Source organism: Agrobacterium vacciniicorymbosi (assembly GCF_040427045.1).
GTDB lineage: Bacteria > Pseudomonadota > Alphaproteobacteria > Rhizobiales > Rhizobiaceae > Agrobacterium.
This window is the reverse complement of sequence record NZ_JBETMF010000004.1, coordinates 55,439-112,759: the sequence shown is the minus strand read 5'-3', so window position 1 is coordinate 112,759 and position 57,321 is coordinate 55,439. Positions and strand designations below refer to the sequence as shown.

Genomic DNA, 57,321 nt, shown 5'->3' with positions numbered 1-57,321 from the left:
GGTGCGCATCGATTCTCAAATTTCGGGCAATTCTGAAAATCCAGGCGGAGACATTGCCCCGCGACGGATCGAAAAGTGCGGCCTTGTTCCAGACCGTCATCATGGTTTCCTGCATCAGTTCCTCAGCGGCCTGCGCATCGCGCACCTGCCGTAACATATAAATCCGCACACGCGGGCCGTAATAACGAAACAGCACTTCGAAGGCCTCGACGCTGCGCTCGGCAGCCACGGCCTTGATAAGACCTGGGCATTCGCTCTCGATTGTGTTCCTGACGGTATCATTCATGCGGATCGGCTTCACTCCGCTTCCATACAGCTTGCCTGCGACCGGATTGGTCCGGTGACGCGGAATATATTGGCACGCAAGGCCGTCTATGGAAACGTTTATTGTCATGAATCCGATTACGCCAGACGCCGGCGACCGGATCACCGCCAACAAAAAAATGCACTGCCAGCAATCCATTCGCCGACCTCATGCGTATTGTGTGACAGATCGAATGCGGAACCTGATATGATGGACTTCACCACAGCCAACAGCAACCGACCCGTCCGACGCAAGATTGCCGTGATCGGCTCCGGCGTGTCTGGCCTTTCTGCGGCCTGGCTGCTGGACAAATCCGCCGATGTGACGCTGTTCGAAGCCGATAGCCGGCTGGGCGGACATGCCAATACGGTGACTGTCGACCGACCCGGCAAGGCCGATATTGCCGTCGATACCGGCTTTATCGTTTACAACGAACGCAATTATCCAAACCTCGTCGCGCTGTTCGACCATCTGGGTGTCCAAACCGAAGCCTCCGATATGTCCTTCGCAGCGTCCCTGCGAGGTGGTCGGCTTGAATATTCCGGCACGAGCATAAACGGACTTTTCGGGCAGAGGTCCAATCTGCTGCGCCCTCGCTTCTGGCACATGGTGCGCGATGTGATGCGCTTCTATAAGCAGGCCCCGGCCCTGTTGGAAGACACGTCCCTGCAAGGCGTGAGCCTTGGGGAATATCTTGATAGCAATGGTTATTCTCTGACGTTTATCGATGACCATTTGCTGCCCATGGGCGCCGCGATCTGGTCCACCACTGCCGCTGGCATGCGCGCCTATCCGCTGCATGCCTTCATTCGCTTCTTCGTCAATCACGGTCTCGTGCAGCTTTCGGGCCGTCCGCAGTGGCGGACAGTCAAGGGCGGAAGCCGCGAATATGTTTCGCGCATCATGTCGCAGTTCAAAGGTACGGTGGTTCTGGATAGCAAGATTGCGGGCATAAGACGCAGTGACGACGGCGTGAAGGTGCTGGACCGGTCCGGCCATCTGTCCGTTTTCGACGATGTGGTGATCGCGACCCATGCCGATCAAGCCCTGTCGCTGTTGGCCGATGCGGACGCGAACGAACGCTCTGTGCTAGGCGCTTTCGATTATACGCGTAACACCGCCGTTCTGCATTCCGACGAGACCTTGATGCCGAAGCGCCGCAATGTCTGGTCCAGCTGGAATTATTTGAGCGAGCCCAATTCCACCGGCGCCGAGCAGCTGTGCGTCACCTACTGGATGAACCGTCTTCAGAACATCGATGAGGCGACGCCGCTGTTCGTGACGCTCAATCCATCGCGTCCGGTCAATCCCACGAAAATAATCCGTACCTTCGACTACACCCACCCGCTTTTCGACACCAAGGCACTGGAAGCGCAGAAGTTGTTGTGGAGCCTGCAAGGACGCCGGAACACATGGTTCTGCGGCGCGCACTTCGGCAGCGGTTTCCACGAGGATGGTCTGCAATCGGGTATGGCCGTCGCGGAAGCCGTGGGCGGCGTGAAGCGGCCATGGAACGTGGAAAACGAGTCCGGGCGTATCTTCCTTTCCCCGGAAAAGGCGCTGGCACCATGACCTTCCGCTCCGCCATCTATGCCGGACATGTCGTGCATGCGCGCCACCGCCCGCATGCTCACAAAATGCGCTACCGCGTGTTTTCGCTGCTGCTGGATCTGGATGAGCTGCCGCTTCTGGACAAGGGCTTGCGCCTGTTCGGCTATAACCGCCGCGCCGCTCTCAGCTTTCATGATAGCGACCATGGCGTAGGTGAAAAAGGCGGGCTGAAGCGCTGGGTCGCACGCCATCTGGCCGATGCGGGCATTAACGTTTCGGATGCTGGTTTGCGGGTCGATGTGCTGTGTTACCCGCGCATCTTCGGTTATGTCTTCAATCCGCTGACCGTCTATTTCTGCCATGACGCGGAAGACGATAATCGCCTCGTCGCCATACTCTATGAGGTCTGCAATACGTTCCACGAGCGGCACACCTATATCATTCCGGCCGTGGTCGGTCAGACCGGCGCGGTGCAGCATTCCTGCGCCAAGGAAATGTATGTCTCGCCCTTCGTACCAATGGAATGCACCTATGATTTTCGCATTCAGCCGCCGGACGAAAAGGTTCTGGTGGCTATCAACGAGCGTGATAGCCAGGGCGAATTGCTGTTCGCTTCCTTTGCCGGCAAACGCCGTACACTGAGCGGCAATGCACTCCTGAAAGCGCTGATCACCTATCCGCTGATGACGGTGAAGATCATGGGCGCAATTCACTGGGAAGCACTGCTGCTCTGGGCAAAGGGCAATCCGATTTATCGACATGAGACCGCGAGCAATCGCATCGCCAGTTCGGTCATCGTCAGCGACGTGACCGTGCCGGGCGCACCAATGGGAGGAATGAAACATGAGCCACGCTGAGCAAGAAACCATTCCCTTTCTGATGGAACATGCCCCGCTTTGGCAGAGGATGCTCTGCCGACGCCTGACGAACATGACGCATGGACGCCTGACCGTGCTGTTTCCGGGCGGATACGAATTTGTGGTCAATGGGCAGGAGCCAGGCCCTCACGGTGTGGTCTCGCTGAACCGAGGCCGCGTGGTACGCCGCCTGCTGATGGGTGGCAGCCTCGGCTTTGCGCAATCCTACATGGATGGTGATTGGGATACGCCTGATATCGCGACCCTCTTGGAAGTGGCCATTGCCAACGAGAAGAACTGGCTTTCCGTTTCCGAACCGTCCCGCCTCGTCTCTGCTTTTGCCTTTTTGCGTCACCGGTTGCGTCGCAATTCCAAATCGGGAAGCCGTCGCAACATCGCGTTTCACTATGATCTCGGCAACCGTTTCTATTCGGCATGGCTGGACGAGACGATGACCTATTCCTCAGCGCTGTTCGAAAAACCGGGACAAAGTCTGGCCGAGGCGCAGAATGCCAAATATGACCGCATTGTCGAGCAATTGCAGATCGGCCCCGAAGACCATGTGCTGGAGGTTGGTTGCGGCTGGGGCGGCTTTGCCGAATATGCCATCGCCAAAACCGGATGCCGTGTGACCGGGCTGACCCTCTCCCGTGAACAGGCCGACTTTGCGAGAGCCCGCCTTGCCACCGCAGGGCTTGCAGACCGAGCCGACATCCGGCTTGAGGATTATCGCGATTGTCAGGGCAAATATTCGAAAATCGTCTCCATCGAAATGTTCGAGGCTGTGGGCGAGGAAAACTGGCCGACCTATTTCCGCCGTCTGCGCGAGCTTCTGGCCAAGGGTGGCGAAGCCATGGTGCAGGTCATCACCATCGATGAGAGCCGCTTCGATGACTATCGTCGCAATGCTGACTTCATCCAGACCTACATTTTCCCCGGCGGAATGCTGCCATCGGTCACCGCCTTTCGTGACGCTGCCGCAACCGAAGGCTTTGCGGTTCCCGATACGTTGCGCTTCGGCAAGGATTACGATCGTACCCTGATGCTGTGGGACCGCGCTTTCCTCGCCAACTGGCATCGCATCGAACCCTTGGGCTTCGATGAGCGTTTCCGCCGCATGTGGCAGTATTATCTGCATTATTGCGCAGCCGGTTTCCGGGCTGGCACCATCGATGTCGTTCAGTTCAAGCTGCGGGGCGAATGACAGTATTTGCGGCCCGCTTCAAGCCGAGCCGACCAAGCAGATGGCACGAGCGCAATCTGCTCGTGCACAATGAAATTCTCATATTCATGGAACTTCACGCAGGCACTCACGTTACGGTGAGTGCCTTTTGTTCAGCATCGAACGTCTGGGAACCGGCTATCGGTTCTGTTCGATATAAAAACGTGGAGAATATTCATGAATCAGATCATTTACATCGTCGGCCTAGTCGTTATCGTTCTGGCAATTCTGTCTTTTTTCGGCTTCCGCTAATAACAACTTTACAGTTGTAAAAGTGCGACATTGCAAATATTCTTTCTGACGGGAACCATGTCAACTTTTCACTCGTTGACATGGGCTGTTAGGGAGGCGTCCGATGAAACAAACTGTATGGACAGAGCCTGTCGAAGTGAATTTCGACACGAGTACCAGAAACATCATTGCCGGGCCGTTCGATGCATTGGCATTGCTCACTGAAAATTGGCCGCATACACGCGGATTGACCTTCGTCCGAGCTCGCAGCGCATGCCGCGCAGCACTGGATGGACGCAAGACGCCGGAGGAAGCACGCAGGTGCTTCGAAGATGCGGTGTCCGAGGCCAGGGGCCACCGGTCGCATTGATGGGCATATAGCGACGGCTGGCATTTGCTGCCATCTCGAAGGCTTGAAAAGTCAGAGCTGAACCGTATTCGCAGTCTAATAAATGCGACTACGGGTCGGCTTTTTCTTTGTTTACGGTCTGCCTAAAGCGCATACGAAAATGGCCCCTTTCGGGGCCATCTCTGTCTGGAGATTACATCCAGTATGGCGGGACGCCATAGTAGTCGTAGACTTTGCGGTCATCGTTTCCGAAATAGCTGTCGTCGTCGCGGCTAGCGAACTTCGGGCCGTTTTCAATCTGCTCTTTGGTGAGATCAATACGGTAGCCATCGAGCTCTTCGTCATAGTGCAGCTTTTCCCATGGCAGCGGGTAGTAGTCGTCGCCGATACCAAGGAAGCCACCGAAACTAAGGACAGCGTAAGCGACGCGGCCGCCGCGCTTTTCAAGGATGATGCGCTGGATGGAACCGATCTTCTTGCTGTCGGCGCCATAGACGCTCGTGCCTTCGACCTTATCGCTCGCGATGAAGCTTGGCGTGTCCTTGACGTAAGGGTCCTGACCAGCCTGCGGTGCGTGATGTACCATAACGTTTCCTCCTTAGGTTTTGTATTCGTTATGGTTTGTAAATCCTCCGGCGGCGAAATCGTTCCCGTAAAATTGTCCTCAGTGCCAGTCGAGCTTGTCGATCTCTTCACGAAAGGCAAAGCGCAACAGGTGACTTTCGACCACGGATTTGGCGCGTGAAAGCTTTTCTTCGTCAGGCGCAGTCACCGCGATTTTCAGGCGTTCCTCATCTGCGTCGAGGCTCGCGGTGCCGAAATCGAAGGTGCATTCACCGTGGGTTTCGGAGTAGTTGACGTCTATCTTGTGCGCAAAATGTTTGAAAAGCTGCACGAGATATTTGCTGCCGCTTGTGGTGGCCAGTTCCGCATTTGCTGCCAACATGTCTTCTTCCTTTCGCATAAACATGAATAATTAACTCATGATTATTGCCGCTGACAGAATTTGGCAAATGAAAAGACGGTAACATATTGGGGCTGGGTCTACGCTCGAACCCGGCCAACACGGGCAAGCAGCATGACGGGCAGAATGCCGATCACCACGATGGCCAGTGCTGCAATCGAAGCCTCCTCATAGGTGCCGCGCGCCGCTTCGCCGTAGAGATGGGTGGCGAAGGTTTCGAAGTTTAGGGGGCGCAGCAGCAGCGTGGCTGGCAGTTCCTTGACGCAATCCACAAAGACCAGCAAGGCGGCTGCGGCCATGGCCGCCTTCGACAAGGGCAGATGAATGCTGCGGAAGGTAGCGGTCGAGCTGCGGCCAAGGGTTCGCGATGCCTGATCGAAAGAAAGCGGAATGCGGCTTAGCCCCGCATCGATGCCGCCGCCCGCAATCGTGAGGAAGCGTGCGGCATAGGCAAAGATCAGGGCCGATCCGCTGCCGATCAGCAAAAGGCCCGTGGAGATGCCGAACCATTGCTGCATCGTCGCATCCAGAAACCGGTCGAAACCACCAAGCGCGATCAGAACGCCAATGGCGATGACGGTTCCCGGCGCGGCATAGCAGACGGTTGCCAGACGGAACGACCAGAGTGCGGTTTTGCCCGGAGCAAGCCGCATGGCATAAGCGACGATCAGCCCTGCTCCAACCGTGACCAGCGTCGCCGTTCCGGCAAAGAGGACAGTGTTGAGTGCCTCTGCCGCAAAGCGCGAGGAAAGGCCGCTGAACTGGAAACGCTTCCATGCCTCCACAACGAGATAGATGGCTGGGGCCACGAAGCCGATCAGGATCGGCAGACTACCGAGACCGAAGGCCAGAATACCGCGTGGACCTTGAAGGCGTGCGGGGGTGAGAACCGTGCTTTTCTGCGCGGAGGTTGAGTAACGCTGCCTGCGCCGCGCCCATCGCTCCATGGCAACCAATGCCACGACCAGCAGCAGCATGCAGAGCGCAATCTGCGCCGCCCCCGGCAGGTCCGACTTGGTGACCCAGGTGGTGTAGATCGAGACGGTGAGCGTGCGCACGCCCAGAAATTCCGATGCGCCAATATCGTTCAACGCTTCCATCAGTGCCAGACTGACACCCACCGCGATGGCCGGGCGCGCCAGCGGCACGGCCACGCGGAAGAACAGCGCGTGACGCGAGGTTCCAAGCATGCGTGCTGCATCCAGCAGATTTCCGGCCTGCGTCAGAAACATCGCCCTGACAGGGATATAGACGTAAGGATAAAGCACGAAGCCGAGCAGAATGATGCAGCCGGTCATCGAGCGGATATCGGGCAGGCGAAATTCGCGCGGGCTGGAATATCCCAACACCCAGCGCACCACGCCCTGCACGGGCCCAAGCGGGTGTAAAATATCGAGATAGGCATAGGCGACGATATAAGTGGGCATGGCAAGCGGCAGCAGCAGCGCCCATTCCAGCAGCTTTCGCCCGGGAAAATCATAGGCGCTGACGAGCCATGCGCTGGCTGTGCCGACGACCCCGGCAAGCAGACCGACGCCGAGCAGAAGTATCAGCGTTTCCGGAAATGCCGTTGCCAGCACGGTATCGCGCAGATGCTGCCAAAGCCCCGACGATCCTTTGATCGCTTCCGAGAATAGCGCCAGCACTGGCAGCATGGCGAACGCGGCAATGATGCAGGATGCCGACAGCCACCAGAATGCAGAGTTGATCCGCAGTCTGGGTTTGGGAGGAATGGCCGTGCTGGTGGTGGCGTGCATGCTGATCTTGAGGTTTTACCGCGCGGAATACGAGGTTGCTTGAAACAGGCAAGGCGCCCGCGTGAAACGGGCGCCTGTTTGTGCAGACGGCTACATTTGACTCCGCGTCATCCTCGGGCTTGTCCCGAGGATCTACTCACCTCACCAAACCTGCTCCGTTGCAGAGAATGACTGAGGGGCCGTGGCAAGCGCGGCCAGGAACTGTAGCCCTTAATTATCGAAGCCAACCTTGTCCACCAACTGGCTGGCTTCCTTGCGGTGCGACACGATTTCCGTCAGTGGCTTGTTGTCGATCTTCAATTCGCCGAAGGAGGAGACGATCTTGTCGACGGCAGCGCCCTTGTTGACGGGATATTCGTAGTTGGCTTCTGCGTAAATCTTCTGGGCTTCGTCGGAAGCGAGATATTCGAGAAGCTTGACGGCTTCGGCCTTGTTCGGTGCGTTCTTGGCAACCGCTGCACCGGATACGTTGACCTGCGTGCCGCCATCCTTGAAGGTTGGCAGGATGACCTTGATGGCTTCGCCCCACTTGACCTGCTCTTCGCCTCCCTTGCCGGAGCGCATCAGGCCGACATAGTAAGAATTGGCGATGCCGATATCGCAAATGCCGCCGAGAATGTCCTTGGCCACATCACGGTCGCCGCCGCCAGCCTTGCGGGCCAGATTGTCCTTCACGCCAGCCAGCCACTTTTCGGTTGCTTCAGCGCCGTGGTGGGCGATGTAATCTGCAAAGAGTGCCGTGTTGTAAGGGTGCTGGCCGGAGCGAATGCAAACCTTGCCCTTCCACTTGGCGTCAGCGAGGTCTTCGTAATTGAAGGAAGACAGATCGACATCCTTGGCGGCGTAGAGAACGCGCGCGCGCATGGAAAGAGCAAACCAGTTGCCCTTGGCATCGCGCAGTTCAGCGGGAATAGCCTTGGTCAGAGCTTCGGACTCGACCGGCTGAGTCACACCCTTTTCGACCAGATCGACCAGATTGCCGGCGTCCACCGTCATCAAAACGTCTGCAGGAGAGCTCGCACCTTCGCTCAAGACGCGCTCGGCCAGACCGTCCTTCAGGAACACCGTGTTGACCTTGACGCCGCTTTCCTTGGTGAAGGCTTCGAGCAGCGGCTGGATCAGGGCCGGTTCGCGTGTCGTGTAGATATTCAGTTCAGCCGCATTGGCCGCGCTGGCTGCGAAAGCAACGGTGCTGGCAAGAAGTGCTACTCTGGCGACGGTCGAAGATGTCATGTCTATCCCCCTTGAGACTTGAAAATGATGTCGGAGATGCATGCACCATACCTGATCAATTAAATCAAGTTATACCCTGTCGATTTCTAGGGGTATTTCGTCACTTTGAGTTGAATATGACGCTTTTTTTGAGGGTAAAATCCCGGAATTCAATCGGAAGTGAACATGAGAACGCTGTCCCTAGCGACTGACAGGCCGACATTGCGCATGTCCACAGGGCTTCTTTTCATGCTGCGGACCCGCAAATCCTGCGGCAGGCCGCTGACGCTGACCGAAATTTGTTCGATCTCACCCATGAAGACCCGGCTGGTGATGTGGCCGGAGATATCCGCCCCCGCATCCGGGGTGGAAAGGGTGATGGCGCTGGGCCGGATATAGGCAAAAGCCTTCGCGCCTTCATGCAAATCACCCTTATGCGGAAAATTGCCGATGGGCGTTTCCAGATGGCCGTTTCTGACCGTGCCTTCCACCTTGTTGAAGGCGCAGAAGAAATCGGCGGCGTACCGGCTGACGGGGTTATCATGCACCTCATAACCCGTGCCGCTTTGGACGATGCGGCCCTGCTGCATCAACACCACCCGGTCACCCGCCGACAATGCCTCTTCCGGATCATGCGTGACCATGATGGCCGTGGTTTTGAGATCGCGCAGCAAACCGAGCGTCTCTTCGCGCACGCTATCGCGAAGACCGCGGTCCAGATTGGAAAAGGGCTCGTCCATCAAGAGGATGTCAGGCTTTGGCGCCAGAGCCCGGGCCAGCGCCACACGCTGCTGCTCTCCGCCTGAGAGCGTATGCGGATAGCGCTTGGCCAGATCTGCCAACCGCACATGCTCAATCATATCGGCTGCCCGCGCAGTCGCTTGCGCTTTCGGCTGGCCCTTCAGGCCGAAGAGAACATTCTGCTCCACCGTCAGATGCGGAAACAGCGCATAATCCTGAAACACAAAGCCGATGCGACGCTTTTCCGGCTCCATGAAGGTCGTTGGCCCGGCAATCTCAAGTCCATTCATCATCACCGAACCGGCATCCGGCGTTTCCACACCGGCAATGATGCGCAACAGGGTGGATTTGCCGCAGCCGGAACGCCCGACAAGGCAAATGATTTCACCGCGCATGACCGTCAGGTCGATATTCTCAAGCACATCCACATCGCCGAAACGCTTTCCGATGGTGTTGAGTGTGAGAGAAGCGATATCTGACATGGGCGGTTTCCGTGCATTTCTGGTGGTTTTGTTGATCGCGCAAATCAGGATTAAAGTCAAAAGCCAATCGGTTTCCGACCCCCTCATAAGCGCCTGCGATTTGGAACGGCAATAGTTGACGTTTACGTTAGAGTTAAATACGCTGATGTGAGTGGATGGTTTTGGAGGCTTCATCTACGATTGCAATATTCGCTGGCGCACCTGTCGGGCTGAGGAGCAGACTGGTACAAGCGTGCATCGTAGGTGATTGCAAGTGCCGGCATGGGGAGGATACTATGAGCGACATGAATTTGAGCCGTGAGGAAACGCGCATTGTGCAGCGGCCTTGGCTAGCATCTTATCCGCAGGGCGTGCCCGCGGAACTCCCCGACCTTGGCTATGCCTCTCTGGCAGAACTTCTGGAAAAAAGCTGCGCGCGCTATGCGGATCGCAAGGCCTTTTCCAGCATGGGCAAATCGCTGACTTACCGCCAGCTGGAAGAACAGACCCGCCACATCGGCGCGTGGCTGCAGCAACTGGGCCTGCAAAAGGGCGACCGTGTTGCCGTGATGATGCCGAATATTTTGCAAAACCCCGTCGCGACCTACGCCATTTTACGCGCCGGACTGACAGTGGTGAACGTCAACCCGCTTTATACCCCGCGCGAGCTGGAACACCAGCTGAAGGACTCCGGTGCGAAAGCCATTTTCGTGCTGGAAAACTTTGCCCATGTGGTTCAGCAGGCGCTGCCCAAGACCGATGTGAAACATGTAATCGTTGCCGCGATGGGCGATCTGCTTGGCCTGAAAGGTCACATCGTCAATTTCGTGGTGCGCAAGGTCAAGAAGATGGTTCCGGCCTATGCACTGCCGCAGTCTGTGACCTTCAAGCAAGTGCTGGCGCAATCGCGCCAGATGCAGTTGAAGCCCGCGAATATCGGCCTCCAGGACGTGGCCTTCCTGCAATATACCGGCGGCACGACGGGTGTTTCCAAGGGCGCGGTTCTTACCAACGCCAATCTTCTGGCAAACAAGGCCCAGATATCGCTTTGGATGGATGCGGTCTTCGTTCACAAGAAGCGGCCGGAGGTGCTGAACTTCGTTTGTGCGCTGCCGCTCTACCACATCTTCGCTTTGACGGTGAATTCGCTGATGGGTGTCGCGCTAGGCGGCCACAATCTGCTGATTGCCAACCCGCGTGATATTCCCGGCTTCGTCAAGGAGCTGTCCGGTTACACGCCTCATGTTTTCCCGGCCATCAACACCCTGTTCAACGCACTTTTGAACAATGAGGATTTCCGCAAGCTGGACCTGTCTTCGCTGGTTCTTGTCATGGGTGGCGGCATGTCCGTTCAGCGCCCGGTGGCGGAACGTTGGGCGTCTATCACCGGCACCCATATTTGCGAAGGTTACGGCCTTTCGGAAACCTCACCAGTTGCGACCGTCAACCCGCTGGGACGCTCCGATTTCAGCGGCACCATCGGCCTTCCCATGCCATCCACCGATGTGGATATTCGCGACGATGATGGCAACAGCTTGGCCCTTGGCGAAGTGGGTGAGATTTGTATCCGCGGCCCGCAGGTCATGCCGGGTTACTGGCAGCGCCCGGATGAAACCTCAAAGGTGATGACGCCGGACGGTTTCTTCCGCTCAGGCGACATGGGCTTCATGGATGAGGCGGGTTACACAAAGATCGTGGACCGCAAGAAGGACATGATCCTCGTCTCGGGCTTCAACGTCTACCCCAACGAAATCGAAGAGGTGGCAGCGGCCCATCCCGGCGTGCAGGAATGTGCCGCAGTGGGCGTTGTGGATGAGCATTCCGGCGAAGCCGTAAAGCTTTACGTCGTGAAAAAAGACCAGGCACTGACGGTGGAAGAGCTGAAGGCCTTCTGCGCCAAAAGCCTGACCAACTACAAGCGGCCCAAGCATATCGAGTTTCTGCCGGAACTGCCCAAGACCAATGTCGGCAAGATCCTGCGGCGTGAACTTCGAAAGCTGGCTAACTGATTGGTGTACTTCACAATAATTCAATCGATTTAGCTATCTCGCCTTGATTTAGCCCGATGAAAAAGAATAGTTTCCTCATCCTTCCACGGAGCATGAGGAGCATTCCATGCAGGCCATCGTTGAAAACCTGAAATCCACTGCCGCGAAGACTGCCGCCACCGATCTTCGCGCTGCTTTTGCCGCAAACGCCAATCGTTTCGAGCAATTCAGCGTGCGCTTCGACGATCTGCTGATGGATTATTCCAAATGCGCCGTGAATGACGAGGTGCTGGCGCTTCTCGAAAAGCTTGCCATCGAAGGCGGCGTCGAGAAAAAGCGTGACGAGATGTTTTCCGGCGCGGAGATCAACTTCACCGAAGGCCGCGCCGTGCTGCACACGGCGCTGCGCAACCGTTCCAACACGCCGGTTCTTGTCGAGGGCAAGGACGTCATGCCTGACGTGAACGGCGTGCTTGCCGCAATGGGCAAATTTGCCGATGCCATCCGCTCCGGCACGCTGAAGGGTGCGACCGGCAAGAAGATCACCGATATCGTCAATATCGGCATCGGCGGCTCCGATCTTGGTCCTGTCATGGCCACGCTGGCATTGGCGCCCTTCCATGACGGTCCACGCGCGCATTTCGTTTCCAACATCGACGGCGCGCACATTGCCGATACGCTGAAGCTGATCGACCCGGAAACATCGCTCTTCATCATCGCATCCAAGACCTTCACCACCATCGAGACCATGACGAATGCGGCCACGGCCCGCACCTTCATCGCCGACAAGCTGGGCGAAGAGGCCGTCGGCCACCACTTCTGTGCCGTTTCCACCGCGCTCGACAAGGTTGCGAAATTCGGCATCGATAGCGACCGCGTCTTCGGTTTCTGGGATTGGGTCGGCGGTCGCTACTCCATCTGGTCGGCCATCGGCCTGCCGCTGATGATTGCCATCGGCCCTGACAACTTCGGCAAGTTTCTGGATGGTGCCCATGCCATGGACAACCATTTCCGCGAAGCGCCGGTGCGCCAAAACCTGCCCATGCTGCTCGGCCTCATCGGCTTTTATCACCGCAACGTGCTGGATTACCCGACCCGCGCCATTCTGCCCTACGACCAGCGCCTGTCGCGCTTCCCTGCCTATCTGCAACAACTCGATATGGAATCCAACGGCAAGGGTGTCACCATCGATGGCACGCCTGTCGAAGGTCAGTCCGGTCCTGTCGTATGGGGCGAGCCCGGCACGAATGGCCAGCACGCTTTCTACCAGTTGATCCACCAGGGCACGAGCGTCATTCCAACCGAATTCATGATTGCCGCCAATGGCTTCGAGCCGAAGCTGCGCCACCAGCATCAGCTGCTCATCGCCAATTGCCTTGCGCAATCGGAAGCGCTGATGAAGGGCCGCACCTTGGCAGAAGCGAAGGAACAGCTGACCTCCAAGGGCATGGACGACAAAAAGGCCGATTTCATCGCGCCCCACCGCGTCTTCACCGGCAACCGCCCGTCGATCACCTTCGTCTACGACAAGCTGACGCCGTTTGCGCTCGGCCGCCTCATCGCGCTTTACGAACACCGCGTCTTCGTGGAAGGCGTGCTGTTCCGCATCAACTCCTTCGACCAGTGGGGCGTGGAGCTTGGCAAGGAACTGGCAACCGGCCTTCTGCCTGTGGTGGAAGGCAAGGAAAGTGCCGAAGGACATGACAGCTCGACGCAGGGTCTGGTCAAGGCGCTGTCGGGTCTGGCGAAGTAAGCACGTCCAACCGTCTCCCCTAACGAAAACCCGCCGGGCGACCGGCGGGTTTTGTTGTTTTCAGTGATGGTCGCGCGCCTTACTCGGCAGGTGCCACGGCAGGGTCTAGTGCATCGATACCCTCCTGGCGATCATAGGCGGCCTGATCGAGAATGCCCTGACGCTTGGCGACGATGGTGGGGATCAGCGCCTGACCGGCCACGTTGACCGCCGTCCGGCCCATATCCAGGATCGGATCGACCGCCAGCAACAGGCCGACGCCTTGTAGCGGCAGACCGAGCGTGGACAGTGTCAGGGTGAGCATGACTGTCGCACCCGTCAGACCCGCGGTTGCCGCCGAGCCCAGAACAGAGACGAAGGCGATCAGCACATATTCCTGAATGCCGAGCGGCAGGCCGTAAAACTGCGCAACGAAGATAGCGGAGATCGCCGGGTAGATGGCCGCGCAACCATCCATCTTGGTGGTCGCGCCCAGCGGCACGGCGAAGGCGGCATATTCACGCGGCACACCCAGATTGCGCTCCGTGACCTGTTCTGTCACCGGCAGCGTGCCGATGGAGGAGCGGGAAACGAAGGCCAACTGGATGGCTGGCCATGCGCCGGAGAAAAAGCGGATCGGATTCAGCCCGTTTGCCGTAAGAATGATGGGGTAGACAACGAAAAGCACGATGGCGAGGCCGATATAGATCGCCGCCGAATACCAGCCAAGCGAAGCCAGTGCTTCCCAGCCATAAACGGCAACGGCATTGCCCAGAAGACCGATTGTGCCGATGGGGGTCAGGCGGATGACCCACCACAGAATCTTGCGCGTAATGGCCAGCAACGAGCGGTTGAACGCCAGAAACGGCTCTGCCTTCTCACCCACCTGCAAGGCGGCAATGCCGACTGCAATGGAAATCACCAATATTTGCAAGACGTTGAAGTTCAGCGCGGTCGTCGCACCACCCGGGGTGACTTTGGTCGATGCCTGAAGGCCGAGCAGGTTGGCGGGGATCAGGCCTTTGAGAAAGTCGAGCCACGAACCGGTGCTGGAAGGTGCCGCAGCAGCCGTTGCCGCCACGCCGGAATTGATACCCGGCTGGATCAGCAGACCCAGCGTGATGCCGATCAGCACCGCAATCAGAGCCGTAATCGCAAACCACAACAGCGTCTGCCACACCAACCGAGCCGCATTGTTCAGCTCCCGCAGATTGGCGATGGAGGCTACAATAGCGGTAAAAATCAGCAGTGGTACAAGTGCGCGCAACAACTGAACGAAGATCGAGCCGATGGTCGACAGCGTCTGAACCAGCCAATTCGGCCCCGCCTCGGTCGCGCCCATCTGCCGGGCGATATAGCCCAGCACGAGGCCGACAACCATGGCGGCGAAAACCTGAAAGCCGAACGACGCATAAAAGGGCTTAGGCGCCCGTGTGGTGGATGAAGCAGACATTTTGTATCCGTGAAAAACGAAAAGACGGTGCGGACCATCTAACGTGACAATGAGGAGATTGCTTCTGTATTGAGCAAATTGCCAAAAACATCAACGAATGGAATTGCGTGTGGCGGTGAATGTGGAGAATTTTCTTTCCTATGGGATTCTCATTCTGTTCAATAATATTGAAATTATGGTTGCAATATTTCTCATTTCAACCATATACATCATCATTCAGCTAGCTGATTGGTTTACGAAGTTTTTTAGGGAATCCTGTGGCAGAATCTGAAAATTTCTTTAATGCACCATGTGTCGAATGCAAACGCGCTACCCGCCACAAAGTTGTAGCGGAGAGTGTGGAACCACCCCATGAAGACTACCAATGTCGCCAGACAAACTCCGTTATAGAATGCCAGGGGTGCGGAACAAAGTCGTTTAGATATTTGTTCGTAGACTATGAAAATGCCTATCCGATAAGTGATGATGATTGGGAAGTTCCTGAAGACGCTCAATTTTATCCTAAATACAATCCGGATCACATTGAACTCGACAACATCTTTCATGTTCCCGATGTTGTTCGCGAAATCTATGCAGAATCAATGTTAGCAGTCCAAGCAGGGGCTCTGACACTGGCTGGCCTTGGACTTCGAGGAACTATTGAGGCCGTATGTAACGAACGTGGAATTACGGGAAGAAATTTAGAAGCGCGCATAACGAAAATGGCTACTCAAGGCTTGATCTCTACCAAGGATAGCGAAAGATTGCACGCAATTCGCTTTCTAGGTAACGACGCGGCGCATGAAATCAAAAAACCTAGTGAGAGCCAAATTTCCGTTGCCTTAAAAATTATCAACCATCTAATCCAGAGTATTTATCTACTTGAAATTGAGATGCATCGTAAACTTGATACAATAATCAGTAAACCAGACGAATTTGAAAATCTTCTTAATCAACATCTGGTTAATTTCGAAGTCGGCGACGAATATCCGATTGCGAAGTTCCTTGGAAAAGATATCAGGCGACTCGGACAGGGCGTATCTACCCTCGAATCCCATCTACTTGCAGCAATCGGATCAGGAAATTTTACAAAGCTCGCGGTCGGCAAAGTGGCTAAGTTCGCTAGCTCCAAGAATGACCTTCAGCACTTTGTTAAAAAATAAATAGAAAAATCCTACGTTGCTCAAGTTGCTAAGTCCGCTTCGCACGGTGCTTCGCGGCGGTGGTATTATTTCCGCGATTAAATTTCGAAGGACGGCAGAGTTTTGTAACTAAATGCAGCGATTCCCTAAAACCAAGCCAGCATAAGTTCACAAGCGCACTTACATATCATTTACAACCCAATCTCCTCCGCCCAGGGCGGGTTCGCCCCCGCGCGCGACACCGTTACCGCCGCAGCCTTCGCGCCCAGCGCAAGTGCCTTGGCGATCTGCTCTTCCGTCAGTGCTGCAACCTGTGGCTTGGTCAGTAGGCCCTGAAGTTTCAGAGAGGCGAGGATGCCGGCGTCGAAGGTGTCGCCTGCACCGACCGTGTCGACGACCTCTACGCGTTCGCTGGGGACTTCCACGCGCAGGCTGGATGTATAGCCAACTGCGCCTTCGGCACCGCGGGTGACGACGACGAGTTTGGCGCCGTGGTGCAGCCAGTGGCGGGCGAGGGTGTCTTCGTCGCCTTCCAGACCGAACCAGGCCAGATCCTCATCAGAGAACTTGACGATATCGGACTTGGCGGCCATGCGGTTGATGCGCTCCAGATGCTTCTGCTTGTCCTTGATGAAGCCGGGACGGATGTTGGGGTCGAGCGAGATAACGCGTTTTTCGTGTTCGCGCATCAAAAGCGCTTCATATGTACCGCCACAGGGTTCGGGAATGAGGCTGATGGCGCCGAAATGCATGGCTTCGCAATCGACACCGATGTTGGGCAGATCGGCCTCTGAGAGCATGCGCAGCGCCGTGCCTTCATCGTAAAAGGCATAGGTCGCGTGGCCATCCACCAGTTTCACGAAGGCGATTGTCGAGGGGCGATGGGAGAAGGCGCAGAGGCTGTAATCGACATTGCTCGCCTTCAGCGTGTCCTTCAGGATTTCGCCCATCATGTCATCGGCGATGCCGGAGAAGAAGGCGGAGGGGACGCCCAGACGACCCAGCGCGATGGCCGTGTTGAAGACCGCCCCGCCCGCATAGGGCGCAAAACCTGGCTCGCCTTTCGTGGTCTCACGCGGCAGCATGTCGATCAGGGCTTCACCACAACACAGGATCATCCGGTCCTCCTCCGTATCAAAAACTAAATCGATTTAAACAACTTCGCCTGAAATGGCCAGATGTCTGCCAATCGAAAATTCTCACCCAAACAAGATCAGGATTGCGGCAATTCGCTGACCCCGCCGCGCGCAGCAGACCATGGCAGCGGGTTATCGAGGAAGGCTTCGACTTCCGACAAGGTCTTGTCATCGAACAGTTTTTCGGCCCGGGCAACGGCCAGAACATTGCGCCATGTGCTGAGGTAATGCAGCTTCACGTTTCCGTTGGCAAAACGTGCTTCGGCTTCCGGGAAGATGCCGTAATAGAACAAAGCGATACCGTGATCGACAATGCCACCGGCGGCCCTGATAGCATCGATGAAGGTGAACATGGAGCCGCCAGCGGTCGTCAAATCCTCGATGACGAGGACGCGCGCACCCTCAGGCATATGGCCTTCGATCTGCGCATTGCGACCATGGCCCTTGGGCTTCTTGCGGCAATAGATCATCGGCAAGCCCAAGCGCTCCGCCAGAAAGGCGGCGAAGGGAATGCCCGCCGTTTCACCACCGGCCACGCAATCGAATTTCTCGAAGCCCGCATCGGCAACGATCTTGGCTGCTGCAAAATCCATGACGGCGGAGCGGATGCGCGGGTAGGAAATCAGCTTGCGCATGTCGATATAGACAGGGCTCTTCATGCCCGATGCGAAGGTGTAGGGGCTTTCCGAGTTGAAATGCACCGCCTTGATTTCCCACAACATCTTCGCAACAAGTTCTGCCACAAGGGCGCGATCCGTGAATGTAAACTGGGACATCGGCATTTTCCTCTTTTGATCATCGAGTGCATAAAAAAACTGCCGGATAAACCGGCAGCGATTGAAAAATTCAGGTCACGTCCCAGTGCAGCGGGAACATCGGGTCGAACACCGTGACCGGGCCTGCGCCAGTTTCGATCTTCTCCGGGAAGTTCACCGGTTCATCGCGCTTAACCATCGTGATCGTGTCTTCGTTGGGTGCTAGACCATACCAGGCCGGGCCGTTCAGCGAGGCGAAGGCTTCAAGCTTATCGAGTGCACCATCCTGCTCGAACACATGGGCGAGGCAGCTCATTGTGTTGATGGAGGTGTAGACACCGGCGCAACCGCAGGCACATTCCTTCAGCGGGTCCACATGCGGGGCGGAATCCGTGCCGAGGAAGAACCTGATATCGCCGGAGGTTGCGGCGGCGCGCAGCGCCAGGCGATGCTCCTCGCGCTTGGCCACCGGCAGGCAGTAATAATGCGGCTTGATGCCACCGACCAGAATGGCGTTGCGGTTGATGATGAGGTGGTGGGTGGTGATGGAGCCAGCCAGATTGGCCTTAGATGCCTTGATGTAATCCACGCCATCGCGCGTCGTCACATGCTCCATCGTCACTTTCAGTTCCGGCAGGCGCTGGCGCAGCGGATCGAGAACCGTATCGATAAAGACCTTTTCGCGGTCGAAAATATCCACTTCCGGCGTCGTTACTTCGCCATGCACGCAAAGCGGCAGGCCGATCTTCGCCATGCGCTCCAGAACCGGCATGGCCTTGTCCATATCCCGCACACCGCCATGGGAATTGGTAGTGGCACCGGCGGGGTAGAGCTTGACGGCGGTGATGAGGCCGCTGGTCTTGCCTTCTTCCACATCGTCGGGGTTGGTGTGTTCGGTGAGGTAGAGCGTCATCAGCGGTTCGAAACGATCACCCGCTGGAATGGCTTTAACGATGCGGTCCTTGTAAGCAATCGCATCAGCCGTCGTCACGACAGGCGGCACGAGGTTGGGCATGATGATGGCGCGCGCGAAATGGCGGCTGGTATCACCGATCACGCCTTCCAGCATCGCACCATCGCGCAAATGCAGGTGCCAGTCATCAGGGCGGCGAAGGGTGATCGACTTCATCGTTTTAACCTCGGAGCTTGCTGGAATTGCGCCCGTTTAACACCAATTTACGTGGGAGGACAGCGCCTCAAACCATTTTTTCGGCGCAAAAATAGATGTTAAATCGCGCCCGCCTGTGGACCCCAGACATCGGTCATCGCAAAACCTTCTGCCAAGGGATCGTTCGGGTCGAGCCAGACCTGGTGCAGGCCAAAGGTAAAACCGCGCCCGGTGATGGTGGGAATGACTGCGGCTTTGCCTGCAACTTCCGTGACCGCGGATAAGCCGACCTCGAACTGCGTGCCGATGATGGAGCGGGATGTATAGACATCACCCACTTGCACCTTGCCGCGTGCATGCAGCGTGGCCAGATTGGCGGAATTGCCCGTGCCGCAGGGGGAGCGATCCGCACGGCCCGGCCACATGGTGGTGCAGGTGCGGATCGTGCCATCGGCCTCCGTATCGCGGAACATCACATAGGCCACGCCCGAGATGGCGGGGATCTCGGGATGCACGACGGGTATCTCGCGGTTGACGATATCTTTCAGCACCATGCCCGCCGCCACCAGCTTTGCCGCATTGGCCTTGTCGATGGCAAGCCCGATTTGGCTGACGTCGACAAGCGCATAAAAAATGCCGCCATAGGCGATGTCCATGCGAATGCGGCCCCAGTCCGGCGTGTCGATTCCGACATCCAGCTCATGCACGAAGGACGGCACCATGGTCAGCTTCACCTTCTCGCAGCGGCCATCGCGGCACGTGGCGGTGGCCTTCACCAGGCCAGCAGCCGTTTCCAGCATCACGATGGTTTCCGGCTCCTTCATTTCCACTATGCCGCTTTCCAGCAGCGCCGTCGTGGCGCAGATGGAGTTGGAGCCAGAGCTTGCATGCGCCTGATCCGGCTGGAGAATGACGAAAGCGGCATCCGCATCCGGGTGCTTTGGTGGCAGCAACAGGTTGACGGAGCCGATCGGCGCGCCGCGCGGCTCCAGCGTTAGGAAGCGGCGAAGCTCTTCGCCCTTGGGATCGGTGTTGAGCCAATGCAGCTGCTCGGCCACCGTATCACCCGGAATTTTCGGCACGCCACCGGTGGCCACACGCCCGATTTCACCTTCGCAATGAACATCGAGAAGCTGAATTGTGCGTCTGAAGCGCATGGGGACCACTCCGAAAATGGGTTATCGTTGGCCGGTCATATCCGATAAAATACTGTTTGTATATTACAGCATCAGCGATCCCTGCATTCGGAATTTCCACGATTGACGGACAGGCTGCAATCGCTCGACCGCTGTGTGCTTCCGTTCAGCGCCTGCGGATCGACAACGCTGGTTGCCGTGTCTCCCACCGAACCGACCGTGTTCCCAACAGAGCGGCCAAGGCGCTCGACCTGTCGCCCGTAATTTTCCCGCGTGCGTGGATCGAACACCGCGATTGGCGCGCTGACAACGACGCTCGCTGCCGTGCCGACCGTCTGCGCGGCACCAATGCCCACGGCACCGATGGCTTCACCGAGACCCACATCGGAATCCGTCACCGTCTGCCCGGCAATCAGCCGGTCGCCGATGAGGCGCACGACTTCCGGGCTTTCGGCGAACTTGCCGTGGTTGAGATTATCGCCGGATTTCAGCTTGGTCAGGTCAAGCACGGTAATGCCAGCCTTCTCCAACTGGCTGCGATAGGGTTCCGCTGACGGATCGATCTGGCCTAGGCGGTCGACATTGCCCGAAATGCGTCGCGAGAGGCTCAGCGCCCTGTCATCCTGAGAGACGAACAGCGTGAATTTTGGTTTCTCTTTGCCCAGGCTTGCATATTGGCGCGCAAACACATCCACATCGAGATCGGGTGCAGCCAGAATGACATTGTTGATCTTGGGGTAGACGCGACCGTGGCGTATTGCCATCTGGCGCAGCGCTTCCACCGCAAGCCAGGTACCCATGGAATGCGCCATGATGGTGATGTCATTGACCGAGCCATCCTTGGCCAGCCGCGTCAGCATTTCTTCCAGCGCATCGCGGGAATAATTGGTGCTTTCCTTGTCGTAATTATAATCGAACACGCTGGCACGCGACGGCCAGGTAAAGACGACTGGCATCACATCGGAGCCGGAATCATGGACGATCTGCGCAAAGCGATAGACCGATTCCTCATAACGATTGTTGAAGCCATGCACGAAGACCAGCACGCGCTTGTTCTTCAAACTATGGGTCTTGATCCAGCTACGGCTTTGCGCCTCATCGGCAATCGGCTCCACGGATACGGTGGTGAAATTCTTCAGCGGATCGGCTGGCAGCTTCTTCGGCCACTGCACCTGACCCACGGTGCGGTTCGCTGCCGGTGGAATGGACACGGTGATGGCATCCACCTTCAACCCGGTCCCGCGCTCCCCGCCGAACAGAATTGCCTTGTCATCGGACGGCGCGCGCGTGGTTGCGACCAGAAGATTGACCGGCGAAGTGCCCTGTACCATCTGCCCGGTCGGCGTCATGACACCAACAGGCCGCCCACCACAGGCTGCGAGAAAGGCAAGCAATGTTATGAACGCGACAAGCCTTGCGGCCATTCCGATACTCCCTGCAAAGGCTCTTGGCGACAAATGCCGAATGAAGAGCCCCGGCCATCAACCGATCTGTTTATTGCAGAAGGGGTTATGTGAAGCCAGCCACGAAGCGATCTCCGCCGGCTTCTTTTCCCGCTTGTGTGTCGCAAGCGCCTCAACCAGGGAAGGCGCAGAACGCCGGGTATATCAGTGGCAAGCTTGGCGACGGCTACGCAAATTATACATTGCTGATCTAGAGCACCTCACCACTGAAAATATCAAAACTTTATGCAGAGACCGCTGTAAAGCTTCGGAGAGAAATTGAATGAGACTATCTGTACTTTTGAGGGGCAGTAATTTTCTTGAAGCAGATCGCTTCGGGCTATCCATGGACGGCCGGAACAACATCGATTCCCTCATCGAGAAACTGATCAACCCCGTTCGTGAAAAAGACCCCGAAGCACAAATCTTTCTGGCGACCTATGACAGTCCGGCCCTTGAGGAAATTCAGGCAAAGATCGGCAATTGCGAAACGGTCTTGATCGAACAGGAAGGTAGCACCCAGCTGGAAACCTACAAGGCTGGGATCAGGAAAGTTTTCGAAACCGGAAATTTCGACAGCCTCATCGCGTCGCGCTTCGACCTCGAATTCAAGAAGCCTTTCGACAGCTGGAATGTTCAGCTTGATGAGAACGCGATCTATTTTCCCTTCCGCGAATATCGCAACCATTGGCGCGATCATTTCCGTGTCGGTGATGCCGTGCACATCGTCGGCAAAAATGCCCTCCCCCTGCTTCATGATGCAATCATCATAAGTCAGTTGGCCCGCAGAAAGCACATGCATCTTCTCTATTATTACCTGCGGACGATGCACCGCGACCTCAGGTTCATGGAAGACGGCTATTGGGATTCCAACACGATCTTTGCCAATCCCGAATGTAACAACCCACTCTACCAAATCCACAATCGACCGCATCTTGCCCAGCACGGCGTTGGTGGTTCTGAATTTCTGAGTGAGATTCTTGCCTGAAAAAGAACAGGGCACAAAAATTGGTGCCCTGACACTGTTTAAACCAGTCATGAAGCGTCAGCCGCATAAAGCTTCGGAACATCGCGCACGTTCTTAAACTGTGAAACAGAAATTCAATTCTGTCCGGCCTTCAAGGTGCAACTCTACAAGCCCCATGCAAGGTTGAATATTTATCGCTGGCCTAGAAAATACTCAGGAGGCAACCTAGAAATGTCGAGTGACCATCTTCAGCCGGGCGGCATTTCGACGCCGAGGGCCATGCTCTTTGACCTCGACGGCACACTCGTTGATACCATGCCTCTCCATTTTCAGGCATACAGAGATGTCCTCGGCGAGCTTGGCATCACCCTCTCTTTCAAAACCTTTATGGCTGCGTCCGGTGGCGCTGCGAGGGAGACGATCCCTCGTCTGATCGACGGGAACGTCTGCGCCCTCTCGGTCGAGGAAATCCATCGTCGGAAGGTGGCGAGGGCAGACCAGCTGTTTTCGGAAAGCCCTCCGTCCAAACTTCCCTGCGCTATGCTTCTTCCGGCATTCGCAAGAACGTTTCCAATCGGGCTTGTCTCCTCAGGCTCACGCAGAAGCGTCGAGACAACCCTTGCCTCAATGGGCTGGAGTTCTGTCTTTCAAGTAATCGTCACCGGTGACGACGTACAAAAGGGCAAGCCCAATCCGGAGGGATACCTGAAGGGCGCGCACGGTCTTGGTGCAGCTCCCGAGGAATGCCTCGTGTTCGAGGACATGGATGATGGCGTGGCCGCCGCGCGGGCCGCCGGAATGCAGGTTTTCGACGTCCGGAAAACACTGCCCGAATGGCGCGCGGAGCTCGATTACAGCGTAACACGGGTGGCCTGATGCTCTTGACGAATTCAAGCAATGCGCTGCGGCAAGACCTCCAGCTCCCGCGGACTGAAATCGAGCTGTCCGGTTTTTCGGGTGCCAAGGTTCTTCTTATTCGCGAAAGAAACACACCTGCCTTCATCCGCAAGATATCCGGCTCCCCCGGTGGAAATGCAAGGCTTCAGGCACAGGCCATCAAGCAAAGGCTCACGGCCAGCCAACTAATCGGCTGTGCGACAACACCAAAAATACTCGAAGAGGGCCATCTGGATGGCCTCTACTATTTCGATATGCAGTACATCAAGGGACTTGATGGCATTACCTATCTGCGAACGGCCAGCTTTCCCGCCATCGCACGCTTCCTCGATAAGCTGTTGATGGCCATTGAGCGCTTTGCGGACCTTCAGGACCCACAGCAGCTTTTTTCGCCACGGCAAAATTCACTCGGGAAATGCCACGACATCCTCTCAGCCATTCCGACGGATGATCTTCGTGCAAGAAACGCGATGCTCGCCCTGATTGGCATTCTCGAAAATGCAACGATGCCGGATCAGTTGGCAGTAACCGCCTGCCACGGCGACCTGACGCTCGAGAATATCGTGGTGACCGAGGCAGGCGACGTCGTATTCATCGATTTTCTCGACACGTTTCTCAGCCATTGGATCGCTGATGTTGGCAAGCTCGAACAGGATCTGAGGGCCGGATGGTACATGCGAAAGGCAGACCCTCTGCCTCTCGGCGTCATATCGTACTTCCGGCAGGCACTTGCGACGCTTTCAAACAGGCTCTTAAAGGATGCGCCCGAACTGCTCCCGATCGTGCTCTGCGTCCATCTCGCCCGGATACTGCCATACACCAGGACGATCGAGGACCGCAGCTTCGTTCTAGACCGTCTAGAGCAGCTGATCGCCAAACAGATTTCAAACGAATATTAAAGAAGGTTCCAGCTGGATGAAAGTCATCGTTCCCTGCGGTGGAAGGTCCTCACGCTATCCAGGCATGCCCCCGAAATGGTCTCTGCCATCAAGCGGTGGGCGCCCTATGATCGCCGAGGCAGTTAGCAAGCTCGATTTCAACCATGACGATCTGATCGTTACGATCCTGAAGGAACACGACGAGAAGTACGACGCGCGCGCGGGTCTCCGTGCGACGTTCGGCAAGGGTGTGGAAATCGTCGTCCTTGACGAACCGACGGCAAGCCAGCCGGAGACGGTGACACGCACCTTGCTGGCGACGGGACTTTCGGAGCCATTCCTCGTCAAGGACAGCGACAACAGCTTTGCCCTGTCGGACATCGATCGCCCGTACAACTATGTCGCCTGCGAATCCTTGAACAGCTTTGACGCCATCAATCCCCGTAACAAGAGCTACATCAAGACGGACGACTCTGGGGTTATCTCGGCGATCCGCGAAAAAGAAGTGATATCTGATCTCTTTTCAGTCGGCGGCTATTTCTTTCGCAGCCCGGCCCAGTATGTCGCTCTTTATGACAGACTGAAGGAAGAACGCGCCACCTGGCAGCGCGAGCTCTACACGTCCGACATTATCGCTGGCATGATTCTCGATGGCGAGCCCTTCTCCTCCTGCCGCGTCACAGATTACGAGGACTGGGGAACATTGAAGGAATGGCGCCGAAATCTGCAGCAGAAGGGTAGCTATTTTATCCTGCTGGACGGCTTTATCCTTGAAAGGGGCAACGCGCATTTTTCGCCCCGGTTCGCCGATGTGGCAGCCAACGAAGAAGCCGTGTCAGTGACCAAGGAGCTTATTTCTGAAGGACATCGGGTCGTGTTCATTTCAATTCGACCAGAAAGCTCACGTCAGGAAACCGAGCAGCAACTCGCGGCATTAGGGCTGCCACTCTGCGACATTCTATTCGACATGCCGATCGGCCGCTATAGCGTGATCAGCGCGCCACATCCTACCGTCCCTTTCAACAGCGCATACAGCCTCGAAGTAACCCCAAGCGAACCCCGCCTGGCGATGAGGATGCGGTTCGAGGATTAAACGATAAGTCCTGTGATCTTGATATGAGAGCTCGATTTTCCTGAAATGGACAGGCTTGCTCTCCAACGTCAACAACCATCTGTATCGGATATTCAACTGTCCGGTACAGACTGACCCCGTTCCTGCGGGAGATGATCGACCACGTACGTGTCGAGATGCGTTTCGGACCGATGGTCTGATGCGAGACGAATCATCAGAAGATTTCGAAGAGGCAACGGTATAGTTGCAAGACCTTGGTGAAAACTCAAAAGGTTGCCGAGTTGCGTGTTTCGCCAATCGCGGCACCAAGAACACGTCAGGTTCCAAGAGTTAGCGACGCGTATGGAACGCTGGGAGCGCATTCATTCTGAAAAAGCTTGAAGCCCTTAATTTATAAGGGAAAAGAATGGCGCACCCGAAGAGATTCGAACTCCTGACCCCCAGATTCGTAGTCTGGTGCTCTATCCAGCTGAGCTACGGGTGCGTGCCGCAGAAACATGTTCCGTTGGCGTGGCGATCCTCTAAAACGTCCTCATGTTGAATGCAAGCGATTTTGCTGAGAAATTGTCATTTTCCTGCAATGAATTTTTCAAATCATTGAAATTGCTTGTCTTTTGATGCGCAGAAAATAGCGCTGTCAAAACGGGATAAAAATTTCGGCAAAAAATCGGAGCGTGTTTTGCGAAGCGCTGACGGGCGTGTAACGCTCAGCCGCCATTGGCCGTGCGGCGGTCGGCTTCGGTGCGGTCGGCGATTTCGATGCGGAACTGGGTGCCGTGGTCGGATTTTTCCACCAGCGCAATCGTGCCCTTGTGAGACAGCACCAATTCGCGGGCAATGACGAGGCCAAGTCCGGTGCCGCCGGAGCGGGCGGAGCCACGGAAGGCCGAGAACAGGTTCTCTCTGGCCTTTTGCGGCATGCCTGGGCCATTGTCGTCTATGACGATGCTGACCACGTCTGCATTGCGCTGTGCGGCAATCGTCAGGCGTTTGTCGGGATAGGTCTCGCCGCTGGCCTGCTGGAGCGCCTGAACGGCGTTGCGACAGAGATTGTAGAGAACGCGGAACAATTGTTCGCTGTCGGCATCGATACGCAAGCCCGGCGGTACGTTGTCCACGAACTCAATGCCGCTCGCGGGATCGATGGCGAGGATGTCTTTCACATCCTGCACCAGTTCATCGAGATCTATCAGCCGCCTCTTCGGCGCGCCTTCGGTTGCCTGCCCATAGGCCAGCACTTCGCTGGTATAACCCACAGCCCGGTCTATGGTGCGCAGAAGCTTCGGCGCGAAGCTGCGCACCATGGGGTCTTCCACATCCACCAGACGGTCCGACATCAGCTGGGCCGACGACAGGATGTTGCGCATGTCGTGGTTGATCTTGGAAACGGCAAGGCCGAGATCGGCAAGGTTCTTCTGTTGCCGCAGCGTCTTTTGCAGCTGCGTCTGCATATCGGCCAGATGGCGACCGGCCACTGCCAGTTCGTCGCTGCCGTCATCCGGCTTGAACACCCGCGCCGGGTCGTCTGGTTGCTCGGAAAAGCCCTGCATGCCGAGTGTGAGGCGGCGGATGGGCCGGATGAGAATGCGGTTGATGGAGACGAAAATCAGGCTGGCCGTGATGAGCGAAAGCGCCACCGAGATCATCAGCACGTTGCCCGCATAGGCAATCATTGCCGCCCGCAGCTTGTGCTCGCCAATCACGATCTCAATGATCATGTTGCTATCGCCAATCACATCGAAAACGCGGATGACGCGGTTGCCGCCGAAGAGAAGCACGGAGAAGGCATCGCGCACCGCCGCCAGCTGTGAGACGTCCGAGAGATCATATTGATCATCGACACTCGGCGGCACTTCGGTGGCGGCCAGCAGGGTGGAGGTGCCATCCTTCTTCAGTGCGATGAGTTTGGCGCCCGTGGCCAGCAGCGTGTCGTTCTGGACGCTTCGAGGGAGTTCGGTTTGCAGACCATCGATCACCACGCCTGCGGCGGCGGCCGTGTTGAGCCTGTCGCGCAGCCATGAGAGGCGCATATTGGCAACGGAGGGCACGAAGATCAGCACTTCGGCAATCATCACGAAGATCACCGTCAGCAACAGCAGGCGACCGGACAAGCCCTTCGTCAAGGCAGGTACCTCGCTCTGCGGGTCCGTATCCTGACGGCTGGTCCTGTTTATGACTGTCGAAAACACCAGGCCTGTTCCTGTTGATGCGTGGGCCTCTGGTTTCATATCGGCGCAAGGGCTGAATTCCAAGCCATAATAAGGTTTTTCATCCGATTTTCAAATGCATGGCGAATGACCGCAAAACGGACATGCCCAAACGAAAACGCCGCCATTGCTGGCGGCGTTTGATGATGCATGAAAATGCGGGGTCTCAGAACTCCTGCCAGTCGTCCTTTGCCTGGGCAACCGCTGCCGAACCATTGAAGGCGCGGGCGACATTGCCCATCATCTTGCGGGCTGGTGAAGCGACCGGGGCAGACCGCGACGAGGCGGGCGCCATTCTGGAGGCCGACGCGTAGGATGCGGAGCCCTGCTCGTTACCCAGCCGGAAGCGACCGACCAGCGCGACAAGGTTCTGCGCTTCACCGCTCAGCTTATGGGTCGCAGCGGAGGTCTCTTCCACCATGGCGGCGTTGCGCTGGGTCACCTGGTCCATCTGGTTGATGGCCGTGTTGACTTCCTGCAAGCCGGTGGACTGTTCCTTCGCGGCGGTCGCGATGGAGTGAATGTGGTCGTTGATGCCGAGAACGCGGGTTTCGATCTCATCCAGCGCCTCACCGGTGCGCTGCACCAGCTTCACGCCGTTGCCGACCTCTTCACCGGATTTCGTGATCAGCGCCTTGATGTCCTTTGCGGCATTGGCGGAACGCTGCGCCAGTTCACGCACCTCCTGCGCGACCACGGCAAAGCCCTTGCCTGCCTCACCGGCGCGCGCAGCCTCGACACCGGCATTCAGCGCCAGCAGATTGGTCTGGAAGGCGATTTCATCGATGACATTGATGATCTGGCTGATTTCACGCGATGCCTGCTCGATGCGGCCCATGGCGGATACGGCATCCCGCACGACCTTGGCGGAATGGGCCGTTTTTTCCTTGGTTTCGGAAACCATGGTGCTGGCTTCCTGCGCACGGTCCGTCGAATTGCGGACAACGGCGGTGATCTCGTCGAGTGCGGCGGAGGTTTCTTCCAGTGCCGCGGCCTGCTGTTCGGTGCGCTTGGAAAGATCGTCGGCGGCAGAGCGAAGCTCGTTGGCATTGCCATTGATGCTTTCGGTGCTGCCGCGAACCTCGGAAATGGTGCCCTTCAGCTTGACGAAGGTTTCGTTCACATTCGACTGAAGCTCGGCAAACACACCGTGGAAGTTGCCATTCATGGTTTGCGTCAGATCACCATGGGCCAGACTTTCGATCACGCGACCGGTTTCCGTGACACCGCTGTCCACACTGACCAGCAGCGAATTGATGTTGTTGGCGAAACGGTTGAGGTTGTCATCACCATAATCCTTGGTGATACGGCTGGTGAAATCACCAGCGGCAGCGGCACTGACGACCTGCGCCATGCCCGATTGCAAATCGTCGCTCTTGGCCCGCATGGCGGCTTCCTGCGCGTTCATGCGGCGCACTTCCAGACCGTTGCGCTTGAAGACTTCGACGGCCGCGGCCATCTCGCCGATTTCATCCTTGCGGTCGAGACAGGGCACATCGGTTTCGAGATTGCCTTCGGCAACCGCATTCATCGCATCGGATACTTTAAGAATAGGTCCGCTCAACTCCTTGGAACCGATGTAGAGACCCATGGCCGAACCGGCAAGGACGCCACCCACGGTGACGAATGCCACGACGAGGAAGATCATCTCGCCAAAGCTTTCTATGCGGAGCTTGACGGCAGTGAGCTCCTGAAGATCCGACTTCACAACCGCATCGATATCGGCCTGATAGGCCTTGCGGTTTTCGCGGTTGGCTTCGTTGTTGCCCTGCGTATTGGCATCCTGCGGGCTAACCTCGCGGCCCAGACGTGCTGTCTCGGTGCGGAAGGTGCGGAAATCTTCAAAGCGTTTTTCGAGATTGGCGAATTGAGCGGCCTGGCTGGCGGGAAGCTGTGGTTTCCACTCTTTCAGCAAGCTGTCCATATCGTTGAGGTTCTTGGTGATGCCGTCAGCAAATTTGGCGGCAGCATCCTTGTCCTTTGCAGCGTAGATGCCGCGGGCTTCCATGACGACGGCAGTAACGAGCCGGTTCAGTGTCTCACCACGACGCGCGCGATCGGCAATCGCATCAAGCGCAACTGTCTGCGTCTGGTACTCCCTGACCGCGTAGATCGACAAACCACCGATGGTGCATGCGACAAGGCCCAAAAGCCCCACCAGAAGATTGATCTTACCCCGTATCCTCACTGCGTAGTCCCCTCAAAAACGCCCCTCTCACACACATGTGAGATCGAAATCCAAATAACATTTGGTCATGATAACCTTTATCTATGCTCTCTTAATAAAGAATTTCGGATTTTAGCGATCTGGCACTTTGCTCTTTAAAAGAAGACCTTGGCGCAAGTTCAGGTGGCCAAGTGCAGACAAATTTCTACTTGCGCCGCCCAACCGCTGGCACAGGATTGTCCGGCAGCGATTGACTTTGCGGGGCCTAAGCCCTTATAAGCCCGCACGTCTGGGCATCTTACCGTTTGCGCGGTTGGCCTTGGCATCAACGAAACGCTCTTGTCCCATAAGGGACAAAGTCAAGAAGGGCCGCACCCCGCGGTATTAAATAAATGTCTAAGCGTACTTTCCAGCCATCCAAGCTTGTTCGCAAGCGTCGTCATGGTTTCCGCGCTCGCATGGCAACTGCCGGCGGTCGTAAGGTTCTGGCTGCTCGCCGCACACGCGGCCGCGCCCGTCTTTCGGCCTAATTGGCCTTAAGCCCGATGAAAGTCGTGGCACATGACGCATGAGAGACAAATACCCGGTCGGTTGAAAAACCGACCGGAGTTTCTTGCTGTTCAGGCAGGAGAAAAAAGGCGAGGCAGTACCTTTCTTCTGGAGGTTCTGGATCGCAAGGCCCCTGAAACCGCACCTCGCGTCGGTTTTACGGTGACCAAACGCCAAGGAAATTCGGTCGAACGCAATCGAATGCGCCGCCGCTTGAGGGAAGCCGTCAGGCTTTCAGCCGGGTTTGCAATGAAACCCGGACATGACTATGTGATTGTCGCCCGAAGGGACGCACTGAAAACCGAATTTGCCGTACTGGAACACTTGCTCATAGAGCGGATCGAGGGACGCGCGAAATCCGGACGCTCCCGGGAGACCCGCTCCAGGAAAGAATGATGGAAAAAAACCGCAACTACTTTATCGCGATAGGCCTTTCGGTTGTCATCGTGCTAGCCTGGCAGTTCCTGTATATGAACCCGCGCATCGAACAGCAGCGCCGCACTGACGAGGCTCGTCAGGCGCAGCAGGCGACGCAGCAAACCCAGCAGACGACGACCGATGCCGCGCCCGGCACGACACCGCCAGCAGGCACCCTGCCCGGCACGACCAGCCAGCAGGCAGCCACCGTTTCGCGTGATGAAGCGCTTGCCAAGTCGCAGCGCGTGCAGATCGAAACCAACGCCGTTGCAGGTTCCATCAACCTCAATGGTGCACGTCTGGATGACATCCGTCTGAAGGACTACCATGAGACGGTCGATGACTCGAGCCCGATCATCACGCTGTTTTCTCCGTCCGACACCAAGGATGGCTACTTTACCGAGCTTGGCTATATCGCCGGTGATGCTGTGGGCACCGTTCCCGGCCCCTCCACCGTCTGGACAGCCGCCGAAGGCTCCAAGCTGACCGAAACGACACCGGTAACGCTGTCTTTCACCAATGAGAAGGGCGTGGTCTTCACCCGCACACTCACGATCGACCAGCATTACATGATCTCGATCACCGACAAGATCGAGAACCCCGGTCAGGAACCGATTTCGTTCTCGACCTATGGCCGCATCACCCGCAACAACAAGCCTGCCACGCCTGCCGTTTTCGTCATTCACGAAGGCTTTCTGGGCGTTGCCGGTACCGATGGCAGCCTGACGGAAGAGTCCTACAAGAACATCGAGGAAAAGCCGTTCTCGACGCCAAAGGCGACCGGCGGCTGGCTCGGCATCACTGATAAATACTGGGCAGCAGCCATTGTGCCGCCGCAGACCATGCCTGTCGAAGCGCGCTATTCGCACTTCACAGACGGTCAGCCGCGTTACCAGGCCGATTACCGTGGCGATACCGTCACCGTTGCGCCGGGCCAGTCCATCGAGCTGAAAAACCTCGTCTTTGCAGGCGCCAAGGAAGTTCCGCTGGTCGACCGCTACGAGCATGAATACAGCATTCCGAAGTTCGATCTTCTGATCGACTGGGGCTGGTTCTACTTCATCACCAAGCCGATGTTCAAACTGATGGATTTCTTCTTCCGTTATTTTGGTAACTTCGGTGTGGCCATCCTGCTCACCACCATCGTCGTGAAGCTGCTGTTCTTCCCGCTTGCCAGCAAGCAATACGCCTCCATGGCCAACATGAAGCGTGTTCAGCCCAAGATGGAGGAGCTCAAAGCCAAGCATGGCGATGACCGCATGGCCATGCAGCAGGCAATGATGGCGCTCTATAAGGAAGAGAAGATCAATCCGGTTGCCGGTTGCTGGCCGATGCTATTGCAAATTCCGGTGTTCTTCGCGCTCTACAAGGTCATCTATGTCACCATCGAAATGCGCCACGCGCCGTTCTTTGGCTGGATTCACGACCTGTCCGCGCCGGATCCGACCTCGCTGTTCAACCTGTTCGGTCTTCTGCCCTTCATGCCGCCACACGCGCTGATGATCGGTGTCTGGCCCATCATCATGGGCATCACCATGTTCATGCAGATGCGTATGAACCCGACGCCTCCCGATCCGACACAGGCGCTGATTTTCACCTGGATGCCGCTGGTCTTCACCTTCATGCTGGCGTCGTTCCCCGCAGGTCTCGTCATCTACTGGGCATGGAACAACACGCTGTCGATCACCCAGCAGGCTCTCATCATGAAGCGCCACGGTGCCAAGATCGAGCTGTTCGACAACATAAAAGGATTGTTCAAGCGAAAGCCGGTGCAATCGAAATGACAAGCGATATCACAGGCGGGCAGCCGGCAACGGAAAAGCCGCTCTTCGGAAGGCCCTGGATTTTCATCCGCGGTGTGCCCGCCATGAAGTTCCTGCCGCCCGAAGGTCCGCCCGAGATTGCTTTTGCCGGACGTTCCAATGTCGGCAAGTCTTCTCTCATCAACGCGCTCGTCGGCCATCGCGGGCTGGCGCGCACCTCCAACACGCCGGGTCGCACGCAGGAACTGAACTACTTCGTTCCCGAAGGCTATTCCGGTGAAGCGGGCGACCTGCCACCGATGGCGCTTGTGGATATGCCGGGCTACGGCTATGCGCAGGCACCCAAGGACCATGTAGATGCCTGGACGAAGCTGGTATTCGATTATCTGCGTGGCCGCGCGACCCTGAAGCGCGTCTATGTGCTGATCGACTCCCGTCACGGCATCAAGAAAAATGACGAGGACGTGCTGTCACTCCTCGACAAGGCAGCCGTCTCCTATCAGATCATTCTGACGAAGACGGACAAGATCAAGGAAGCGGGCGTTCCGCGTCTTACCAACGAGACGCTGGAAAAAATCCGCAAGCGCCCGGCGGCCTACCCGGAAGTTCTGGCAACTTCGTCAGAAAAATCCGCAGGCCTCGATCTTGTAAGGGCCGAGATCTGCAAGACGGTCGGTATCAGCTGAATTGATGGGGGCACAATGTGCCCCCTTTTTCATTCCCGCGACAAACGCAGGAATGAAAAAGAGCGCTCCATGTCAAGCAACAGAAAACAGCAGAACAGCCGCCCAGAGCAGGGCCGCCGACGTGGTCAGTCGCCAGAAGCGCACCGAATTCCACAATGCCGTGATAATCGCGAAACGCCCATAAATACTGCGGTGAAGCTTGTCGTCCGACCTGCGCACGGCATGATCCATCGACGCATCGATATAGGATGAGAATGTGCGGTGATCGCTTCTCTGGGTGTCGGCGAGGTTTTCCTGCCAGCGACGCACCATCGCGGCGAACTGGCGATCCGTCTTCACCCGTTTGGCAAGTTCGGCGCTCGCATCAGCGGTCAGGGCTCCGAGCACATATTCGCCCGCAAGCACCTCGTCTTTCAAACCGCTACGCTTTTCCCGATCCGGCAAGGTCATCCGTCATCGAACTCCAGGCTTAGAGCGCCACCGCCATCTTAAGCGATCCGCCAGCCCACCCATGGCCGACATGCGCATACTCCCCCACGCACAAAGCTGGTCCGATTGCGCCCATATGTCAATCGGATTGGCGATAACGGTGCGATCACGTTTGAATTTTCTGCATCCGATGCCCTGTCCGTTGTTTCATCCGTCAAAAACTTGGGTTAAAAGCGCGGCAATCAACGACGAGGTTTATTTCCATGGCGAGTTCCGAAAGCGAAATGCAGGCCCGGCTTCTGGCACAGGCCCTGCCCTTCATGCAGAAATATGAGAATAAAACCATCGTCGTGAAATATGGCGGCCATGCCATGGGCGATAGCGGCCTGGGCAAGGCCTTTGCCGAAGACATCGCCCTTCTCAAGCAATCCGGCATCAACCCCATCGTCGTCCATGGCGGCGGGCCGCAGATCGGCGCGATGCTGAGCAAGATGGGCATCGAATCGAAATTCGAAGGCGGCCTGCGCGTGACCGATGCCAAGACGGTCGAGATCGTAGAAATGGTTCTGGCCGGCTCGATCAACAAGGAAATCGTCGCCCTCATCAACCAGACCGGCGAATGGGCCATTGGCCTGTGCGGCAAGGATGGCAACATGGTCTTTGCCGAAAAGGCCAAGAAGACCGTCATCGATCCCGACAGCAATATCGAGCGCGTTCTCGACCTCGGCTTCGTCGGTGAAGTGGTGGAAGTGGACCGCACGCTGCTGGACCTGCTTGCCAAATCCGAGATGATCCCGGTCATCGCACCCGTTGCTCCGGGCCGTGATGGCGCGACCTACAACATCAATGCCGACACGTTTGCTGGTGCCATTGCCGGTGCGCTGCATGCCAGCCGGCTGCTGTTCCTGACCGATGTCGAAGGCGTTCTCGACAAGAACAAGGAACTGATCAAGGAACTGACGGTCTCGCAGGCGCGGGCGCTGATCAAGGACGGCACGATTTCTGGCGGTATGATCCCCAAGGTCGAAACCTGCATCGAGGCCATCAAGGCAGGCGTTCAGGGCGTCGTCATTCTCAACGGCAAGACTGCACACTCGGTGCTGTTGGAGATTTTCACCGAAGGCGCAGGCACGCTCATCGTTCCCTGATATTCGTTTTGCGCGCGTCCGGACGGAAAACCGCTCACACTTTTCCTGGACGCGCTTTTACCAGAACAGCAATCCCAGGATGCCGCTGACGATCAGCAGGCATCCTGTCAGTTCCATGGCGTTGACCCGTTCCCGGAACAGGAACCACGACGCCATGAAAGTGAAGACCAGCTCGATCTGGCCGAGCGCCCGGACATAGGCCACCTGTTGCAGCGTCATGGCCGTGAACCAGCCCGCCGAGCCCAGCACGCCCGCAATGCCGACCAGAGCCGATGAGCGCCAGGTGACGAGGACCTGCACGATCTCGCGCTTATCTTTCCAGAACATCCAAACCAGCATGAAAACCGTCTGGAACGTCGTGACGCAGGCGAGCGTCACCGCCGCCGACATGATCGGCCCCGCGCCTTGCAGGGACAGCGATGCGCTTCGGTAAGCCACTGCCGATATGCCGAAGACCCCACCGGATGCGATGCCGATCAAAGCCGTGCGGCTTGTCATCGCCGTAACAGTATTTTTCCAAGACAGCGGCATGCGCGCCATCGAGATCGTCATCACGCCGATAACACCGACGATGATGGCCATGATAGCACCCGATGTGAGCTTTTCGCCTAAGATGACGAAGCCGAACAGGGCGGCCTGCACAGGTTCCGTCTTCGAATAGGCGGTGCCGACGGCGAAGTTGCGCAGCGAAAACAGGTGCACCAGCAGCATGGTGGCGTAAATTTGCGCCAGACCGCCGACGACCGCCCAGATGAAAAAGGCCGTGCTGAAGGTCGGGAAAATCTGCTTTGCCACAAAATGCAGGAACAGCACGTAGATGAGGGCAATGGGGAAACCATAACCGAACCGCACGAAGCTGGCACCACGCGTGCCAAGCGAGCCCTGCAAATGCTTTTGCAGGGCGGAGCGCAGGTTCTGCATGAAGGCAGCGGCGATGGTGATGGGTATCCAGAGTTCCATCTACATAAATTATCACGCCGCAGCTTTCCGCCCCAAGGCGGCAAAGTGCTCCAGGCGTCGCCTTTTCGATTTTATTTGTGCCGGTGACAGGGCATAAGAGGGCCATGAGCACGAAACCGAAAAATGAACCCAACGCTGCCGAGTTTTCCCATGTGACCGAATGGGTGTTCGATCTCGACAACACGCTTTATCCGCACGAGGTAAACCTGTTTTCGCAGATCGATAAAAACATGACGGCCTATGTCGCCGAACTGCTAAAGCTGGAGCCGGATGAGGCGCGGGCTTTGCAGAAGCGTTATTACCATGAGCATGGCACCACACTTCAGGGCCTGATGATCCATTACGGCATCGACCCCAATGCCTTTCTGGAGCGGGCGCATGCCATCGATTATTCCGCCCTGCTGCCCAACCCGGAACTGGGTGAGGCGATCAAGGCGCTGCCGGGCCGAAAGTTCATTCTGACCAATGGCAGCGTGCCGCATGCGCAGGCCGCCGCTGGCGCGCTGGGCATTCTCGACCATTTCGAGGACATCTTCGATATCGTCGCCGCCGATTATCTGCCCAAGCCCGCCAGCGCGACCTACGAGAAATTCGCGGCGCTGGCCAAGCTCGATACGACGAAGGCCGCGATGTTCGAAGACCTGCCGCGCAATCTCACCGCACCGAAGGCTCTGGGCATGAAGACGGTGCTTCTGGTGCCGCGCAATCTCGAAGGCGTCGTCATGGAGCGCTGGGAGATTCCAGACGTCACCGATGAGCATATCGACTTCATCACCGATGATCTGACCGGCTTCCTCAAGGGCCTGACCGCACCGGCAGGCTGAGGCATGTTACCGATTTGTCATGCACATTACTGATGTTTAAGTGGCGGCAGTGACATGTGCGGACTAGTTTTTCCCCAGGGACACCAAAGGAAAAGGTAACCAACCATGATTACGAGAAAATTGACTCTCACCGCACTTGGCGCAGCCCTTATGTTGAGCGCGGCTGCTCCAATCGCCATGGCGGCACCACGGGGTGGCCCAGACAGACACGGCCCGCCCATGCGTCCGGAACTGGCCTATGTCTATCTGCTGAAGACAGCCGATGCCAACAAGGACGGCAAGATCACCAAGGAAGAGTTCGCCGCCCGCCAGGACGCGCTTTTCACTGAAATCGACGCCAACAAGGATGGCTCGATTACACCAAAGGAAATGCGTGATTACCGCAAGGCCAAGATGGAAGCCTTCCGTGAAGCCAATCCACGCCCTGAGCGCGCCAATGCCGATGGCCCGGATGGCAAAAAAGGCGGCCCAGACCAGGCAGACCGCAAGGGCCACGAAGGCCGCAAGCATGAGGGTCGTCACGGTGGCATGGGCGGCAAAGGTGGCCATGGCGGTCGCATGAACGCGATGTTTGCCATGATCGACACAGACGGCAACGGCCAGATCAGCAAGGCCGAATTTACTGCAGCCGGCGAAAAAATGTTCGCCCGCCTCGACAAGAACAATGACGGCGTCATCAGCATCGACGACATGCCGGACCGTCCGTTCCTGTAATTCATATCAACACGATCAAACCAGCAAAGCCCGCCCCATGGCGGGCTTTGTCCATTCCGACGTTTCCGCTTTTCAAGCCTACTCTTCATGCTATATCGATGCGTACCGATTTCAGAAGGACATGATCGTGAGCATCGCCACTCTTCTTGCCTATGCCACCGCTCTTTTCATCGCCGCCGCCATCCCCGGCCCCGGCATGACGGCCATCGTGGCACGAGCGCTGGGCTCCGGCTTTCGCGAAACCTTCTTCATGGGTCTTGGGCTGGTGCTGGGCGATATGGTCTATCTGACCGCCGTCATTTTGGGCCTCGCCTTCGTGGCGCAGACCTTTCAGGAAGCCTTCATGATCCTGAAAATCGCCGGTGCTGCCTATCTGCTCTATATCGCCTGGAAGCTATGGACCGCAGGCCTGCTGCCGCAGGATTTGCAAGCGAAAAAGAGCACCAGCATGACCATGTCGTTTTTGTCGGGTCTTTTCATCACGCTGGGCAACCCCAAGACCATGCTGTTTTACGTAGCGCTGGTGCCAACGCTGATCGACATCCGCATCATCGGCAGCAGCGAATATATGATCCTTCTGGCAGTAACTTTTACCGTGCTGATGGCGGTGCTGCTGCCCTATATTATACTGGCGTCCAAGGCTCGCACCCTGCTGAAGCGGCCGAGCGCGCTGACCATCCTCAACCGTACCGCAGCCGGCATTCTGGCCGCGACCGCTGCGATGATCGCGACCCGCACGACCTGAGATCATTCTTCCAGCAATAGATCGTTGATGAGAACGATATGCCACGAAGTGCGCTACATACGCACTTTGGTTCTCTGGCGTCGCCAGATCATTCCTCCTATTCTGCGCGAAATTTTTTGCATTTGCACAATGGGAGCGTGTCATGTCTGAAGCCAGAAAACCCGGACGCGGGCGGATCTATTCCTCGATCACCGAGACGATCGGCGACACGCCGCTGGTGCGCCTCGACAAGCTGGCCGCGGAAAAGGGCGTCAAGGCGACGATCCTTGCCAAGCTCGAATTCTTCAACCCCATCGCCTCAGTCAAGGACCGCATCGGCGTTGCCATGATCGAGTCGCTTGAAGCGCAGGGCAAGATCACCCCCGGCAAGACGACGCTGGTGGAACCGACCTCAGGCAATACCGGCATTGCACTCGCCTTTGCCGCCGCCGCCAAGGGTTACAAGCTGATCCTCACTATGCCCGAGACCATGTCCATCGAGCGCCGCAAGATGCTGGCGCTACTGGGTGCCGAGCTAGTGCTGACCGAGGGCCCAAAGGGCATGAAGGGCGCAATTTCCAAAGCGCACGAACTGGCCGAGACGCTGCCCGATGCCGTCATTCCCCAGCAGTTCGAAAACCCGGCCAACCCTGAAATCCACCGCAAGACGACGGCCGAGGAAATCTGGAACGACACCAATGGCGACGTCGATATCTTCGTCTCCGGCATCGGCACTGGCGGCACGATTACCGGGGTTGGACAGGTGCTGAAGGCACGCAAACCAGACCTCAAGGTTGTCGCCGTCGAACCTGCCGACAGCCCGGTGCTCTCAGGCGGCAATCCCGGCCCGCACAAGATCCAAGGCATCGGCGCAGGCTTCGCGCCCGCTGTTCTCGACACCAAGATTTACGACGAAATCATCACCGTCACCAATGACGACGCCTTCGAAACCGCCCGCCTTGTCGCCCGCCTCGAAGGCGTCCCCGTCGGCATCTCCTCCGGCGCAGCCCTCGCCGCCGCCCTCAAGATCGGCTCGAGGGAAGAGAACGCAGGCAAAACCATCGTGGTGATCATTCCATCCTTTGCGGAACGGTATTTGTCGACGGCATTGTTTGAGGGGTTGGGGTTGTAGGTTAGCCTCGCAGTCGTTGCTGCGATATTAAATTGGCGCGGGAGCAAGTTCGCTCCCCCCCTGCTCTGCCGAGCAGAGGGGCTAAGCGGCGTAAGCTGACCTATCGATTGGATCGCGCTACCGCACCCGCCGCCCTCATGCTGAGGCGCTTTGGCCGAAGGACAAAGCCTCGAAGCATCCGCCGCGCATTCTGCCCCAAACCCGCAACCCCGTCCTTCGAGGCCCCTGCGGGGCACCTCTCCTTCGACAGGCTCAGGATGATGGATGAGGGTTGCTCTGTTGCACCGTGCATCTAGCCTCTTACCTGCCCTCTTGCGCCATTCTGATGCAAGGGCTTAAGTTTTGGCCTGCGATCTCTCCGATGTTTACAAATGGATTAGTGAGCGTGCCCTCTTGCCAATCTCCCCACCTGTGGGGGAGATGCCCGGCAGGGCAGAGGGGCGGCTGGCTCTAAGCTCTCAATCGGTGGGGCCCGCCACACCCTACGTCCTTATGCTGAGGTGCTTTGGCCGAAGGACAAAGCCTCGAAGCATGCGCCGCACACTCTGCCCCAAAGCCCGCAACCCTCGTCCTTCGAGGCCCCTGCGGGGCTCCTCTCCTTCGACAGGCTCAGGATGATGGATGAAGGCCGCTCCGTTGCGCGGCGCAGCTAGCCTATTACCTGCTCTCTTGAGCTATTCTGATGCATGGGCTTAAGTTTGCCGGTCTGCGTTCTCTCCGATGCCTACAACTGGATTGGTGCGTGTGCCTCTTGCCAATCTCCCCACCTGTGGGGAGCTGCCTGGTAGGACAGAGGGAGCGATCTTGCTCTGTGCTCTTAATGGTTAGGCTCGCCACACCCACCGTCCTCATGCTGAGGCGCTTTGGCCGAAGGGCAAAGCCTCGAAGCATCCGCCTCGCATTCTGCCCCAAACCCGCAACCCCGTCCTTCGAGGCTCCGGCTGCGCCTTCGCACCTCAGGGGTGAGGGTTACTGAGTTGCGCCCCATCTCCAGCCTCTTACTCCACCCTCTCAATGGGTAGGGCAACCACACCCACCGCCCTCATGCGTCATCCTGAGCTTGTCGAAGTAGAGGTGGCGCGAAGCGACCCTCGAAGCATCCGCCGCGCACTCTGCCCCAAGCCCGCAACCCTCGTCCTTCGAGGCTCCGGCTGCGCCTCCGCACCTCAGGATGAGGGTTGCTGAGTTGCGCCCCATCTCCAACCTCTTAATCATCCGTCTAAAAGGATAGAGCCGCCACACCTGCCGCTCTGTGGTTTGCCCTGCACCCTGTTCCCGGTCTTACAAAAAGGTCGCCGTATCGTAGCCAACCTCGGCCATTGCGAAACCACCCAGCCTGCGACCGCACCCGCAAACCCATTCACGCCGCAGCCGTCAGTCGCTCCCCAGCTATCCGGTATGAAATCGCCTCTGCCAGATGAATGCGCGTGACCGTTGCCTTGTCGTCGAGGTCAGCGAGCGTGCGCGCGACTTTGAGGATGCGGTGGTAGCCTCGGGCGGAGAATTTCAGTTTTTCGGCGGCATCGCGGAGCAGTTGTAGGCCCGGCGCATCGGGCTCACCGAATTTTTCGATAAGGGCGGTGGAGCAGCGGGCGTTGGTTCGGATGCCGGTGAAACCGGCATGGGCGTAACGTTCTTCCTGCATGTGCCGGGCGCGGGCCACACGTCTGGCGACATCGGCGCTGGCTTCGGCGGTCATGGGGCGGATGAGGTCGCTCGCGGAGACGGCGGGGACTTCGATGCGGATATCGATGCGGTCCATCAGCGGGCCGGAAATGCGCGTCTGGTAATCGGTCACGCAACGCGGGCCGCGGGCGCAGGTGAAGCCGGGTTCTCCGGCCATGCCGCATTTGCACGGGTTCATGGCCGCAACCAGCTGGATTTCGGCGGGATAGCTGACGCGGTGGTTGGCGCGGGCGATGATGCATTCGCCAGTCTCCAGAGGCTGGCGCAGCGCATCCAGCACTTGTGGCGAAAACTCCGGAAACTCATCGAGAAACAACACGCCGTGATGAGCAAGCGACGCTTCCCCAGGTTTTGCCCGCAAGCCGCCACCGACAAGCGCTGCCATGGTGGCGGAGTGGTGCGGGGTGCGGAAGGGTCGGCGGTCCGACAGCTTGCCGCCGGAGAGCTGGCCCGCGATGGAGTGCACCATGGACACCTCCAGCAATTCCGCAGCCAAGAGCGGCGGCAGGATGGATGGAAGGCGTGAGGCCAGCATGGATTTTCCCGAACCGGGCGGGCCGACCATCAGGAGGTTATGGCCACCGGCGGCGGCGACCTCCAGTGCGCGCTTGGCGCTTTCCTGGCCTTTGATATCGGCAAGGTCCGGCAGGTTGGCGGGATTGGCGCGGATGGCGGCGACCGGGCGCGAAAGGCGCTGGGTACCGCGAAAATGATTGACGAGGGCGATGAGGCTGCGCGGGGCGAGAATATCGATATCACTGCCCGCCCAAGCCGCCTCACCGCCGCTGTCTGCCGGACAGATGAGGCCCTTGCTCTGCGCATTGGCACCGATGGCAGCTGGAAGCGCACCTGATACCGCGCCGATGGTGCCATCCAGATTAAGCTCACCCAAAACTATATAGGCATTTAGCGCTTCTGCCGGAATGGCACCCAATGCGGCCATGAGGCCAAGCGCGATGGGCAAATCGAAATGGCTACCCTCCTTGGGGAGATCGGCGGGAGCCAGATTGACGGTGACTTTTTTGGCGGGCAACGCCAGGCCGGAAGCATGAAGGGCGGCCTGAACCCTCTCGCGGCTTTCGGCCACGGCCTTATCAGGCAGGCCGACGATCTGCATGCCGACCTTGCCAGGTGCGACCATGACCTGAACCTCGACGGGCACGCCCTCTATGCCCTGAAATGCCACCGTATTGACACGCGCAACCATACAAGCCCCCAACAGGCGGATTTTAGAAAACGCGCAATAAAGCGTGTAACCATCCGCCGATGCAACCTTGCACAACGCAAACCGGAAAACAAGAACAAGAAGTGAACAATTTCACTTATACCGCGTAGAAAAATTGAACGCGGTTGTGACGCATCACACGCCGGTGGAGCCGAAGCCGCCGGTGCCGCGTGTAGTTTCGGAGGTTTCCGTGACCTCGAAGACCGCGACCTGCGTGACGGGGGCGATGACCATCTGGGCGATGCGCATGCTGCGCTCGATCACGAAATCCTCCTGGCCCAGATTGGCGAGGATGACTTTGACCTCGCCGCGATAATCGCTATCGACAGTGCCTGGCGTGTTGAGGCAGGTGATGCCGTTCTTGATGGCAAGGCCGGAGCGTGGGCGAATCTGCGCCTCGAAACCCTGCGGCACTTCGAAGACAAAGCCGGTGGGCACCAGTGCGCGGGCGCCAGGCTTCAGAGTGAGCGGTTCGTCGGCAGGGACGGCGGCGCGCAAATCCATCCCAGCGGCACCGCTGGTCTCATAGGACGGAAGGTCTATGCCGTCGGCGTGGTCCAGACGGAGAAGATTGAGGGCGGGGCGATTTTGGTTTTCTTGGGTCATCGCGCATTAGTTTTCTCTCGCAGTGCCAAGGTCAATTGCAAAAGCGGCCTCGAAACGTTAGATAGCCCGCAATTCCACAGGATTTGTCTAATGACCGAAACACTCGCAGAGGCGGTTTCCCGCCGCCGCACCTTCGCCATTATCGCGCACCCGGACGCCGGTAAGACGACACTGACCGAAAAGCTGCTTCTGTTCGGTGGTGCCATTCAGTTGGCTGGTGAGGTGAAGGCGAAGAAGGACCGCATCCAGACGCGCTCCGACTGGATGAAGATCGAGCGCGAGCGCGGTATTTCGGTCGTGACCTCTGTCATGACGTTCGAATATGACGACAAGGTCTTCAATATTCTCGATACCCCCGGCCACGAAGACTTTGCCGACGATACCTACCGCACGCTGACGGCTGTCGATGCCGCCATCATGGTCATCGACGCCGCCAAGGGTATCGAGCCACGGACACTGAAGCTGTTCGAGGTTTGCCGCATGCGCGACATTCCGATCATCACCTTCGTCAACAAGATGGACCGCGAAAGCCGCGATATCTTCGAGATTCTCGATGAGGTCGAAGAAAAGCTGGCGCTGGATACGGCCCCGATTACCTGGCCGATCGGTCGCTCCAAGAGCTTCTGCGGCTCTTACCATCTGGCCAGCAACCGAGTACGCGGTTCCGACAACGAGGTTGAGGCAACGCAGGTCAACGGGCCGCAGGCGGTAGCGAGCCGCTTGCCGGAAAACGAGCGCGATGCCTTTATCGAGGAAACCGAACTGGCGCTGGAAGCATGCCGCCCGTTTGACCGCACGGCATTTCTGGAGGGGCATCTGACGCCGGTTTTCTTCGGTTCGGCTTTGCGTAACTTCGGCGTTCGCGATCTGATCAATGCTCTCGGCGACATTGCGCCGCCGCCGCGCAACCAGGTGGCCGATACGCGCACCGTGCATGCCGACGAAGACAAGATGACGGCCTTTGTGTTCAAGATTCAGGCGAACATGGACCCGAACCACCGCGACCGCATTGCCTTTGCGCGCATCTGCTCCGGCAAGTTGGAGCGTGGCATGAAGGCGCGGCTGGCGCGCACTGGCAAGCAGATGGGCCTGACGGCGCCGCAATTCTTCTTCGCCTCGCAGCGTCACATTGCCGATACGGCATTTGCGGGCGATGTGGTGGGCATTCCCAACCACGGCACATTGCGCATCGGCGACACGCTGACCGAAGGTGAAAACCTCGTCTTCCAGGGCGTGCCGAACTTCTCGCCGGAAATTCTGCGCCGCGTGCGGCTGGAAGATGCGATGAAGGCCAAGAAGCTGAAGGAAGCGCTACACCAGATGGCCGAAGAGGGCGTCGTGCAGCTGTTTTCACCAGAAGACGGCTCACCCGCCATCGTCGGCGTGGTCGGTGCGTTGCAGCTGGACGTTTTGAAGGAACGGCTGATGGGCGAATATGGCCTGCCGGTTTCGTTCGAAATGTCGCGCTTTTCGATCTGCCGCTGGATTTCGTCTGATCAGGCGGCGGATATGGAAAAGTTCCTGACCGTCAAGCGCGGGGATATCGCCCGCGATCTGGATGGCGATCCGGTGTTTCTGGCGCAGGACGCGTTTTCGCTGCGCTATGAGGCGGAACGGTATCCGGCCATCAAGATGGCGGCGATCAAGGAGTATCATGTCGCCAAGGCGGCGTGATGTTTGCGATTGGGTGGGTGGTTGGCGGCAGAGTGTGGGGCTCACCCCCCTCTGCCCTGCCGGGCATCTCCCCCTCAGGTGGGGAGATCGATTCGCGGCAACCTCCCGGCCACCTCGAAGGCTGCGGATACACTTGTGAGCACGCGTCTTTCCGATCTCCCCCCTTGAGGGGGAGATGCCTGGCAAGGCAGAGGGGGGTGAGCCCCACACTCTGCCGAACCTTTTCACACGTTATTGCATTTCGACTCAGCCCTGCGCGTCGCGTTTGCGCTCTATCGCGTCCCACAGCAGGCTCGCAACATCAGCACCGCCGAACTTCTTGACTTCACGAATACCCGTTGGCGAGGTGACGTTGATCTCCGTCATGTAGTCTCCGATGACATCGATGCCGACGAAGAGGAAGCCGCGTTCGCGCAGCGCCGGGCCGATGCGTTCGCAGATTTCTTTTTCGCGGTTTGTCAGTTCCGTCGGTTCAGGGCGGCCACCGGCGTGCATGTTGGAGCGGGCATCGTTTTCCGCAGGCACACGGTTGATGGCACCGACGGGCTCTCCATCCACCAGCAGGATACGTTTATCACCCTTGCGGACGTCAGGCAGATATTGCTGGGCGATATAGGGTTCGCGGAACATCTGGCCGAACATTTCTAGCAGCGAGGAGAAGTTGCGGTCATCGCGGGTGGAGTGGAAAACGCCAGCACCGCCATTGCCGTAGAGTGGCTTCAGGATGATATCGCCCATTTCTTCGCGGAAGCGGGAAATCTCGGCTACATCCTTGGTGATCAGCGTGGTGGGCATGAGGTCGGCGAATTCGGTGACGAAAATCTTTTCCGGCGAATTGCGCACCCAGGCCGGGTCGTTCACCACAAGCGTCTTGGGGTGAATGCGCTCCAGCAAATGGGTGGAAGTGATATAGGCCATGTCGAACGGCGGGTCCTGGCGCAGATGAATGACATCCATCGTGGCGAGGTCGACGCGTTCCGGCTCTGAAAGGGAAAAGTGGTCGCCCTTGATATCGCGCAGTTCCATCTGCTCGACGGTGGCGTAAATCTTGCCATCGCGCATGGAGAGGCGATCCGGCGTGTAATGGAAGAGGCGGTAGCCACGGGCCTGCGCCTCAAGGCTGATCGCGAAGGTGCTATCGCCCGCAATGTTGATGCCGGAGACATGATCCATCTGGATCGCGACGTTCTTGATTTTAGCCATGCGCAATTTCCTGTTAAAAGCCCGCAAGATGTAGGCTAGCGAAGCTTCAAAGGCAACTGTTACGCGGCGGCCTATCTATGAGTTTTATTGAAGAATATCAGGTTGCAAGCGACTGTGTTTTGGCAGGCATGAGCTTGTTCTTGACGCGATAAGCAAAGGCTACCGGCCAGGGGAACGGGCGGCGCAGAAAGGCGACTTTGCGGACGTAAGTGTCCACCCGCCATGTGGCCCATGTGCCAGCCTTGAAATAGGCGACATCGCCCGCACGAAGCTCGTGCACGGAACCATCTTCCGCCGTCACATGTACCTCGCCTTCAAGAATATGGACGGTCTCATCCCAGCCGAAGAACCAGCGAAACGTACCGGAGGTGCAATCCCAAAGGGCGGTGTAGGCAGCGCGGTCGCCACTGCGGGAATGGTCCGCCATGCGGGCTTGCGGTGCGCCGGCAATGATCCAGTCCGGATTGATGGGCGACGGTTTCATGTCCATGGTTTGAGAGGCGGCAGAAACCACCGGCTCGGCCTTTTCCCGGCTTTTCGATAGCGGTATCGACGGCACGGAGCGCCCCGCCAACGCAGCCACACTTGCGATCATGACATGTAAAACCATATTGCGTCCCCAACTTGCAACGTCAGGCTTATAACACAAATGGAGTATGCATGCTCTTCCAAAAATACCACCAATTTTAATGGAAGAGCATTTTGGCGTGTCTTAATGCGCTGCAGCGAGCTGTTGTGTAGGTTGCTGCGCACTTGCCGCTGCACCTTCGATGCGTTTTCCGCTTTCGACATCGAAGAAATGCAGCTTTTCCGGCGCAATCGACAGTGACATGTTCTGCGGCATTTCGGTTTCCGCCGAGCATGCCAGTGTCAGCGTCTGGTCGCCCAGCATGCCGTGAACGAGGCGCTGTGAGCCGAGTTCTTCGATGTAATCGACGCGGAAGGGCATGCCCTCTTCACCCGCACCAGCAAGCCGCAAATCTTCCGCACGCATGCCGACGGTGACCTTGCCGGAGGCGGGTGCGTAGCCGTTGAGCGACAGGATGGCGGGGCCGATGGCAAGGCGATCTCCGTGCAGTTCGCCTGCCAGAAGGTTCATGGCAGGCGAGCCGATGAAGCTGGCGACGAAGGTGGAGGCGGGCTTGTGGTAGACTTCGAGCGGTGCGCCAATCTGCTCGATGCGACCGGCATTGAGCACCACGAGGCGATCCGCCAGTGTCATGGCTTCCAACTGGTCGTGCGTGACATAGATGGAGGTGGTTCCGAGGCGGCGTTGCAGGCGCTTGATTTCGCCACGCATGGAGACACGCAGCTTGGCATCGAGGTTGGACAGCGGCTCATCGAAGAGGAAGGCGGCAGGCTTGCGCACGATGGCACGGCCCATGGCCACACGCTGACGCTGACCGCCGGAGAGCGCGCGAGGCTTGCGATCCAGATAGGGCTGAAGTTCCAGCATGCGGGCAGCTTCCGCCACGCGCGCATCGATCTCGTCCTTTGGAGTCTTGCGGTTCTTCAGGCCATATTCCAGGTTCTGGCGCACAGACATATGCGGGTAGAGCGCGTAGTTCTGGAACACCATGGCGATGTCGCGGTCGGCGGGTTCCATCTTGTTCACCACTTTGCCCGCGATGGAAACTTCTCCCTGAGAAATGCTCTCAAGACCCGCGACCATCCGCAACAGAGTCGATTTTCCGCAGCCCGAGGGACCGACCAGCACAATGAATTCGCCATCCTTGATGTCGATGGAAACGGAGTCCACCGCCTTGGCACCGGCAGAATAAATCTTCGATACGTTTGCGATTGTAATGTCAGCCATATTATTTCTCCGTCTCTGTTAGTCCGCGGATAAATAGCCGCTGCATGAAAATGACGATCAGAATGGGCGGCAGCATCGCAAGGACCGCGCCCGCCATCACGATGTTCCACTCAATGATGCCGTCCTGCACGGTCACCATACGCTTCATGCCCATCATCAATGTGTAGTAACCCGGATCGGTTGTGACGAGCATTGGCCAGAGATACTGCACCCAGCCGTAAATGAAGAGGATGACGCAGAGTGCGCCGATGTTGGTCCTCGACAGCGGCAGGAGAATATCTCGGAAGAATTTCATCGGGCCCGCACCATCAACGCGCGCCGCTTCCAGCATTTCATCCGGAATAGTCATGAAAAACTGGCGGAAGAGAAACGTGGCTGTAGCCGAGGCGATGAGCGGAATCGTAAGACCTGCCCAGGAGTTTAGCATGCCGAGGTCCGCCACGATTTTATACGTCGGCATAATGCGGACTTCGACCGGCAGCATGAGTGTGACGAAAATGATCCAGAACGCCAGTTGGCGGAATGGAAAGCGGAAATAAACAATGGCGAAGGCGGACAGAATGGAGATGGCAATCTTCCCCACCGTGATGACCAGGGCCATAATGAGAGAGTTCAGGGCCATATGCGAATAGTTCGGCAATCCATTTGCTGCGGACGCACTTGTCAGAAGCTGGCGATAATTCTCAATGAAATGTGACCCGGGCAGCAGCGGTACAGAAGCGCTGACCAAAGTCGAAGCGTCATGCGTTGACGCAATGATGGCGACGTAAACCGGGAACGCGACGACCAGAAAGCCACATATCAAAAAGGCGTGGGTCAGGAAGGTCAGGAATGGGCGATTTTCAATCATGATCTTTCCTCAATACTGCACGCGGCGTTCGACATAGCGGAACTGCACGAAGGTCAGGATCATAACGATCAACATCAGCAAAACCGATTGCGCCGAAGACGAACCGATATTCAGGCCAACATAACCATCCTGAAAAACCTTGTAGACCAGCGTCGTGGTCGACTGTGCAGGACCGCCGCCGGTTGTTGCATCAATGATGGGGAAGGTATCGAACATCGTGTAGTTCACGTTGATAATGAATAGAAAAAACGTCGTCGGTGAAATCAGCGGCAACGAGATGTTGAAGAAGCGCTTGACCGGGCCGGAACCATCAATGGCTGCGGCCTCCACGAGGGATTGCGGCACCGATTGCAGACCCGCCAGAAAGAAAAGGAAATTGTAGGAAATCTGCTTCCAGGCAGACGCGATGATAATGAGGATCATGGCGTGAGTGCCATTCAGGTCATGCTGCCATTTGATCCCGATCATCTGCAAGTAGTAAGGCAGAATACCTGTAGACGAATTGAAGAGGAACCACCACAAAACACCGGCTATGACCGGCGCGACCGCATAGGGCCAGACCAACAACGTGGTGTAGACACGGCTAGACCGGGCGAAACGATCCACAGCTGCTGCAAAAGCGAGGCCTAGAACCATGGATAATACCGTTACCGAAACAGCAAAAATCGCAGTTTGTCCCAAAGCATCCCTATAGTTGGGATCCGCCAGAAGGTTCTTGTAATGGGTCAGACCGACGAACACAGTGGTGAAACCAAAAGGGTCTTCACGCTCAAATGACGATTTGACAGCCTGTGCGGCAGGCCAGATGAAGAAAATGAGGGTGATGATCAACTGAGGCGCAAGCAGCAGATAAGGCAGTAAGCGACTGTCGAATGTGGTTCGTTTCGTTTCCATGAAGTCCCGCTACGGTGCGCTGAACAGAGAAAAAGAGGGCCGGCAGTACCGGCCCTCTCTCCACGATATAGACGTCGTTTAGTTTGCTTCTTCGAATTCGCGAAGAAGCGTATTGCCACGCGTTACAGCGCTGTCGAGTGCCTGCTGAGCGTCCTTCTTGCCAGCAAGAAGCGACTGGAACTCTTCATCCACGATGGTGCGGACCTGCGTGAAGTTTCCGAAGCGAACGCCCTTGGAGTTGGCAGTTGGCGTACCGCGGGTGATCTGCTGGATCGCAACATCCGAGCCCGGGTTCTTGGTGTAGTAACCCTGGGTTTTGCCGAGCTCGTAAGACGCGTTGGTAATCGGCAGATAACCGGTGAACTGGTGCCAGTCGGCCTGAACTTCAGGCTTCGAAAGGTAGGAGAAGAACTTTGCAACGCCCTTATACGTCGCTTTGTCCTTGCCGTTCAGCACCCAAAGTGTCGCGCCGCCGATGATGGAGTTCTTAGGTTCCTTGATGACGTCGTCATAGTAAGGAAGCGGGGCAAAGCCCGGTGTGAAAGACTTGGCATTGTTGATAACGCCAGCGCGGCCAGCCGACGAATTCATCGTCATTGCGCATTCCTGAGCATAGAACATGGTAGCCGCCTGATCGCCGCCCACTGGGCCGCCATACTTGAAGAGGCCTTCGTCCTGCCACTTCTTCAGGTTGGACCAATGCTTAACCTGAACAGGGCCATTGAACTTGAATTCGGTGTTGAAGCCACCAAAACCGTTTTCCTGCGTGCCGAAAGGCTGATCATGCAGGGCGGACAGGTTTTCGGTCTGTACCCAGGTGATCCAAGCCGATGTGAAACCGCATTTTGCAGCGCCGGACGTGACGATCTTCTTTGAAAATTCCTCAACCTCCTTCCAGGTCTTTGGAGCAACTTCAGGATCAAGGCCTGCCTTTTTGAAGACGTCCTTGTTGTAATACATGATAGGCGTGGAAGAGTTGAACGGCAGCGACAAGATGTTGCCACTTGTGTCGGAATAGTAACCGACAACCGGTGCCAGGAACGACTTGGTATCGAAAGACTCGCCTTCGTCCGCCATCAGTTTGTAGACGGGATAAACTGCCCCCTTAGCGGCCATCATGGTGCCGGTGCCGACTTCAAAAACCTGAACGATGGCAGGCTGCTGGTTTGCACGGAACGCAGCGATGGCGGCTGTCAGAGTTTCAGGATAGCTGCCTTTGTAAACAGGAACCACCTTATATTCACTCTGGCTCTCGTTGAAGTTCTTCGCGATGCTCTCAAGCTTCTGGCCAAGTTCACCGCCCATGGCGTGCCACCAGGTTACTTCGGTCGCTGCGAGCGAAGACGACGCAGACAGAGCGACAGCCAAAGCCGCCATAGAAATGTTCTTGAACATAATAATATCCTCTACCGCCCTTGTTGGGAGAGGATGCGAATAGGCCCGTTCCGTGACGGGGCTTTTACAGTTTTATAGCAGATTTGTTACAGCGCGAACTGTTCAAGTCGCGTATTGAAACAGCATCACCTTCCATTGCGCCGTGCTGTGCGCAACACGGCGATAATTCAAATCGTCCAACAAGAGAACTGCGTGTCCTAAAGCGCTGCAGCGAGCTGTTGCGCCGGTTGCTGGGCAGTAGCCGCTGCACCTTCGATGCGTTTTCCGCTTTCGACATCGAAGAAATGCAGCTTTTCAGGCGCAATCGATAGCGAAAGATCTTGCGGCATTTCGGTTTCGGCAGAGCATGCCAGTGTCAGCGTCTGGTCGCCCAGCATGCCGTGGACGAGGCGCTGTGAGCCGAGTTCTTCGATGTAATCGACGCGGAAGGGCATGCCCTCTTCGCCCGCAGCGGAAAGCCGCAAATCTTCCGCACGCATGCCGACGGTGACCTTGCCGGAGGCGGGTGCGTAGCCGTTGAGCGACAGGATGGCGGGGCCGATGGCAAGGCGATCTCCGTGCAGTTCGCCTGCCAGAAGGTTCATGGCAGGCGAGCCGATGAAGCTGGCGACGAAGGTGGAGGCGGGCTTGTGGTAGACTTCGAGGGGCGCGCCGATCTGTTCGATGCGACCGGCATTCAGCACCACCAGGCGGTCCGCCAGCGTCATGGCTTCCAACTGGTCATGGGTCACGTAAATGGAAGTGGTGCCGAGACGGCGTTGCAGGCGCTTGATCTCGCCGCGCATGGAAACGCGCAGTTTGGCATCGAGGTTGGACAGCGGCTCATCGAAGAGGAAGGCGGCCGGTTTGCGCACGATGGCACGGCCCATCGCCACACGCTGGCGCTGACCGCCTGAGAGAGCACGCGGCTTGCGATCCAGATAGGGCTGAAGCTCCAGCATGCGGGCGGCTTCCGCCACGCGCGCATCTATTTCGGCCTTTGGCGTCTTGCGGTTTTTGAGGCCATATTCCAGATTCTGGCGCACCGACATATGCGGGTAGAGCGCGTAGTTCTGGAACACCATGGCGATGTCACGGTCGGCGGGTTCGATGTCATTGACGACGCGATTGCCGATAGAGACGGTGCCATCGGAAATTTCTTCCAGACCAGCCACCATGCGCAAAAGCGTAGACTTGCCGCAGCCCGAAGGGCCGACGAGCACGATGAACTCTCCATCCTTGATGGAGATATCCACATCGTGCACGGCGCGCATACCGTTGGAGTAATCCTTGCAGACCTGACTGATTTCGATTTCGGCCATTGTCGTTTTCCTTATTTGTCGCTTTCGGTGAGGCCCTTGATGAACCAGCTCTGGAAGATGACGACGATCAACACAGGTGGCAGCATGGCCAGAACGGCAAGCGCGAAAGCTTCGTTGTAGTCGGGAATTTGCGAACCGATCCAGACCTGCAGGATCGACTTGATGCCGCGCATGATGGTGAAGAAGCTCTCATCATTGGTCATGAGCATGGGCCAGAGATACTGGTTCCAGCCATAGACGAACATGATGATGAAGATGGCGGCCATCATGGTGCGTGACAGGGGCAGCAGAATATCGATGAAGAATTTGACGGGCCCCGCACCATCGATGCGAGCAGCTTCCAGAATTTCATCCGGCACCGCCTTGAAGAATTGGCGGAAATAGAACGTACCGGTGGCCGATGCCAGAAGCGGCACGATGAGACCGGTGTAGGAGTTCAGTAGCCCCAGTTTACTCATGACTTCGTAGGACGGCATGATGCGCACTTCGAGCGGCAGGAGCAGCGTAGTGAAGATGATCCAGAAGGCCAGCGTTGCGAAACGAAAGCGGAAATAGACGATGGCATAGGCCGCCAGCATCGATAACGCGATCTTGCCGACCGCAAAGCCAATGCCGAGGATCAGCGAATTGATGACCATGTTGAGGCCGGTAACCTGACCGGTGAAGCCGCCCTTCTGGGTCAGAACCTTCTCATAGGTGCCAACGAAATTATCGCCCGGAAGCAGCGTCAGGCCGTTCATGTGAATGTCGGCTGCGGTATGTGTCGATGTCATGAAGGCAACAACGACCGGCAGGATCAGCAACAGCGAGCCGATGATGAGAATGAGGTGGTCGAGGGGTTTTGTCTTGTACATGTCAGATACTCCTCAACCGTAATGGATGCGTTTTTCGAGGAAGCGGAATTGCAGGACCGTCAGCACGAACACCACGACCATGAGAATGACCGACTGTGCTGAGGAACCGCCGATATCGTTGCCACGGAAGCCATCCAGAAACACCTTGTAGACAAGGGTAATGGGGTTGTTGGCGGCTTTGTCCTTCACCATCACGTCGATGACCGCAAAGGTATCGAACAGCGCATAGGTGATGTTGATGATGAGAAGGAAGAAAGCGGTTGGTGCCAGCAGCGGCATGATGACCGTCCAGAACCGGCGAAAACCGGAGCGGCAATCGATAAAGGCGGCTTCGCGCACGGACACCGGCACGCTTTGCAGGCCCGACAGGAAGAAGATGAAATTATAAGGAATCTGCTTCCAGACCGAAACGGAGATCATGGCGAAGGCGGTGTCGAAATAATTGACGCCCACCTGCATGTGCCAGCCGAGATAGGCGGCGATCTTGACGAAGGGGCCGATGTGCTGATCGAAAAACATCATGCCGATGAGGCCCGCGACCGGCGGGGCGATGGCGTATACCGAAATCAGCATCGTCTTGTAAGCGGAAGCGCCGCGAATGATCGCATCTGCCTTGACCGCCAGGAGCAGGCCGATGGCCAGTGAGAAAATAGTAACGAGAACGGTGAAGATGACCGTGAACTTGGCGATGCTGAGATATTCGGCGCTGAACAGCGCATCGGAATAATTGGCAAGGCCGACAAAGGTGGAGCCGAAGCCGAAGGGGTCTTCGATGTAGAAGGACGACTGAACGGCCTGCACCGACGGCCAATAGAAGAACACGAATATGACGAGCAGCTGCGGCGCGATGAAGAGGTAAGGCAGCGCAGACGACGAGAACTGCACCCTTTTGGCAGCCGATTCAGCGGTCACCGCAGGCTTTCTGGCCTTGGCGATGAAGCCCGGCAGAAACCGGAGGGGACGCGGTTGTGAAGACGTATAAGCCACGCGCGCAAACCTTTGTGGGTTGTGGCTTCTCTTCAAGGCTGAAGGGAGGCCGGGACTATGGGAGGCTTCGCATTCTTACTCGCCGTCATCCTCGGGCTTGTCCCGAGGATCTAACCACGTTCAATGTTGTGGTTCGTTAGATCCTCGGGACAAGCCCGAGGATGACGGCGGGGGTTGGACAAGCCTTGCAGATAACCAACGGACCTTCCCTCGTCATGAAGGAAGGTCCATCTAATTTCAGAGGTCGTTTAATCAGCCAGCGGTCTTGGCGAAGCGGGCCAGAAGGTCGTTGCCTTCCTTTTCGATGATGTTGAAGGCGTCCTTGACGGAAACTTCACCGGAGAAGATGCGGCCGTATTCACGTTCCATGATGGCGCGGATCTGTGGGTAGAAGCCGAGGCGATAACCCTTGGACCATTCACCGCCTGGAAGCGAAAGCTGCTTGATGCCGACTTCGGCAACAGGCTGCTTCTCGTAATAGCCTTCCTTCTTGGTCAGCTCGTAAGCTGCCTGCGTGATAGCAACGTAACCGGTTGCCTGGTGGTAGAACTTCTGGATTTCAGGCGATGTCAGGAACTGGAAGAAGCTGGCAACGCATTTGTTTTCTGCTTCAGGCTTGCCGGACATGGCAAACAGGGCAGCGCCACCGATGAAAGAGTTGGTGCCTGCACCCTTGATGGAGCCCCAGTATGGCAGGAAGGTTGCGGAGAACGGCATCTGTGCCGTCTTCTGCAGGCCACCGAAGGAGCCGGAAGAACCGATCCAGAGCGCGACCTTGTTTTCTTCGAATGGCTTCTGGTTATCGTTCCAGCCTGCGCCGTAATAGGCGAAGTAACCCTGATCCTTCCAGGACTTCAGCTTTTCGAACATCATGATGAGGTTCGGGTCGGTGACCTTCAGCTTGGTGTCGACAACGCTGTCGTAGCCATTGTTGTTGGTGGCGAACTGAAGGTTGTTGCGCGAGAAGAAGTTCTCGGTGAACTCCCATGTCAGCTGGGTCTGAACGAGCGGAATGAAACCGGCTTCCTTCAGCTTCGGTGCGATGGCTTCGAATTCTTCCCAGGTCTTTGGCGCTTCGACACCAGCCTTTTTCAGGGCTTCGGTGTTGAGATACATGATAGGCGCGGACGAGTTGAACGGCATGCCGACGAACTTGCCATCAGCGGCAGCAAAGAAGCTGCGCACGCCGGGAATGAAGGCTTCGCGGTCGAACTTGTAACCAGCCTTGGTGATGATGTCTTCAGCAGGAATGACAGCGCCCTTGGCATTGATGATGGTGGCGGCACCGGCATCGAAGACCTGAAGGATGTTTGGCTGTTCGCCGGAGCGGAAAGCAGCGATGCCGCTGGCCAGGGCTTCTTCGTAAGAACCCTTGGAAACCGGTGTTATCGCGCACTCGCTCTGGGCAGCGTTGAACTTCTGGGAGACTTCATTGATGACTTCACCGTTGCGGCCGCCCATGCCGTGCCACCAGGTGATGTTGGTTGCCGCCATGGAAGACGTCGCCGAAAACGTGATGGCCATTGCAGCCATGGAAAACTTCTTGATCATAGTTTCGATCCTCTACCGCCCTTGTTGGGTGAGGATGCGAATAGGCCCCTTCGATGACGGGCCTTTTACAAATTTATGGCAGATTTATTACAGCACAACCTAATGAATGAGGCAGCACATCGAATCACACCGCCAGCGTGCAACCCTCAAAAGGCATCGATGAAATGTTTTGGCAGGCGGCGCGGTAAAACTGCGATGATATCGAAGCGGGATGACAGCAAAGCGGCATCGCGGCGGCGCGACAGCCAGAGGTCTGCGGCGGCCCGGATGCGGTTCTGCGAGGCGTAGCTGACGGCATCGACGGCGCTGGTTTCGGTGCTGCGGGCTTTGACCTCAACGAAAGCGATCACATGCTTATTGCGGGCGATGAGATCGATCTCTCCCAGCGGCGTGCGGTGGCGCAGGGCAAGGATGCGATAGCCTTTGAGTATGAGATAAAGGGCGGCCCAATATTCAGCCCGATGGCCACGCTTTTCAGCGCGGCGCCGGTGTTTCATGGGCGGCTTGGTCTTCGGCTCAGGCGCCATCGCTGTCCTTCATGTCGAGGATGCGTTGATAAAGTTCCTTGCGCGGAAGGCCGGTGAGCTTTGCCGCCTCAGCCGCGGCCTTGGCGGCGGGCATGGAGGAGACGAGGTCTTTCAGCAGCTTTTCGACATCTTCCATATCGGGGATTTCGTCGTAGGAGGGTGGTTCGATTAGAAGCACGATCTCGCCTTTGACGATGCGGTCGTCGTTGTAGAACTCCGTGAGTTCACCAAGCGTCCCTCGGCGGAATTCCTCGAAGGTTTTGGTGAGTTCCCGGCACACGACGGCGCGGCGGTTTACGCCCAGCACTTCGGACGCCACCTTCACCGTGGCGCTGATGCGGTGCGGGGATTCGAAGAAGATCAGGGTGGCCGGGATTTTGGCCAGTTCGGAAAAGCGGTCGCGCTTGCCCTTGTCCTTGACCGGCAGAAAGCCCGCAAACAGGAAGGCATCGCTTGGCATGCCGGAGCCGACGAGTGCGGCGAGCGGTGCGGATGGGCCGGGAATGGGTACGACACGATGGCCTGCCTCAAGCGCCATCTGGCCGAGCCGATAACCGGGATCGGAGACGAGCGGCGTTCCGGCATCCGACACGAGCGCCACGGATTTTCCGGCATCCAGCGCGGCAATGAGCTTGGGGCCAGCCTCTTCGGCATTGTGCTCATGATAGGAATAGGGACGGTTGCGAATGCCGTACCGGTCCAAGAGAATACGGGTTACGCGGGTGTCTTCGCAGGCCAGAACATCGGCAGAGGCCAGCGTTTCCAGCGCCCGCACGGTGATGTCGCCCAGATTGCCGATGGGGGTGGCGACCAGATAAAGCGCTGCATCGATGGGTCTCGCAGGCACGGTGAAGCCGCCGACCTTGAAACCGCGGCCATTTAATTCTGGTGCGTCGTTACCCTCTTCGGTCGATATGTCGTCTGTCACCGCGTCATTCCCATCATGTCATGTTTCCCTGCCTTTATGGTCAAGACGAGGGCCGGGAACAAGGGCGCTTGTTGACCAAAGCCCTGTGAACACTGTGTATAGGTGGAAAATGAAACAGATGGCGCCGAGTAGCCTCTTGCATTTTCCTCAATAACTCTGCCATTTTGCCCGTCCACATTATCCGGCACCCAAGCTGGAGAAGACTATCTTGGCGATCCGAGCTTTGGGATCGCAACGGTTGAAAGCGGTAGTGTCCATGCGTATTACTCTCGAGCGGTCGAACCTTCTGAAATCGCTGAACCACGTTCATCGCGTGGTGGAACGGCGCAACACGATCCCCATTTTGTCCAACGTGCTGCTGCGCGCTTCCGACGCGAAGCTGGACATGAAGGCGACCGACCTCGATCTTGAGATCACCGAGGCCACACCGGCCATGGTGGAACAGGCAGGCTCCACCACCGTGCCTGCGCATCTGCTCTATGAAATCGTGCGCAAGCTGCCGGACGGTTCGGAAGTGCTTCTGGCGACGAACCCTGACGGGTCAAGCATGACGGTTGCCTCCGGTCGTTCGAAGTTCTCGTTGCAGTGCCTGCCGGAAACCGACTTTCCCGATCTGACGGCGGGTACGTTCAGCCACAGCTTCAAGCTGAAGGCAGCCGATCTGAAGATGCTGATCGACCGCACGCAGTTTGCAATTTCGACCGAAGAGACGCGTTATTACCTCAACGGCATTTTCTTCCACACCATCGAAAGCGACAATGACCTGAAGC

The 57,321-nt window shown here is 57.3% G+C and carries 52 protein-coding genes and 1 tRNA gene (2 of these 53 only partly in view); 22 read left to right on the top strand and 31 right to left on the bottom strand.

Annotated elements, in window-relative coordinates; genetic code table 11:
* A protein-coding gene (locus tag ABUK73_RS08185; RefSeq protein ID WP_353576852.1) for a sigma-70 family RNA polymerase sigma factor crosses the window boundary here: on the bottom strand, positions 1-394 show its 5' portion. Its footprint begins 284 nt before the window's first position; only the first 394 of its 678 coding nucleotides appear in the window; its start codon is at positions 392-394; the stop codon falls past the left edge of the window.
* Positions 395-511: 117 nt separating this feature from the next.
* Between ABUK73_RS08185 and ABUK73_RS08180 the strand changes: the two genes are divergently transcribed.
* From ABUK73_RS08180 to ABUK73_RS08165, 4 genes are all read left to right on the top strand, one after another.
* A complete protein-coding gene (locus ABUK73_RS08180; protein WP_454892340.1) occupies positions 512-1,876 on the top strand; it encodes an NAD(P)/FAD-dependent oxidoreductase in 1,365 nt (454 codons plus the stop codon).
* Positions 1,873-2,712, top strand: coding sequence for a DUF1365 domain-containing protein (locus ABUK73_RS08175; RefSeq protein WP_353576851.1), 840 nt, complete (start codon positions 1,873-1,875; stop codon positions 2,710-2,712). The genes ABUK73_RS08180 and ABUK73_RS08175 overlap by 4 nt, the downstream gene beginning before the upstream one ends.
* Positions 2,699-3,916: a cyclopropane-fatty-acyl-phospholipid synthase family protein gene (locus ABUK73_RS08170; RefSeq protein ID WP_353576850.1), complete on the top strand. Its 1,218-nt coding sequence runs from the start codon at positions 2,699-2,701 to the stop codon at positions 3,914-3,916. The genes ABUK73_RS08175 and ABUK73_RS08170 overlap by 14 nt, the downstream gene beginning before the upstream one ends.
* A 373-nt stretch (positions 3,917-4,289) precedes the next feature.
* Complete coding sequence (locus tag ABUK73_RS08165; RefSeq protein ID WP_353576849.1) at positions 4,290-4,535, top strand: DUF982 domain-containing protein; 246 nt, start codon at positions 4,290-4,292, stop codon at positions 4,533-4,535.
* 172 nt (positions 4,536-4,707) lie between these two features.
* Here the strand turns inward: ABUK73_RS08165 and ABUK73_RS08160 are convergent, their stop codons facing one another.
* The 5 genes from ABUK73_RS08160 to ABUK73_RS08140 form a co-directional block, all read right to left on the bottom strand.
* A complete protein-coding gene (locus ABUK73_RS08160) occupies positions 4,708-5,100 on the bottom strand; it encodes a PRC-barrel domain-containing protein (RefSeq protein ID WP_353576848.1) in 393 nt (130 codons plus the stop codon).
* A 78-nt stretch (positions 5,101-5,178) separates the two neighbouring features.
* Positions 5,179-5,460 (bottom strand): DUF2218 domain-containing protein, encoded by a 282-nt coding sequence (locus tag ABUK73_RS08155; protein WP_353576847.1) that lies wholly within the window; start codon positions 5,458-5,460, stop codon positions 5,179-5,181.
* 98 nt (positions 5,461-5,558) lie between these two features.
* On the bottom strand, positions 5,559-7,133 hold the full coding sequence (locus ABUK73_RS08150) for an ABC transporter permease (protein ID WP_454892345.1): 1,575 nt from the start codon (positions 7,131-7,133) through the stop codon (positions 5,559-5,561).
* A 312-nt stretch (positions 7,134-7,445) separates the two neighbouring features.
* On the bottom strand, positions 7,446-8,468 hold the full coding sequence (locus tag ABUK73_RS08145; RefSeq protein WP_353576845.1) for a Fe(3+) ABC transporter substrate-binding protein: 1,023 nt from the start codon (positions 8,466-8,468) through the stop codon (positions 7,446-7,448).
* A gap of 149 nt (positions 8,469-8,617) precedes the next feature.
* Positions 8,618-9,670 carry an ABC transporter ATP-binding protein gene (locus ABUK73_RS08140; RefSeq protein WP_353576844.1) on the bottom strand — a complete coding sequence of 351 codons (1,053 nt, stop codon included), beginning with the start codon at positions 9,668-9,670 and terminating at the stop codon, positions 8,618-8,620.
* A 284-nt stretch (positions 9,671-9,954) separates the two neighbouring features.
* Here ABUK73_RS08140 and ABUK73_RS08135 point away from each other — a divergent pair, with 284 nt between their 5' ends.
* The gene (locus ABUK73_RS08135) at positions 9,955-11,658 is read left to right on the top strand and encodes a long-chain-fatty-acid--CoA ligase (RefSeq protein WP_454892344.1); all 1,704 of its coding nucleotides are present in this window, start codon (positions 9,955-9,957) and stop codon (positions 11,656-11,658) included.
* 106 nt (positions 11,659-11,764) lie between these two features.
* On the top strand, positions 11,765-13,390 hold the full coding sequence (gene pgi, locus ABUK73_RS08130) for a glucose-6-phosphate isomerase (protein WP_353576842.1): 1,626 nt from the start codon (positions 11,765-11,767) through the stop codon (positions 13,388-13,390).
* A gap of 79 nt (positions 13,391-13,469) precedes the next feature.
* On the opposite strand, the gene ABUK73_RS08125 is transcribed toward pgi, so the two are convergent.
* On the bottom strand, positions 13,470-14,822 hold the full coding sequence (locus ABUK73_RS08125) for a dicarboxylate/amino acid:cation symporter (RefSeq protein WP_353576841.1): 1,353 nt from the start codon (positions 14,820-14,822) through the stop codon (positions 13,470-13,472).
* A gap of 257 nt (positions 14,823-15,079) precedes the next feature.
* Here ABUK73_RS08125 and ABUK73_RS08120 point away from each other — a divergent pair, with 257 nt between their 5' ends.
* Positions 15,080-15,964: a DUF4145 domain-containing protein gene (locus tag ABUK73_RS08120; RefSeq protein ID WP_353576840.1), complete on the top strand. Its 885-nt coding sequence runs from the start codon at positions 15,080-15,082 to the stop codon at positions 15,962-15,964.
* 170 nt (positions 15,965-16,134) lie between these two features.
* Here ABUK73_RS08120 and ABUK73_RS08115 read toward each other — a convergent pair whose 3' ends face one another.
* From ABUK73_RS08115 to ABUK73_RS08095, 5 genes are all read right to left on the bottom strand, one after another.
* Positions 16,135-17,061 (bottom strand): carbohydrate kinase family protein, encoded by a 927-nt coding sequence (locus tag ABUK73_RS08115; protein WP_353576839.1) that lies wholly within the window; start codon positions 17,059-17,061, stop codon positions 16,135-16,137.
* A 95-nt stretch (positions 17,062-17,156) separates the two neighbouring features.
* Positions 17,157-17,855: an orotate phosphoribosyltransferase gene (locus tag ABUK73_RS08110; protein ID WP_320195625.1), complete on the bottom strand. Its 699-nt coding sequence runs from the start codon at positions 17,853-17,855 to the stop codon at positions 17,157-17,159.
* A 70-nt stretch (positions 17,856-17,925) separates the two neighbouring features.
* Entirely contained in the window at positions 17,926-18,963 is a 1,038-nt protein-coding gene (gene pyrC, locus ABUK73_RS08105; protein ID WP_353576838.1) for a dihydroorotase, read from the bottom strand.
* A 98-nt stretch (positions 18,964-19,061) separates the two neighbouring features.
* The gene (locus tag ABUK73_RS08100; protein ID WP_353576837.1) at positions 19,062-20,099 is read right to left on the bottom strand and encodes a 4-hydroxyproline epimerase; all 1,038 of its coding nucleotides are present in this window, start codon (positions 20,097-20,099) and stop codon (positions 19,062-19,064) included.
* Positions 20,100-20,170: 71 nt separating this feature from the next.
* Entirely contained in the window at positions 20,171-21,502 is a 1,332-nt protein-coding gene (locus tag ABUK73_RS08095) for an alpha/beta hydrolase (protein ID WP_353576836.1), read from the bottom strand.
* A 301-nt stretch (positions 21,503-21,803) separates the two neighbouring features.
* Here ABUK73_RS08095 and ABUK73_RS08090 point away from each other — a divergent pair, with 301 nt between their 5' ends.
* The 4 genes from ABUK73_RS08090 (at position 21,804) to ABUK73_RS08075 (ending at position 25,355) form a co-directional block, all read left to right on the top strand.
* A complete protein-coding gene (locus tag ABUK73_RS08090; RefSeq protein ID WP_353576835.1) occupies positions 21,804-22,508 on the top strand; it encodes a hypothetical protein in 705 nt (234 codons plus the stop codon).
* Positions 22,509-22,718: 210 nt separating this feature from the next.
* The gene (locus ABUK73_RS08085; RefSeq protein WP_353576834.1) at positions 22,719-23,363 is read left to right on the top strand and encodes an HAD family hydrolase; all 645 of its coding nucleotides are present in this window, start codon (positions 22,719-22,721) and stop codon (positions 23,361-23,363) included.
* A complete protein-coding gene (locus ABUK73_RS08080; RefSeq protein WP_353576833.1) occupies positions 23,363-24,283 on the top strand; it encodes a phosphotransferase in 921 nt (306 codons plus the stop codon). Before ABUK73_RS08085 ends, ABUK73_RS08080 begins: the two co-directional genes overlap by 1 nt.
* A 106-nt stretch (positions 24,284-24,389) precedes the next feature.
* Positions 24,390-25,355 (top strand): glycosyltransferase family protein, encoded by a 966-nt coding sequence (locus tag ABUK73_RS08075; RefSeq protein ID WP_353576832.1) that lies wholly within the window; start codon positions 24,390-24,392, stop codon positions 25,353-25,355.
* 386 nt (positions 25,356-25,741) lie between these two features.
* Here ABUK73_RS08075 and ABUK73_RS08070 read toward each other — a convergent pair.
* From ABUK73_RS08070 to ABUK73_RS08060, 3 genes are all read right to left on the bottom strand, one after another.
* A tRNA-Arg gene (locus ABUK73_RS08070) sits at positions 25,742-25,818 on the bottom strand.
* 223 nt (positions 25,819-26,041) lie between these two features.
* A complete protein-coding gene (locus ABUK73_RS08065; RefSeq protein ID WP_353577010.1) occupies positions 26,042-27,406 on the bottom strand; it encodes a HAMP domain-containing sensor histidine kinase in 1,365 nt (454 codons plus the stop codon).
* 301 nt (positions 27,407-27,707) lie between these two features.
* Positions 27,708-29,729 (bottom strand): methyl-accepting chemotaxis protein, encoded by a 2,022-nt coding sequence (locus ABUK73_RS08060; protein ID WP_353576831.1) that lies wholly within the window; start codon positions 29,727-29,729, stop codon positions 27,708-27,710.
* Positions 29,730-30,100: 371 nt separating this feature from the next.
* On the opposite strand from ABUK73_RS08060, the gene rpmH reads away from it, so the two are divergent.
* From rpmH to yihA, 4 genes are read left to right on the top strand one after another with little or no spacing between them, the layout of a single operon-like run.
* Positions 30,101-30,238 (top strand): 50S ribosomal protein L34, encoded by a 138-nt coding sequence (gene rpmH / locus ABUK73_RS08055; protein ID WP_111839965.1) that lies wholly within the window; start codon positions 30,101-30,103, stop codon positions 30,236-30,238.
* 31 nt (positions 30,239-30,269) lie between these two features.
* A complete protein-coding gene (gene rnpA / locus ABUK73_RS08050; RefSeq protein WP_353576830.1) occupies positions 30,270-30,653 on the top strand; it encodes a ribonuclease P protein component in 384 nt (127 codons plus the stop codon).
* Entirely contained in the window at positions 30,653-32,458 is a 1,806-nt protein-coding gene (gene yidC, locus ABUK73_RS08045) for a membrane protein insertase YidC (protein ID WP_353576829.1), read from the top strand. Before rnpA ends, yidC begins: the two co-directional genes overlap by 1 nt.
* Positions 32,455-33,123, top strand: coding sequence for a ribosome biogenesis GTP-binding protein YihA/YsxC (gene yihA, locus ABUK73_RS08040; RefSeq protein ID WP_113088004.1), 669 nt, complete (start codon positions 32,455-32,457; stop codon positions 33,121-33,123). The genes yidC and yihA overlap by 4 nt, the downstream gene beginning before the upstream one ends.
* 72 nt (positions 33,124-33,195) lie before the next feature.
* On the opposite strand, the gene ABUK73_RS08035 is transcribed toward yihA, so the two are convergent.
* The gene (locus ABUK73_RS08035; RefSeq protein WP_353576828.1) at positions 33,196-33,573 is read right to left on the bottom strand and encodes a hypothetical protein; all 378 of its coding nucleotides are present in this window, start codon (positions 33,571-33,573) and stop codon (positions 33,196-33,198) included.
* Between the two features lie 242 nt (positions 33,574-33,815).
* Between ABUK73_RS08035 and argB the strand changes: the two genes are divergently transcribed.
* Positions 33,816-34,700: an acetylglutamate kinase gene (argB, locus tag ABUK73_RS08030; protein ID WP_062451011.1), complete on the top strand. Its 885-nt coding sequence runs from the start codon at positions 33,816-33,818 to the stop codon at positions 34,698-34,700.
* Positions 34,701-34,757: 57 nt separating this feature from the next.
* Here argB and ABUK73_RS08025 read toward each other — a convergent pair whose 3' ends face one another.
* The gene (locus ABUK73_RS08025) at positions 34,758-35,660 is read right to left on the bottom strand and encodes a DMT family transporter (RefSeq protein ID WP_353576827.1); all 903 of its coding nucleotides are present in this window, start codon (positions 35,658-35,660) and stop codon (positions 34,758-34,760) included.
* 104 nt (positions 35,661-35,764) lie between these two features.
* On the opposite strand from ABUK73_RS08025, the gene ABUK73_RS08020 reads away from it, so the two are divergent.
* The 4 genes from ABUK73_RS08020 (at position 35,765) to cysK (ending at position 39,054) form a co-directional block, all read left to right on the top strand.
* Positions 35,765-36,484, top strand: coding sequence for a pyrimidine 5'-nucleotidase (locus tag ABUK73_RS08020; protein ID WP_353576826.1), 720 nt, complete (start codon positions 35,765-35,767; stop codon positions 36,482-36,484).
* A 105-nt stretch (positions 36,485-36,589) separates the two neighbouring features.
* Positions 36,590-37,198 (top strand): EF-hand domain-containing protein, encoded by a 609-nt coding sequence (locus tag ABUK73_RS08015; RefSeq protein WP_353576825.1) that lies wholly within the window; start codon positions 36,590-36,592, stop codon positions 37,196-37,198.
* Positions 37,199-37,325: 127 nt separating this feature from the next.
* A complete protein-coding gene (locus tag ABUK73_RS08010) occupies positions 37,326-37,943 on the top strand; it encodes a LysE family translocator (protein WP_353576824.1) in 618 nt (205 codons plus the stop codon).
* A 142-nt stretch (positions 37,944-38,085) separates the two neighbouring features.
* Positions 38,086-39,054: a cysteine synthase A gene (gene cysK, locus ABUK73_RS08005; RefSeq protein ID WP_353576823.1), complete on the top strand. Its 969-nt coding sequence runs from the start codon at positions 38,086-38,088 to the stop codon at positions 39,052-39,054.
* A gap of 1,360 nt (positions 39,055-40,414) precedes the next feature.
* Here the strand turns inward: cysK and ABUK73_RS08000 are convergent.
* Positions 40,415-41,947, bottom strand: a complete 1,533-nt coding sequence (locus tag ABUK73_RS08000; RefSeq protein ID WP_353576822.1) for a YifB family Mg chelatase-like AAA ATPase — start codon at positions 41,945-41,947, stop codon at positions 40,415-40,417.
* A 153-nt stretch (positions 41,948-42,100) separates the two neighbouring features.
* The gene (gene dut / locus ABUK73_RS07995) at positions 42,101-42,571 is read right to left on the bottom strand and encodes a dUTP diphosphatase (RefSeq protein ID WP_353576821.1); all 471 of its coding nucleotides are present in this window, start codon (positions 42,569-42,571) and stop codon (positions 42,101-42,103) included.
* Between the two features lie 90 nt (positions 42,572-42,661).
* Between dut and ABUK73_RS07990 the strand changes: the two genes are divergently transcribed.
* Entirely contained in the window at positions 42,662-44,245 is a 1,584-nt protein-coding gene (locus tag ABUK73_RS07990) for a peptide chain release factor 3 (protein ID WP_353576820.1), read from the top strand.
* 246 nt (positions 44,246-44,491) lie between these two features.
* Here ABUK73_RS07990 and gshB read toward each other — a convergent pair whose 3' ends face one another.
* From gshB to rsmI, 12 genes are all read right to left on the bottom strand, one after another.
* Positions 44,492-45,448, bottom strand: a complete 957-nt coding sequence (gene gshB, locus ABUK73_RS07985) for a glutathione synthase (RefSeq protein ID WP_353576819.1) — start codon at positions 45,446-45,448, stop codon at positions 44,492-44,494.
* 97 nt (positions 45,449-45,545) lie between these two features.
* Positions 45,546-46,058, bottom strand: coding sequence for a cupin domain-containing protein (locus tag ABUK73_RS07980; RefSeq protein WP_353576818.1), 513 nt, complete (start codon positions 46,056-46,058; stop codon positions 45,546-45,548).
* 102 nt (positions 46,059-46,160) lie between these two features.
* A complete protein-coding gene (locus ABUK73_RS07975) occupies positions 46,161-47,264 on the bottom strand; it encodes a sn-glycerol-3-phosphate import ATP-binding protein UgpC (RefSeq protein ID WP_353576817.1) in 1,104 nt (367 codons plus the stop codon).
* A 1-nt stretch (position 47,265) separates the two neighbouring features.
* Positions 47,266-48,114 carry a sn-glycerol-3-phosphate ABC transporter permease UgpE gene (gene ugpE / locus ABUK73_RS07970; protein ID WP_353576816.1) on the bottom strand — a complete coding sequence of 283 codons (849 nt, stop codon included), beginning with the start codon at positions 48,112-48,114 and terminating at the stop codon, positions 47,266-47,268.
* Between the two features lie 9 nt (positions 48,115-48,123).
* Positions 48,124-49,008 carry a sn-glycerol-3-phosphate ABC transporter permease UgpA gene (gene ugpA, locus ABUK73_RS07965; protein ID WP_353576815.1) on the bottom strand — a complete coding sequence of 295 codons (885 nt, stop codon included), beginning with the start codon at positions 49,006-49,008 and terminating at the stop codon, positions 48,124-48,126.
* A 78-nt stretch (positions 49,009-49,086) separates the two neighbouring features.
* Positions 49,087-50,403 carry a sn-glycerol-3-phosphate ABC transporter substrate-binding protein UgpB gene (ugpB, locus tag ABUK73_RS07960; protein WP_353576814.1) on the bottom strand — a complete coding sequence of 439 codons (1,317 nt, stop codon included), beginning with the start codon at positions 50,401-50,403 and terminating at the stop codon, positions 49,087-49,089.
* A 197-nt stretch (positions 50,404-50,600) separates the two neighbouring features.
* Complete coding sequence (locus tag ABUK73_RS07955; RefSeq protein WP_353576813.1) at positions 50,601-51,704, bottom strand: sn-glycerol-3-phosphate import ATP-binding protein UgpC; 1,104 nt, start codon at positions 51,702-51,704, stop codon at positions 50,601-50,603.
* Positions 51,705-51,715: 11 nt separating this feature from the next.
* Entirely contained in the window at positions 51,716-52,558 is an 843-nt protein-coding gene (gene ugpE, locus ABUK73_RS07950; protein ID WP_353576812.1) for a sn-glycerol-3-phosphate ABC transporter permease UgpE, read from the bottom strand.
* A gap of 12 nt (positions 52,559-52,570) precedes the next feature.
* The gene (locus ABUK73_RS07945; protein ID WP_113086397.1) at positions 52,571-53,545 is read right to left on the bottom strand and encodes an ABC transporter permease subunit; all 975 of its coding nucleotides are present in this window, start codon (positions 53,543-53,545) and stop codon (positions 52,571-52,573) included.
* Positions 53,546-53,797: 252 nt separating this feature from the next.
* Positions 53,798-55,096 (bottom strand): extracellular solute-binding protein, encoded by a 1,299-nt coding sequence (locus tag ABUK73_RS07940; RefSeq protein ID WP_113086396.1) that lies wholly within the window; start codon positions 55,094-55,096, stop codon positions 53,798-53,800.
* A gap of 146 nt (positions 55,097-55,242) precedes the next feature.
* Positions 55,243-55,623, bottom strand: coding sequence for a YraN family protein (locus ABUK73_RS07935; protein ID WP_353576811.1), 381 nt, complete (start codon positions 55,621-55,623; stop codon positions 55,243-55,245).
* Positions 55,613-56,551: a 16S rRNA (cytidine(1402)-2'-O)-methyltransferase gene (rsmI, locus tag ABUK73_RS07930; protein ID WP_353576810.1), complete on the bottom strand. Its 939-nt coding sequence runs from the start codon at positions 56,549-56,551 to the stop codon at positions 55,613-55,615. Before rsmI ends, ABUK73_RS07935 begins: the two co-directional genes overlap by 11 nt.
* Before the next feature lie 256 nt (positions 56,552-56,807).
* Here rsmI and dnaN point away from each other — a divergent pair, with 256 nt between their 5' ends.
* Positions 56,808-57,321, top strand: the 5' portion of a protein-coding gene (gene dnaN / locus ABUK73_RS07925; protein WP_353576809.1) for a DNA polymerase III subunit beta. It continues 605 nt past the right edge of the window; the window shows 514 of its 1,119 coding nt (coding positions 1-514); the start codon lies at positions 56,808-56,810; the stop codon falls past the right edge of the window.

Excerpts from the sequence above, each read along its gene's own strand:
- ABUK73_RS08180 (WP_454892340.1), top strand. The coding sequence starts at position 512 with ATGATGGACTTCACCACAGCCAACAGCAACCGACCCGTCCGACGCAAG.
- ABUK73_RS08175 (WP_353576851.1), top strand. The coding sequence starts at position 1,873 with ATGACCTTCCGCTCCGCCATCTATGCCGGACATGTCGTGCATGCGCGC.
- ABUK73_RS08170 (WP_353576850.1), top strand. The coding sequence starts at position 2,699 with ATGAGCCACGCTGAGCAAGAAACCATTCCCTTTCTGATGGAACATGCC.
- ABUK73_RS08165 (WP_353576849.1), top strand. The coding sequence starts at position 4,290 with ATGAAACAAACTGTATGGACAGAGCCTGTCGAAGTGAATTTCGACACG.
- ABUK73_RS08160 (WP_353576848.1), bottom strand. The coding sequence starts at position 5,100 with ATGGTACATCACGCACCGCAGGCTGGTCAGGACCCTTACGTCAAGGAC.
- ABUK73_RS08155 (WP_353576847.1), bottom strand. The coding sequence starts at position 5,460 with ATGTTGGCAGCAAATGCGGAACTGGCCACCACAAGCGGCAGCAAATAT.
- ABUK73_RS08150 (WP_454892345.1), bottom strand. The coding sequence starts at position 7,133 with ATGCTGCCAGTGCTGGCGCTATTCTCGGAAGCGATCAAAGGATCGTCG.
- ABUK73_RS08145 (WP_353576845.1), bottom strand. The coding sequence starts at position 8,468 with ATGACATCTTCGACCGTCGCCAGAGTAGCACTTCTTGCCAGCACCGTT.
- ABUK73_RS08140 (WP_353576844.1), bottom strand. The coding sequence starts at position 9,670 with ATGTCAGATATCGCTTCTCTCACACTCAACACCATCGGAAAGCGTTTC.
- ABUK73_RS08135 (WP_454892344.1), top strand. The coding sequence starts at position 9,955 with ATGAATTTGAGCCGTGAGGAAACGCGCATTGTGCAGCGGCCTTGGCTA.
- pgi (WP_353576842.1), top strand. The coding sequence starts at position 11,765 with ATGCAGGCCATCGTTGAAAACCTGAAATCCACTGCCGCGAAGACTGCC.
- ABUK73_RS08125 (WP_353576841.1), bottom strand. The coding sequence starts at position 14,822 with ATGTCTGCTTCATCCACCACACGGGCGCCTAAGCCCTTTTATGCGTCG.
- ABUK73_RS08115 (WP_353576839.1), bottom strand. The coding sequence starts at position 17,061 with ATGATCCTGTGTTGTGGTGAAGCCCTGATCGACATGCTGCCGCGTGAG.
- ABUK73_RS08110 (WP_320195625.1), bottom strand. The coding sequence starts at position 17,855 with ATGTCCCAGTTTACATTCACGGATCGCGCCCTTGTGGCAGAACTTGTT.
- pyrC (WP_353576838.1), bottom strand. The coding sequence starts at position 18,963 with ATGAAGTCGATCACCCTTCGCCGCCCTGATGACTGGCACCTGCATTTG.
- ABUK73_RS08100 (WP_353576837.1), bottom strand. The coding sequence starts at position 20,099 with ATGCGCTTCAGACGCACAATTCAGCTTCTCGATGTTCATTGCGAAGGT.
- ABUK73_RS08095 (WP_353576836.1), bottom strand. The coding sequence starts at position 21,502 with ATGGCCGCAAGGCTTGTCGCGTTCATAACATTGCTTGCCTTTCTCGCA.
- ABUK73_RS08090 (WP_353576835.1), top strand. The coding sequence starts at position 21,804 with ATGAGACTATCTGTACTTTTGAGGGGCAGTAATTTTCTTGAAGCAGAT.
- ABUK73_RS08085 (WP_353576834.1), top strand. The coding sequence starts at position 22,719 with ATGTCGAGTGACCATCTTCAGCCGGGCGGCATTTCGACGCCGAGGGCC.
- ABUK73_RS08080 (WP_353576833.1), top strand. The coding sequence starts at position 23,363 with ATGCTCTTGACGAATTCAAGCAATGCGCTGCGGCAAGACCTCCAGCTC.
- ABUK73_RS08075 (WP_353576832.1), top strand. The coding sequence starts at position 24,390 with ATGATCGCCGAGGCAGTTAGCAAGCTCGATTTCAACCATGACGATCTG.
- ABUK73_RS08065 (WP_353577010.1), bottom strand. The coding sequence starts at position 27,406 with ATGATTGCCGAAGTGCTGATCTTCGTGCCCTCCGTTGCCAATATGCGC.
- rpmH (WP_111839965.1), top strand. The coding sequence starts at position 30,101 with ATGTCTAAGCGTACTTTCCAGCCATCCAAGCTTGTTCGCAAGCGTCGT.
- rnpA (WP_353576830.1), top strand. The coding sequence starts at position 30,270 with ATGACGCATGAGAGACAAATACCCGGTCGGTTGAAAAACCGACCGGAG.
- yidC (WP_353576829.1), top strand. The coding sequence starts at position 30,653 with ATGGAAAAAAACCGCAACTACTTTATCGCGATAGGCCTTTCGGTTGTC.
- yihA (WP_113088004.1), top strand. The coding sequence starts at position 32,455 with ATGACAAGCGATATCACAGGCGGGCAGCCGGCAACGGAAAAGCCGCTC.
- ABUK73_RS08035 (WP_353576828.1), bottom strand. The coding sequence starts at position 33,573 with ATGACCTTGCCGGATCGGGAAAAGCGTAGCGGTTTGAAAGACGAGGTG.
- argB (WP_062451011.1), top strand. The coding sequence starts at position 33,816 with ATGGCGAGTTCCGAAAGCGAAATGCAGGCCCGGCTTCTGGCACAGGCC.
- ABUK73_RS08025 (WP_353576827.1), bottom strand. The coding sequence starts at position 35,660 with ATGGAACTCTGGATACCCATCACCATCGCCGCTGCCTTCATGCAGAAC.
- ABUK73_RS08020 (WP_353576826.1), top strand. The coding sequence starts at position 35,765 with ATGAGCACGAAACCGAAAAATGAACCCAACGCTGCCGAGTTTTCCCAT.
- ABUK73_RS08015 (WP_353576825.1), top strand. The coding sequence starts at position 36,590 with ATGATTACGAGAAAATTGACTCTCACCGCACTTGGCGCAGCCCTTATG.
- cysK (WP_353576823.1), top strand. The coding sequence starts at position 38,086 with ATGTCTGAAGCCAGAAAACCCGGACGCGGGCGGATCTATTCCTCGATC.
- ABUK73_RS08000 (WP_353576822.1), bottom strand. The coding sequence starts at position 41,947 with ATGGTTGCGCGTGTCAATACGGTGGCATTTCAGGGCATAGAGGGCGTG.
- dut (WP_353576821.1), bottom strand. The coding sequence starts at position 42,571 with ATGACCCAAGAAAACCAAAATCGCCCCGCCCTCAATCTTCTCCGTCTG.
- ABUK73_RS07990 (WP_353576820.1), top strand. The coding sequence starts at position 42,662 with ATGACCGAAACACTCGCAGAGGCGGTTTCCCGCCGCCGCACCTTCGCC.
- gshB (WP_353576819.1), bottom strand. The coding sequence starts at position 45,448 with ATGGCTAAAATCAAGAACGTCGCGATCCAGATGGATCATGTCTCCGGC.
- ABUK73_RS07980 (WP_353576818.1), bottom strand. The coding sequence starts at position 46,058 with ATGGTTTTACATGTCATGATCGCAAGTGTGGCTGCGTTGGCGGGGCGC.
- ABUK73_RS07975 (WP_353576817.1), bottom strand. The coding sequence starts at position 47,264 with ATGGCTGACATTACAATCGCAAACGTATCGAAGATTTATTCTGCCGGT.
- ugpE (WP_353576816.1), bottom strand. The coding sequence starts at position 48,114 with ATGATTGAAAATCGCCCATTCCTGACCTTCCTGACCCACGCCTTTTTG.
- ugpA (WP_353576815.1), bottom strand. The coding sequence starts at position 49,008 with ATGGAAACGAAACGAACCACATTCGACAGTCGCTTACTGCCTTATCTG.
- ugpB (WP_353576814.1), bottom strand. The coding sequence starts at position 50,403 with ATGTTCAAGAACATTTCTATGGCGGCTTTGGCTGTCGCTCTGTCTGCG.
- ABUK73_RS07955 (WP_353576813.1), bottom strand. The coding sequence starts at position 51,704 with ATGGCCGAAATCGAAATCAGTCAGGTCTGCAAGGATTACTCCAACGGT.
- ugpE (WP_353576812.1), bottom strand. The coding sequence starts at position 52,558 with ATGTACAAGACAAAACCCCTCGACCACCTCATTCTCATCATCGGCTCG.
- ABUK73_RS07940 (WP_113086396.1), bottom strand. The coding sequence starts at position 55,096 with ATGATCAAGAAGTTTTCCATGGCTGCAATGGCCATCACGTTTTCGGCG.
- ABUK73_RS07935 (WP_353576811.1), bottom strand. The coding sequence starts at position 55,623 with ATGGCGCCTGAGCCGAAGACCAAGCCGCCCATGAAACACCGGCGCCGC.